Source organism: Marmoricola sp. URHB0036, assembly GCF_000426045.1.
In the GTDB taxonomy this organism is placed as follows: Bacteria; Actinomycetota; Actinomycetes; order Propionibacteriales; family Nocardioidaceae; genus Marmoricola.
This window is the reverse complement of the sequence record NZ_KE384490.1, coordinates 115344-172003: the sequence shown is the minus strand read 5'-3', so window position 1 is coordinate 172003 and position 56660 is coordinate 115344. Positions and strand designations below refer to the sequence as shown.

49 protein-coding genes (1 of these 49 only partly in view) are annotated in these 56660 nt (G+C 70.5%); 15 read left to right on the top strand and 34 right to left on the bottom strand.

Annotated features, from left to right (window positions below):
• Positions 1 to 5: 5 nt before the first annotated feature.
• Positions 6 to 365: a YchJ family protein gene (locus H976_RS0121045; RefSeq protein WP_027863136.1), complete on the top strand. Its 360-nt coding sequence runs from the start codon at positions 6 to 8 to the stop codon at positions 363 to 365.
• Position 366: 1 nt separating this feature from the next.
• On the opposite strand, the gene H976_RS0121040 is transcribed toward H976_RS0121045, so the two are convergent.
• The 3 genes from H976_RS0121040 to H976_RS0121030 are packed head-to-tail and all read right to left on the bottom strand — an operon-like array spanning position 367 to position 3439.
• Positions 367 to 1752: a YncE family protein gene (locus tag H976_RS0121040; protein WP_027863135.1), complete on the bottom strand. Its 1386-nt coding sequence runs from the start codon at positions 1750 to 1752 to the stop codon at positions 367 to 369.
• A gap of 47 nt (positions 1753 to 1799) precedes the next feature.
• Complete coding sequence (locus tag H976_RS0121035) at positions 1800 to 2987, bottom strand: lipid-transfer protein (RefSeq protein WP_027863134.1); 1188 nt, start codon at positions 2985 to 2987, stop codon at positions 1800 to 1802.
• The gene (locus tag H976_RS0121030; RefSeq protein WP_027863133.1) at positions 2984 to 3439 is read right to left on the bottom strand and encodes a Zn-ribbon domain-containing OB-fold protein; all 456 of its coding nucleotides are present in this window, start codon (positions 3437 to 3439) and stop codon (positions 2984 to 2986) included. The genes H976_RS0121035 and H976_RS0121030 overlap by 4 nt, the downstream gene beginning before the upstream one ends.
• 87 nt (positions 3440 to 3526) lie before the next feature.
• On the opposite strand from H976_RS0121030, the gene H976_RS27780 reads away from it, so the two are divergent.
• From H976_RS27780 to H976_RS0121015, 3 genes are read left to right on the top strand one after another with little or no spacing between them, the layout of a single operon-like run.
• Positions 3527 to 4363 (top strand): adenylate/guanylate cyclase domain-containing protein, encoded by an 837-nt coding sequence (locus H976_RS27780; protein WP_051277243.1) that lies wholly within the window; start codon positions 3527 to 3529, stop codon positions 4361 to 4363.
• Positions 4360 to 4746 (top strand): ankyrin repeat domain-containing protein, encoded by a 387-nt coding sequence (locus H976_RS0121020; protein ID WP_027863132.1) that lies wholly within the window; start codon positions 4360 to 4362, stop codon positions 4744 to 4746. Before H976_RS27780 ends, H976_RS0121020 begins: the two co-directional genes overlap by 4 nt.
• Positions 4743 to 5111: an NYN domain-containing protein gene (locus H976_RS0121015; protein ID WP_027863131.1), complete on the top strand. Its 369-nt coding sequence runs from the start codon at positions 4743 to 4745 to the stop codon at positions 5109 to 5111. The genes H976_RS0121020 and H976_RS0121015 overlap by 4 nt, the downstream gene beginning before the upstream one ends.
• Here the strand turns inward: H976_RS0121015 and H976_RS0121010 are convergent.
• The 7 genes from H976_RS0121010 to H976_RS27770 all read right to left on the bottom strand — a co-directional run bounded on the left by H976_RS0121010 (position 5108) and on the right by H976_RS27770 (position 10060).
• The gene (locus tag H976_RS0121010; RefSeq protein WP_027863130.1) at positions 5108 to 6505 is read right to left on the bottom strand and encodes an FAD-dependent oxidoreductase; all 1398 of its coding nucleotides are present in this window, start codon (positions 6503 to 6505) and stop codon (positions 5108 to 5110) included. The two genes, H976_RS0121015 and H976_RS0121010, sit on opposite strands and share 4 nt — an antisense overlap.
• Before the next feature lie 35 nt (positions 6506 to 6540).
• On the bottom strand, positions 6541 to 7464 hold the full coding sequence (locus tag H976_RS0121005; protein ID WP_027863129.1) for a hypothetical protein: 924 nt from the start codon (positions 7462 to 7464) through the stop codon (positions 6541 to 6543).
• Positions 7461 to 8006, bottom strand: a complete 546-nt coding sequence (locus tag H976_RS27775) for an RNA polymerase sigma factor (protein ID WP_036227628.1) — start codon at positions 8004 to 8006, stop codon at positions 7461 to 7463. The genes H976_RS0121005 and H976_RS27775 overlap by 4 nt, the downstream gene beginning before the upstream one ends.
• A gap of 260 nt (positions 8007 to 8266) precedes the next feature.
• The gene (locus tag H976_RS0120995; protein WP_155918613.1) at positions 8267 to 8743 is read right to left on the bottom strand and encodes a hypothetical protein; all 477 of its coding nucleotides are present in this window, start codon (positions 8741 to 8743) and stop codon (positions 8267 to 8269) included.
• 115 nt (positions 8744 to 8858) lie between these two features.
• On the bottom strand, positions 8859 to 9281 hold the full coding sequence (locus H976_RS0120990) for a PaaI family thioesterase (protein ID WP_051277241.1): 423 nt from the start codon (positions 9279 to 9281) through the stop codon (positions 8859 to 8861).
• A gap of 64 nt (positions 9282 to 9345) precedes the next feature.
• On the bottom strand, positions 9346 to 9810 hold the full coding sequence (gene bfr / locus H976_RS0120985; protein WP_231389009.1) for a bacterioferritin: 465 nt from the start codon (positions 9808 to 9810) through the stop codon (positions 9346 to 9348).
• A 10-nt stretch (positions 9811 to 9820) separates the two neighbouring features.
• Positions 9821 to 10060, bottom strand: coding sequence for a bacterioferritin-associated ferredoxin (locus H976_RS27770; RefSeq protein WP_051277239.1), 240 nt, complete (start codon positions 10058 to 10060; stop codon positions 9821 to 9823).
• 187 nt (positions 10061 to 10247) lie between these two features.
• On the opposite strand from H976_RS27770, the gene H976_RS27765 reads away from it, so the two are divergent.
• Positions 10248 to 12287, top strand: a complete 2040-nt coding sequence (locus H976_RS27765; protein WP_081683096.1) for a phage holin family protein — start codon at positions 10248 to 10250, stop codon at positions 12285 to 12287.
• On the opposite strand, the gene H976_RS0120970 is transcribed toward H976_RS27765, so the two are convergent.
• On the bottom strand, positions 12262 to 13653 hold the full coding sequence (locus H976_RS0120970) for an ATP-binding protein (protein ID WP_196804174.1): 1392 nt from the start codon (positions 13651 to 13653) through the stop codon (positions 12262 to 12264). The genes H976_RS27765 and H976_RS0120970 overlap by 26 nt on opposite strands.
• Before the next feature lie 122 nt (positions 13654 to 13775).
• Between H976_RS0120970 and H976_RS0120965 the strand changes: the two genes are divergently transcribed.
• Complete coding sequence (locus H976_RS0120965; RefSeq protein WP_051277235.1) at positions 13776 to 14564, top strand: MBL fold metallo-hydrolase; 789 nt, start codon at positions 13776 to 13778, stop codon at positions 14562 to 14564.
• A gap of 114 nt (positions 14565 to 14678) precedes the next feature.
• Here the strand turns inward: H976_RS0120965 and H976_RS0120960 are convergent, their stop codons facing one another.
• From H976_RS0120960 to H976_RS0120935, 6 genes are read right to left on the bottom strand one after another with little or no spacing between them, the layout of a single operon-like run.
• Positions 14679 to 16367: an L-lactate permease gene (locus H976_RS0120960; protein ID WP_027863123.1), complete on the bottom strand. Its 1689-nt coding sequence runs from the start codon at positions 16365 to 16367 to the stop codon at positions 14679 to 14681.
• 23 nt (positions 16368 to 16390) lie between these two features.
• Positions 16391 to 17743 carry a glycolate oxidase subunit GlcF gene (gene glcF / locus H976_RS0120955; RefSeq protein ID WP_051277233.1) on the bottom strand — a complete coding sequence of 451 codons (1353 nt, stop codon included), beginning with the start codon at positions 17741 to 17743 and terminating at the stop codon, positions 16391 to 16393.
• On the bottom strand, positions 17740 to 18981 hold the full coding sequence (locus H976_RS0120950; RefSeq protein WP_027863121.1) for an FAD-binding oxidoreductase: 1242 nt from the start codon (positions 18979 to 18981) through the stop codon (positions 17740 to 17742). Before H976_RS0120950 ends, glcF begins: the two co-directional genes overlap by 4 nt.
• A complete protein-coding gene (locus H976_RS0120945; protein WP_051277231.1) occupies positions 18981 to 20447 on the bottom strand; it encodes an FAD-linked oxidase C-terminal domain-containing protein in 1467 nt (488 codons plus the stop codon). The genes H976_RS0120950 and H976_RS0120945 overlap by 1 nt, the downstream gene beginning before the upstream one ends.
• Before the next feature lie 8 nt (positions 20448 to 20455).
• Entirely contained in the window at positions 20456 to 20878 is a 423-nt protein-coding gene (locus H976_RS0120940; protein WP_036227627.1) for a heme-binding protein, read from the bottom strand.
• The gene (locus H976_RS0120935; protein ID WP_027863118.1) at positions 20878 to 23040 is read right to left on the bottom strand and encodes a malate synthase G; all 2163 of its coding nucleotides are present in this window, start codon (positions 23038 to 23040) and stop codon (positions 20878 to 20880) included. The genes H976_RS0120940 and H976_RS0120935 overlap by 1 nt, the downstream gene beginning before the upstream one ends.
• A 143-nt stretch (positions 23041 to 23183) precedes the next feature.
• Between H976_RS0120935 and H976_RS0120930 the strand changes: the two genes are divergently transcribed.
• Both H976_RS0120930 and H976_RS0120925 read left to right on the top strand, forming a co-directional pair.
• Positions 23184 to 23936, top strand: coding sequence for an IclR family transcriptional regulator (locus tag H976_RS0120930; protein WP_036227626.1), 753 nt, complete (start codon positions 23184 to 23186; stop codon positions 23934 to 23936).
• A 90-nt stretch (positions 23937 to 24026) separates the two neighbouring features.
• Complete coding sequence (locus H976_RS0120925; protein ID WP_051277229.1) at positions 24027 to 25208, top strand: HAMP domain-containing sensor histidine kinase; 1182 nt, start codon at positions 24027 to 24029, stop codon at positions 25206 to 25208.
• A gap of 75 nt (positions 25209 to 25283) precedes the next feature.
• Here the strand turns inward: H976_RS0120925 and H976_RS0120920 are convergent, their stop codons facing one another.
• Entirely contained in the window at positions 25284 to 27827 is a 2544-nt protein-coding gene (locus H976_RS0120920; RefSeq protein ID WP_027863115.1) for an ABC transporter permease, read from the bottom strand.
• 3 nt (positions 27828 to 27830) lie between these two features.
• Entirely contained in the window at positions 27831 to 28589 is a 759-nt protein-coding gene (locus tag H976_RS0120915; RefSeq protein WP_027863114.1) for an ABC transporter ATP-binding protein, read from the bottom strand.
• A gap of 205 nt (positions 28590 to 28794) precedes the next feature.
• On the opposite strand from H976_RS0120915, the gene H976_RS29235 reads away from it, so the two are divergent.
• Entirely contained in the window at positions 28795 to 30153 is a 1359-nt protein-coding gene (locus H976_RS29235) for an ATP-binding protein (RefSeq protein WP_196804173.1), read from the top strand.
• Positions 30150 to 32168: a hypothetical protein gene (locus H976_RS0120905; RefSeq protein WP_027863112.1), complete on the top strand. Its 2019-nt coding sequence runs from the start codon at positions 30150 to 30152 to the stop codon at positions 32166 to 32168. The genes H976_RS29235 and H976_RS0120905 overlap by 4 nt, the downstream gene beginning before the upstream one ends.
• Here the strand turns inward: H976_RS0120905 and H976_RS27755 are convergent.
• On the bottom strand, positions 32165 to 32530 hold the full coding sequence (locus tag H976_RS27755; RefSeq protein ID WP_051277227.1) for a response regulator transcription factor: 366 nt from the start codon (positions 32528 to 32530) through the stop codon (positions 32165 to 32167). The genes H976_RS0120905 and H976_RS27755 overlap by 4 nt on opposite strands.
• A 347-nt stretch (positions 32531 to 32877) precedes the next feature.
• Positions 32878 to 33315: a hypothetical protein gene (locus tag H976_RS0120895; protein ID WP_155918607.1), complete on the bottom strand. Its 438-nt coding sequence runs from the start codon at positions 33313 to 33315 to the stop codon at positions 32878 to 32880.
• Positions 33316 to 33502: 187 nt separating this feature from the next.
• On the opposite strand from H976_RS0120895, the gene H976_RS0120890 reads away from it, so the two are divergent.
• On the top strand, positions 33503 to 33763 hold the full coding sequence (locus tag H976_RS0120890) for a hypothetical protein (protein ID WP_027863110.1): 261 nt from the start codon (positions 33503 to 33505) through the stop codon (positions 33761 to 33763).
• Between the two features lie 9 nt (positions 33764 to 33772).
• Here the strand turns inward: H976_RS0120890 and H976_RS29230 are convergent, their stop codons facing one another.
• The 9 genes from H976_RS29230 to H976_RS0120845 all read right to left on the bottom strand — a co-directional run bounded on the left by H976_RS29230 (position 33773) and on the right by H976_RS0120845 (position 43488).
• Complete coding sequence (locus H976_RS29230) at positions 33773 to 35866, bottom strand: ATP-binding protein (RefSeq protein ID WP_081683095.1); 2094 nt, start codon at positions 35864 to 35866, stop codon at positions 33773 to 33775.
• A gap of 123 nt (positions 35867 to 35989) precedes the next feature.
• Positions 35990 to 36670 carry a response regulator transcription factor gene (locus tag H976_RS0120880; protein WP_027863109.1) on the bottom strand — a complete coding sequence of 227 codons (681 nt, stop codon included), beginning with the start codon at positions 36668 to 36670 and terminating at the stop codon, positions 35990 to 35992.
• A gap of 9 nt (positions 36671 to 36679) precedes the next feature.
• Positions 36680 to 37570, bottom strand: coding sequence for a haloalkane dehalogenase (locus tag H976_RS0120875; RefSeq protein ID WP_027863108.1), 891 nt, complete (start codon positions 37568 to 37570; stop codon positions 36680 to 36682).
• A gap of 5 nt (positions 37571 to 37575) precedes the next feature.
• Positions 37576 to 38778 carry a M20 family metallopeptidase gene (locus H976_RS0120870; protein ID WP_051277223.1) on the bottom strand — a complete coding sequence of 401 codons (1203 nt, stop codon included), beginning with the start codon at positions 38776 to 38778 and terminating at the stop codon, positions 37576 to 37578.
• An 18-nt stretch (positions 38779 to 38796) separates the two neighbouring features.
• Positions 38797 to 39831, bottom strand: a complete 1035-nt coding sequence (locus H976_RS0120865; RefSeq protein ID WP_027863106.1) for an ABC transporter permease subunit — start codon at positions 39829 to 39831, stop codon at positions 38797 to 38799.
• Positions 39828 to 40721: an ABC transporter ATP-binding protein gene (locus H976_RS0120860; protein WP_027863105.1), complete on the bottom strand. Its 894-nt coding sequence runs from the start codon at positions 40719 to 40721 to the stop codon at positions 39828 to 39830. The genes H976_RS0120865 and H976_RS0120860 overlap by 4 nt, the downstream gene beginning before the upstream one ends.
• Entirely contained in the window at positions 40718 to 41107 is a 390-nt protein-coding gene (locus tag H976_RS0120855) for a GntR family transcriptional regulator (protein WP_027863104.1), read from the bottom strand. The genes H976_RS0120860 and H976_RS0120855 overlap by 4 nt, the downstream gene beginning before the upstream one ends.
• A gap of 122 nt (positions 41108 to 41229) precedes the next feature.
• Positions 41230 to 42273 carry a dihydrodipicolinate reductase gene (locus H976_RS0120850; RefSeq protein ID WP_027863103.1) on the bottom strand — a complete coding sequence of 348 codons (1044 nt, stop codon included), beginning with the start codon at positions 42271 to 42273 and terminating at the stop codon, positions 41230 to 41232.
• A 21-nt stretch (positions 42274 to 42294) separates the two neighbouring features.
• Positions 42295 to 43488: an ROK family protein gene (locus H976_RS0120845; protein WP_196804172.1), complete on the bottom strand. Its 1194-nt coding sequence runs from the start codon at positions 43486 to 43488 to the stop codon at positions 42295 to 42297.
• 145 nt (positions 43489 to 43633) lie between these two features.
• Between H976_RS0120845 and zwf the strand changes: the two genes are divergently transcribed.
• From zwf to H976_RS0120830, 3 genes are read left to right on the top strand one after another with little or no spacing between them, the layout of a single operon-like run.
• Complete coding sequence (gene zwf, locus H976_RS0120840; protein ID WP_027863101.1) at positions 43634 to 45121, top strand: glucose-6-phosphate dehydrogenase; 1488 nt, start codon at positions 43634 to 43636, stop codon at positions 45119 to 45121.
• 29 nt (positions 45122 to 45150) lie between these two features.
• Positions 45151 to 46998: a phosphogluconate dehydratase gene (gene edd / locus H976_RS0120835; RefSeq protein ID WP_027863100.1), complete on the top strand. Its 1848-nt coding sequence runs from the start codon at positions 45151 to 45153 to the stop codon at positions 46996 to 46998.
• Positions 46991 to 47611 (top strand): bifunctional 4-hydroxy-2-oxoglutarate aldolase/2-dehydro-3-deoxy-phosphogluconate aldolase, encoded by a 621-nt coding sequence (locus H976_RS0120830; protein ID WP_027863099.1) that lies wholly within the window; start codon positions 46991 to 46993, stop codon positions 47609 to 47611. The genes edd and H976_RS0120830 overlap by 8 nt, the downstream gene beginning before the upstream one ends.
• 6 nt (positions 47612 to 47617) lie before the next feature.
• On the opposite strand, the gene H976_RS0120825 is transcribed toward H976_RS0120830, so the two are convergent.
• Complete coding sequence (locus H976_RS0120825; RefSeq protein WP_196804171.1) at positions 47618 to 48100, bottom strand: DUF4234 domain-containing protein; 483 nt, start codon at positions 48098 to 48100, stop codon at positions 47618 to 47620.
• Positions 48101 to 48222: 122 nt separating this feature from the next.
• On the opposite strand from H976_RS0120825, the gene H976_RS0120820 reads away from it, so the two are divergent.
• Positions 48223 to 49047 (top strand): family 16 glycosylhydrolase, encoded by an 825-nt coding sequence (locus H976_RS0120820; RefSeq protein WP_036227623.1) that lies wholly within the window; start codon positions 48223 to 48225, stop codon positions 49045 to 49047.
• 8 nt (positions 49048 to 49055) lie between these two features.
• Here H976_RS0120820 and H976_RS0120815 read toward each other — a convergent pair whose 3' ends face one another.
• From H976_RS0120815 to H976_RS27735, 3 genes are all read right to left on the bottom strand, one after another.
• Complete coding sequence (locus tag H976_RS0120815) at positions 49056 to 49862, bottom strand: enoyl-CoA hydratase (protein WP_027863096.1); 807 nt, start codon at positions 49860 to 49862, stop codon at positions 49056 to 49058.
• Between the two features lie 89 nt (positions 49863 to 49951).
• On the bottom strand, positions 49952 to 54598 hold the full coding sequence (locus tag H976_RS31030; protein WP_304412364.1) for a PKD domain-containing protein: 4647 nt from the start codon (positions 54596 to 54598) through the stop codon (positions 49952 to 49954).
• A gap of 195 nt (positions 54599 to 54793) precedes the next feature.
• On the bottom strand, positions 54794 to 56660 hold the 3' portion of the coding sequence (locus H976_RS27735; RefSeq protein ID WP_051277219.1) for a DEAD/DEAH box helicase. 308 nt of this gene lie beyond the right edge of the window; only the last 1867 of its 2175 coding nucleotides appear in the window; the start codon falls outside the window, past its right edge — the gene reads right to left on this strand; it ends in the stop codon at positions 54794 to 54796.

Genomic DNA, 56660 nt, shown 5'->3' with positions numbered 1-56660 from the left:
CGGTCATGAGCGGTGGCCTCCGGACGCGTGCCTGCCCCTGCGGGTCAGCGTCGTACGACGAGTGCTGCGGTCGCCTCCACCGGGGCGAGCGGCAGGCCGAGACCGCCGAGGAGCTGATGCGCTCCCGGTACTCCGCCTACGCGGTCGGCGACACCGACTACGTCTGGCGCACCTGGCACCCGCGCACCCGCCCGCAGCAGGTCGCGCCGGACCCGGCGACGAGGTGGGTCCGACTGGAGATCATCGAGGCCGACGAGGACACCGTCGAGTTCCGCGCCCACCACGACCGAGGAGTCCTGCACGAGCGCAGCCGCTTCCAGCGCCGCGCCGGCCGGTGGTTCTACCTCGACGGCGAGGTCGACTGAGTCAGGCGTCGGCGTACGTCGCCAGCACGGCGTTGCTGACCAGACCGTGCCGGATGCGCTGCGGGTGGTCGCCGACCGCGAGATAGGCGAGCTCCTTCTTCATCCCGAAGTCGAGGACCGCCACCGAGTCGTCGGCGCTCAGCGAGATCCAGCAGGTGTTGTTCATCCCCTCGGTCGTCCAGTACGGCTTGCCGTAGGAGTGGCCGGTCGACGCGGTGTCGAAGATCTTGTAGGCCATCGTCCTGCGGTCGATCAGCGCGGCGTAGTCGTCCATCGTGCCGGCGGCGCACAGGGTGGTCCCGGCCCGGTCCATGGACAGACCGTGGTGTGCGGAGTCGTTGACGTACTGCTCCTTGGGCATCGACGGCACCCGGTTGGGCAGGCTCACCACCCGGCGTACGGCACCGGTGCGCGGCTCCGGGATCGTGCCCGCCGTGTAGTCGACCAGTCCGTTGGTGTCCTTGGCCTGGGTGTCGAACTCGACGAGGCCGTGGAAGTAGGAGACCTGGAAGTAGACGAAGCGCTCGTCCGGCGCGATCGCCATCGGCCGCACCGCGGAGCTCATGTCGGGGTAGCCGGCCTCGGCCAGCTCCTTGCCCATGTCCCAGCGCTGGGTGACCTTGAAGTCGGAATTGCGCACGATCTGGAACCAGCGGTCACCCTTGAGGGCGTCGTGCAGCGGACCGATCTTGACCGGGCCGAAGCCGTTCTCGTCGCCCGGCGTGTAGACCTTGCCGATGCTGGCGTGGAAGATGCGCGACCCGTCCCTCGTGTAGTTGCTCTCGTGCGGCGTCTCGCCCGACTCGAAGGTGCGCAAGCGGTCGCCCAGCTCGATCTTCTTGCCGCCCACGGTCTCGTTCACCATCGAGAACTCGATCACCTGACGCTCGGTGGAGTCGCTGACCAGCAGCCGCCGCCCATCTGGCGAGACCCCCATGTGGTCGGTGCGGTGACCGTCCATGGACTGCTCGCGCACGATGCTGTCGGGACGACCCGCGGCCGCCTTCGCGACATCGATCCACACCACGTCGGCGAAGCTCGGTCGCGAGACGGCGAGGTACCTGCCGTCCGTGGTGCTGAACATGTCGTCGACGTACTGGTCGTGCCCCTCGCCCGGCCCCTGCTGGATGGCGATGTAGAACGCCAGCTTCTCGGGGTCGGAGTGGATGTCGGCGAGCTCCTGGTCCTTGTCGGGCACCAGGTCGACCCCGCGCTTGAGCACCGTGAGCGCCTTGGCGTCCACGATCGAGGCGGTGCCGGCCCAGTTGTTGCCGACCCACATCACGTCACGCAGTCCAGTGGGAGCGGCGTCGGCGGACTGGGCGAGGCCGACACCGGCGATGGTGGTGGGCAGCGCGAGGAGGGTGAGCAGAGCGGTACGTCGCATGCCCCGTCAACGAGAGGTCGCTGCTCGCGTCACGCTGCCGTCACGCGTCAGGTGCTGAGGATCACCGAGGAGCCGTGGCCGAACAGGCCCTGGTTGGCGGTGATGCCGACCTTCGCGTCCTCGACCTGGCGGCCCGCGGCCTGGCCACGGAGCTGCCAGGTCACCTCGCACACCTGCGCCAGCGCCTGGGCGGGCACGGCCTCGCCGAAGCAGGCCAGGCCACCGCTCGGGTTGACCGGGATCCGGCCGCCGATCGTGGTGTCGCCCGCCCGCAGGAGGTGCTCGGCCTCGCCACGCTTGCACAGGGCGAGGTCCTCGACCCAGTCGAGCTCGAGGGCGGTGGACAGGTCGTAGACCTCGGCCAGGCTGACGTCACCGGGCTCGATGCCGGCTTCCTCGTACGCCGCAGCGCCGATCGACTCCTTGAACGTCTGCTCGGGCGGTACGGCGTTGGCCGGGTCGGTGGAGAGCAGCGGCATGTCGATGACCGTGTTGGGGAACGTCGGCGTGACGGTCGAGATGGCGCGCACCCGAACGGGCGAGGCGATGCCGTGGCGGCGGGCGTAGTCCATCGAGGTGAGTACGACGGCCGCGGCTCCGTCGGACGTTGCGCAGATGTCGAGCAGGTGCAGCGGGTCGGAGACGACGGCGCTGTTCAGCACATCCTCGGTCGACACCTCCTTGCGGTAGCGCGCGTTGGGGTTCTCCAGCCCGTGGCGCGCGTTCTTCACCTTCACCGCGGCGAAGTCCTCCGGCGTGGCGCCGTACAGGTCCATCCGCCGCCGCGCGTAGAGCGCGAAGTAGCCGGGGTTGGTCATGCCCAGCAGACGGAAGCGCAACCAGTCGGGGTCGTCCCACCGCTCCCCCGCGTTGGGCGCGAGGAACCCCTTCGGGGTGGTGTCGGCTCCCACGACGAGCGCCACCTCGCTGAGCCCCGCGAGGATGCGAGCCCTGGCGGTGTCGAGCGCCTGGGCTCCGGTCGCGCAGGCGGCGTACGACGTGGCCACCCGCGCACCGTTCCAGCCCAGTGCCTGGGCGAAGGTGGCACCGGCGACGTAGCCGCCGTAGCCGTTGCGCACGGTCTCGCCACCCACGACCAGGTCGACGTCCTCCCAAGAGACGTCGCTGTCCGCCAGTGCCTGCCGTGCCGCGTGCACGCCGTAGCTCACGAAGTTGCGCCCCCACTTGCCCCAGGGGTGCATCCCGACTCCGAGAACCGCTACGTCGTGACTCACTGGTCGGCCTCCTCGCCCATCTCCACGACAGGCTTCCACCGCCAGATGGTGCGTTCACCCGAGTCGTCGGTGTAGAGCGTCTCGACGACCACTTCGACCTCGCGGCCGACCCGGACGTCGTCGACGCCGTAGCCCTCGGCCAGCTGACCCAGCACGACGATGCCCTCCGGCAGCTCGACGGCGGCGAGCGCGAACGGCACGTAGGGCTCCGTGGCGGGGATGTACGGCGCGGGCGGCTGGTACTGCGCGTCGGTGTAGGACCACACCGTCCCGCGCCGGGACAGCTCGGTCGCCTCGAAGTCCTCACCCGGGCAGGCCGGGTTGCGGCAGAACCCGGTCGTGGGCGGGAAGAACACCGAGCTGCACGTCGTGCACTGCGACGCCACCAGGGCCGGGTCGGCGCCCGTCGTGAACCAGCCCTCGATGGCCGGCGTCACTGCTGCCTCCGTCATTCCACGCTCCTCGCCAAAACTAGAACAGGTTCCACTATGCCATGGGCCGGCGTTCCCGTGCAGACACGCTGTGCCAATCTTGGGCGCGTGCCGACCGTCGTCACCGTCCTTCTCGTGACGCTCCTCTGCCTCGCCGTGGGGGCCGCCGTCACGCTGCTCAGCCAGCTGAGGACGGCGCGCCAGGAGATCGAGGAGCTGCGACAGGCACTGGAGGCCGATCCCGGGACGCCGCGCAGCCCGCGAGCGGCGCAGGCCGTGCAGACCGCCGGGCTGGCCATGAAGACCGCGCTCGACACGGTCAGCCGGATGCGCGAGCGCGGCGTGCGCAGCACCCTGCTCGCCTCGATCGACGACTTCACTCGGTGGGCGCTGGAAGACCGGGGCGAGATCGCGCGCGTGGCCGGTCCCGACGGCGAGGTGACGATCTTCTTCTCCGACATCGAGAACTCCACCGCCCTCAACTCCGAGCTCGGCGACGAGGAGTGGGTCAAGCTGCTGGCCGCGCACGACCGGCTGCTGCACACCCACGTCGAGAAGCACCGCGGGCTGGTCGTGAAGAGCCAGGGCGACGGCTACATGGTCGTGTTCTCGACTCCGGAGCTGGCCCTGGGTGCCTCCCTCGACATCCAGCGGGCGCTCAGTGCCAAGCGTCAGCGCAGTCGCCGGTTGCGTCGTACGCCGATCCGCGTCCGGATCGGCATGCACACCGGCACGGCGATCGAGAAGGAGGGCGACTTCTTCGGCCGCAACGTCGCCATGGCCGCGCGCGTCGCGGCGATGGCCGACGGCGGCGAGATCTTGGTCAGCACCGACATCGCCGAGCGGCTCTCCGACTCCAGCGAGTTCGCCTTCGTCGAGGAGGACACCGTCGAGTTCAAGGGTCTGCCGGGCGAGCACCGGTTGTTCTCGGTGGAGGCGACATGAGCGAGGACCGGCCGCTCACCCCCGACGAGACCGCCCGCGTCGTCGAGCTCGCGATGCACTTCGCCCGCGAGGGCATGACGTCCGAGCTCGCCGGGTTCGTCGAGCACGGGCTGCCCGCCGACGTCCAGGACGAGGACGGCAACACGCCGCTGATGCTCGCGGCCTACCACGGGCATGCCGCGACCGTGCGCAGGCTGGTGGAGCTCGGAGCCGACGTCGACCGCCGCAACCATCGCGACCAGTCCCCCGTCGCGGGAGCGGTCTTCAAGGGCGAGGACGAGGTCGTCCGGGTTCTCCGGGACGCCGGCGCCGACCTCGACGCCGGGACCCCGTCGGCCCGGCAGGCAGCCGAGATGTTCGAGCGCACGGACCTGCTCCGGTGAGGGTCCTCGTCGTCGACGGCGCCAACGTCGTCGGGTCCCGACCGGACGGCTGGTGGCGCGACCGGGCCGGAGCTGCGGCTCGGCTGCACGGCCGGCTGGCAGTCGCCGACACGTCGTACGACGAGATCGTGCTGGTCCTGGAGGGCCAGGCGAAGGGCGGTGTCCCGAAGGGCAAGGACGCCCACGTGCGCACCGTGCACGCCGCCCGCGACGGCGACTCCGCGATCGCCGACGAGGCCCGGTCACTGCGCGCGCAGGATGCGGACGTCGTGGTGGTCACCGCCGACCGTGGCCTGCAGCAGCGGGTCGAGGTGCTCGGTTGTCGGACGATGAGCCCGGGCTGGCTGCTGGACCTGTTGGACTAGCGCTTCCTGAGCGGACGGGTCGCCGGTCCCTCCAGCACCTCGCCGTCGGGGGCGAACCGCGACCCGTGCAGCGGGCAGTCCCAGGACTCCTCGCAGTCGTTCCAGTGCAGCGGACCGCCGAGATGGGTGCAGATCGGGAAGACCCCGTCCGCATCCCGGCGGGTCAGCCTCTCGGTGGCGCCCTGGACCGCTCCGAGCCCGACCTTGATGTTGATCGCCGCCAGGTGCGCGGCCCCGGTCGGACCGGTGATCCGGCGACCCAGGGTCTTCGCCCACGAGGGCTTCTGGCCGAGGATCTCGCCGGAGATGACCCGGGCGGCGGCGACTCCGTTGGTCATCCCCCACTTGTCGAAGCCGGTGGCGAGGTGGATCCGGCCGAACCCGCGCGGCAGCGAGCCGACGTACGGGACGGAGTCGTGCGAGCGGTAGTCCTGCGCCGACCACTGGTGCGTCTCGACCGCTCCGGGGAAGTACGCCGCCGTCCACTCGCGCAACCGGTCGACGTGCTCGGCCTCTGAGCTCGTGCGGCCCACCGAGTGCCCGGCCCCGCCGACGAGCAGGCGGGTGCCGTTGCTGCCGGACGTGGGGGCGTCACGCACGGACCTGGTGTCGGAGCCGGCCGAGAGGTACATCCCTTCCGGTGCCGCCGCCCCCTCGAAGGCGAGGGCGTAGGAACGCATCGGCTCGACCTTGGCGAAGTACAGCCCCCGGTCGAGGATCGGCGACCCGGTCGCCAGCACCACGTGCTCGGCCCGGAGGGACGACCCGTCGTCCAGGCGCACCTCGGGCGTCCCGAGGAGCGACACCGTGCGGACCCGATGGCCCTGGTGCAGCGTGCCGCCGTGTCGGCGCAGCTCACCGACGAGCGCGGCCAGCGCCTCCATCGGGTCGAACTGTGCCTGGTCGGCCAGGACCGTCGCACCGTGGTGCGGGAAGGGCACGTCGAGTCGGTCGGTCCAGGTGACGTCGAGACCGACCGAGACAGCCGCGTCGTGCTCGTCGCGCACGCTCGAGACCTCGGACTCCGACGCGGCGTACGTGACTGCGGGTCGTCGCTGGACGCTCACACCGTGGTCGTTGCAGAAGCGCAGCAGCCAGTCCATCCCCTCGCGATTGGCCTCGACGTACGCCTGGCCGACCCGCTGGGACTGGTAGTGGAGGAGGCGGGAGTACTTCGTGCCCTGCAGCAGCGAGATCTTGGCCGTGGTGTTGCCAGTCGCCACCGCACCCACCTCCCGCGCCTCGACCACGGCCACCCGTCGTCCGGCGCGTGCGAGCAGCAGCGCTGTCACCAGTCCGGTGAGGCCGGCACCGACCACCAGGTCCTGGACGGGCTCGTCCGGCAGCGGGTCACTCGGGCAGGGCGCGGCGCGGTCGATCCAGAGGGAGGTCATGTGGCCACGTGCCCAGACGAGGGCAGAGCATGCCGTCAGTTCTGACCGGTGAGGCCATCGATGCCAGGCAGGTCGATCCCCGGCAGCGGGTCAGGAAGCGGGATGGTCGGAGTCGGGGGGTCGGGCTGCGGCACCGTCGGCACCGGCTGCGTCGGCGACGAGGGCGTCGGGATGTCGGGGCTCGGAGCGGGGGCGTGCCCACCGCTGCCCGGACCGGGCTTGTTGCCCTTGCCGGCGCCCGGGTCCGTGCCCTTGCCCGGCTGGGATCCGTGTCCCTTGCCCTTGTCGTCCTGGCCCGGGTCGTGGCCCTGGCCCGGGCCGGGGCCCTTCCCGGGCGTGGTGTGCGGACGGTCGGAGGGCGACGGCGAAGCCGACGGCTGGACCGACGGAGGGGGGCCGGCCGACTCGACGGCATGGCTCGGTCCCGCACTGGGCTGCGCCGAGGTGCTGCTGGGTGGGGCCATCGGCGAGGGCAGCGCAGGTCCCGGCGGCGCACCGGGAGCGATCGCGGTCGGATCCTGCGGGTTGCGTCCGGGAATGGACCGCGAGGTCGCGCCGCCTCGCTCCCCGACCGGGGCGGGCGCCAGCGCCGGCAGGCCCTGTGACCGATGGTGCCGCGCCGGCGGCTCGGGCAGGTCGAAGGGGAGGTAGTCGCGGGAGAACTGCGAGACCTGGTGCTGCAGGGGTCGCGGCAGGGTGTTGGCGGCAGCGGAGAGACCCGTGGCACCGACTCCGGACAGGGCGAGCACCAGCGCGCCGGCCACCGCACTGCGCCGTCCTCCGCTCCGGGCGACTGGTCGTGGGCGCGACGGGCCGAGAAGCGCGGCGAGCTCGGCGGACGGTGCCGGCGCCTGCTCGACGAGGTCCTCGAGCGGCAGCAGCAGGTCGACGACGTCCGTCATCTCCTCGCGGGCCAGACCCGACTCGGCGAGCATCTCCTCGATCCGGACGTGGCTCATCGGGTCACCTCCGTCGCCGCCATCAGGGTGCGCAGCCGGACCAGTCCCCGGCGCTGCAGCTGCTTGACGGAAGCGACCGTCTTGCCGGTGACCTCAGCGGTCTGCTCGAGCGAGAGGTCACCGATGATCCGCAGGGTGACCACTGTGCGCTGGTCCTCGTTCAGCTCCTGCATGAGCTCGATCGCCCGCTCCGCCTCGAGCGACTCCACGGCGATCTGCTCGGCCGAACCGGTGACGCGATCGTCGTACTCCGGGTCGTAGGAGAAGCTCGTCGGGCGGCGAGACCGCCGACGCGCGTCGTCGACCGCGCGAGCGTGCGCGACCGAGAAGACGAGGGTGCGGAGCCCGGCGCTGCCGCCGGTGAGCTCAGGCAGCCGCGGATGTACGGCGAGGAACACCTCGCTGACCATGCCTTCGGGATCCTCGACCCCTCGGGACCGGAGATAGCCCAGGACGCGGGGCGCGAGCACGTCGTACACCGCCCGGAAGCCGTCCGGATCTCCCGAGACTGCAGCCCGGACGATGTCGTCCCGGATCTCCAACGACTCGAACTCCTCGTGAGGTCAGGTCCCCATGTAACCTGCCGGCCACCAACGGGGGGTAGGGGTGGCCGACAGGTTACGTCATGGGGGGCAACGAGCGCGCCCTGCGGCAGGCACCGGCGGCCGGTGGACGTCTGCAGTGTCATCGCTCGAACCTCACGGAGCCCGCGGTTGTGTGGGCGGGCATCCGAGGGGGTAATCGCCGCCGGGACTGCGAGGTTCCGCCCTGTTCGCGACTTTTTTTCGGATCGTCCGGGGATTCAGCGGTTGAAGCGCCGGTCGCGCTCCTCGGCGTTGCGGTCGGCCTTGTTCTGGTAGTACATGACCACGTCGCTGAAGACCTTCCAGTCGACGTCCTTGGAGCGCACCACGACCCAGCGGTCCATGTAGTGCGCGAACGCGATCTCGCCGTCCTTGACCCGGATGTCCACGGCAGGATCCTCGAGGTCGAAGGTGTCGACCCGGCCGTCACGGCGGATCTGCACCACGGCTCCCTGCACGGTGATGCGTTGCGGGATGCTCGACTGGAGCATCGCCCAGCACACGACCAGGCCCACCGCGGAGACACCGGCGAGCAGCATCGTCCACAGGGTGCGGTCCGAGAAGCTCAGCGTGACGCCGACACAGAGCCCGACCAGGGCGAGAAACAGGGTGACCCGCAGGACGCGGCGACCCGGGTCGGGGGCGACGAAGACGTAGTCCGTGCCCCGCGACCTGCGGGCGGACTTCGGATCCATCGAGCCTCCTCCGCTGCCGGTCACTCCCGACACCTCGAGGGTGCCACGACGCCGGACTCCTGGTCCGACAATAGGCGAAGACGCGGCGATCCAGCGCTTTGGCCTCGCGGGATCTTCAGGCGTCGGGGTAGAGGTTCTGGAGGCGAACCTGGCCCCGCGCGATCACTTTGCCGCTGTCGTCGGCCACCGTCTCGACGACCCACACCTGCTGGGACCGTCCGCGGTGCAGCGGCCTGGCGGTGGAGGTCAGGGAGCCCGTCGAGACGGCGCGGTAGAAGTCGGTGTTGTTGTTCACCCCGACCACCTGCCCCTTCTCCCCGAGCCACGTCGCCGCGCCGAAGCTGGCCAACGTCTCCACGACGCTGCAGTGGATCCCGCCGTGGACGATCCCGTAGGGCTGGTGCATCCGCGGCTCGGCCGACCACGTGCACACCACCTCGTCACCGCTCATCTCGACGAACTCGAGCCCGAGCCAGTCCACGAAGTTGCCGGTGATGCCTTCCTGGGCGCCGGGGATGCTGGGTGCGCTGTCGGTCATGGCCGTCAGTCTTCCAGCCGGCCCGAGCCGGGGAGGAGCGAGGTCCAGTGCCGGCAGTGCAGGTTCAGGCGGGCGAGCTGCCGGCGTCGATCTGCTGGGCGAGGTACTGCGCGACACCGACGCGCTCCAGGGCGTCGATCTGGCTCTCGAACCAGTCGGCGTGGGTCTCCTCGTCGCGGACCATCTCCTCGAAGACCGCCGCGGTCCCGTGGTCGCCGAGCTCGTGGCACTCCTGGGCCGCCGCGTTGAACTGGGCCACCGCCGCCTTCTCGCTGTCGAGCGCCAGGCGCAGCATCTCCTCGGGCTGCTCCCCCACCGCGATGTTGTTCAGGCGCTGCACGTTGGGGTGCCCGTCGAACATCAGGATGCGGTTGATCAGCGCGTCGGCGTCCTTCATCTCGTCGATGGACAGGTCGTAGTAGACCTTGCCCAGACGGGAGAGTCCCCAGTTGTCGAGCATCCGGGCGTGCAGGAAGTACGTGTTGGTCACGGTGAGCTCGAAGGTGAGCGCCTCGTTGAGGAGCTCCACCACGCGGGGGCTAACTGGCTGCAACTTGTACTCCGATCGCCGGTGCTGGGTGGCCCTGATCAGGGGCCGAGGCGGAGGCCTGGCCCTTGGCCTGATGGTCGCACAGCACGCGACGGACGGAGAAGATGCAGCTGCCGCACTGCTGGCCGGCGCCGGTGGCCTTGCACACTGAGGCGACCGTGTCCGCGCCGGCGGCGACGGCCTCGGCGACCTCGCGGTCGCCGACCACGGCGCAGTGGCAGAAGATCACGGTGAGTCTCCACGTCGCTGGTCGAGGACAGGGCAAGAGGGGGCAATAGGTAAGGCTTGCCTTAGTGTGCCACGCAGGTCAGGGCTTGGCCACCCCACCCGGGACATGTTCTGGGTCACCTTCCGGTCACCTCTGGTCACCCTGCTCGGGTGACCCCACCGGCCGGGAGCCCGCCGAGACTGGGCACATGTCAGCCAGGCTGCGTCTTTCCGACCTGGGCCGGATGGCCCTGTCCTGGGCCATCAGCTCCCTGGCCCTCATCGCGGCGGCCGCCGTGCTCCCCGGGTTGAGCTCCTCCTCGCCGTGGCAGCTGGTCGCGGCGGCCGCGGTCACGGCCATCTTCGGCATCATCATCCGGCCCGTCCTGATCGCCGTCGCCACGACGATCGGCTGGCTGGCCGTGGCTCTGCTCGCGATCACCAGCCAGGCCGTGGCCATGCACGCCGCGCTCCTGGTGCTGCCCGGGGTCGAGGCGACGTCGTTCTGGACCCTGGTCGCGGCCACCTGGATCGCGGCGGCGATCGCCACGGTCCTGACCTGGATGGCGACCGCCGGCAACGACGACGCCTTCACCGCCGCCCTGCGTCGATTCGGTCACAAGACCGGCACCGTCAGCGATCCCGGGGTCGACGGGGTCGTCTTCGTGCAGATGGACGGCGTTCCCTTCCCGGTGGCGCACTGGGCCCTGCAGTCGGGCACGATGCCGACGCTGGCGCGGTGGGTGAGCTCGGGCAGCCACCGGCTCGACGAGTGGACGGTGCAGCTGCCGTGCACGACGCCGGCCAGCCAGCAGGGCATCCTGCACGGCACCTGCGACCGGGTGCCGGCGTTCCGGTGGTACGACCGCGAGCTCGGCCGCGTCCTGGTCGCCAACCGTCCGGCCGACGCCGCCGTCATCGAGGCGCGGGCCAGCAACGGCCGCGGCCTGCTGGCCGACGACGGGGTGTCGGTCTCGAACCTGTTCTCCGGCGACGCACCGCTGAGCATGATGACGATGAGCAAGGTCAACATCGGTCGTGGTTCTCGCGAGACCCGGCGCACGGTGGCCCGCTTCGTCGCCCGCCCCGACGGCTTCACCCGCAGCATCGCGCGTACGACGGCCGAGGTGGTGCGCGAGCGGTTCCAGGCCGCGAGCCAGAACCGCCGCAACGTCGTACCCCGGATGCACCGGTCGTGGACCTTCGCCCTGCTGCGCGCGGTGAGCAACGCGTTGATGCGTGACCTCAACCTCGCGATCGTCGCCCACCAGATGATGCGGGGAGCGCGGAGCATCTACGTCGACTTCGTCGACTACGACGAGGTGGCCCACCACGCGGGCGGCACCCGGCTCGAGTCGCTCGAGGTGCTGACCCGCCTCGACCAGGCTCTGGCGGTGCTGGAGGAGGTCACCCACGAGTGCCCGCGTCGCTACCACTTCGTGGTGCTCTCCGACCACGGACAGTCGCAGGGCGCGCCCTTCGCCGACCGCTACGGGACCACGCTGGGCGAGCTGTGCAGCACGCTGACCAGTCAGGGGGTGCTCTCGCTGGAGGAGAACGTCGAGAGCTGGGGGCGGGCCGAGTCTCTGCTCGACGACCTCTCGGGCGACAAGGGCGTCCGCGAGCAGACCGCCGGCAAGGCCGCAGCCAAGCTCAGGTCGCACTCGAGCCAGGGCACCGCCAACACCACCGACGACCTGGTCGTGCTGGGGTCCGGCAACCTCGGCCTCGTCTACGCGCCGCAGGACGAGCGCCTCACCCTGGAGGACATCGAGGTCCGGTGGCCGCGCCTGCTCCCCGGACTGGCGGCCCATCCGGGGATCGGGTTCATCGCCGTGCTCAGTCGCGAGCACGGACCCGTGGTGATCGGGGCCGACGGCTACCGACGGCTGCGTCCCGACGAGGTCTCGGGGCTCGACCCGCTGCGCGACTTCGCGCCGCACGCCGCCCGGGTGCTGCTGCGCGCCGTGGAGATGCCCACCTCACCGGACATCTACGTCAACAGCGCCGTCGACCCCTCGAGCCTGGAGGTCTCGGCCTTCGAGGACCTGGTCGGCGCGCACGGCGGCCTCGGTGGGTGGCAGGACCGCGGGACGTTCGTCGCCCCGACCGATCTCGTCGAGCCCGGGCTCGAGATCCATGGCGCCGAGCAGCTGCACGAGGTGCTGGTCTCCATCCTCGAACGCCTCGGTCACCGCACCGACCTGACCGCGGACGGGCCGGTCAGCGCGCCGGCGTCGGCACCCTGAGGTCGCCGCCGCCTTCCTGCGTACGCCGTGTGCGCACCTGCACGAACGTCGGTGCCGGTGCGAAGGCGCCGGACATCAGCGACTCCCCCTTGCGGAACATCGGCGCCAGCCGCAGCATCTCCGGCGGCACGAACCCGAAAAGCTGCTCGAGCTCGGCCAGGTCGCCCGGCGAGTTCATCCGCATCAGCGCCAGGTTGTCGCACTGGGCGAGCACGGACTGGCTGATCCGCGAGGGGCGCTGGGTGCAGAGGAAGAGCCAGATGCCGTACTTGCGGCCCTCGTTCGCGATCTGCACGAGGCGGTCGGTGGTCGCCCGCGCCATCGGGTCCACCGGATCAGCGGGGCAGACGTTGTGGGCCTCGTCGATCACGAGCAGCACCGGCTGCCGCTGCTCGCGCCGGGCCCAGAGGTCGTCGAGGATGGCCATCGCGACAGCCAGGCGCTCGCGCGGGTGCTGGAACCCGCCCACGTCGACGACGGTGGCGCGGGGCAGCGGGTCGAGCGCGGCGAGGATGGGCTCCTTGTCGCGCGCCCACACGTCCCACCCGAGCACGCCGAGGTTCTCGATGCGCTGGGCCAGCTTCTTCTCGTCGGGCCGGTCCGAGGCGTGCAGCCGGGCGATGACCGCGTCGGTGGCGTCGCTGCGGAACTCCGTGGCCAGGGAGATCAGCAGGTTGTACTCACCCCGGTCGACCAGCGGGTCGAGCTGGAGGACCGCGGCCTTCGCCTCGGTGCCGAGGTCGTTGAACCGGACCCGGAGCAGTCGCGCCCCGGGTAGTGGCGTCGCACCGAACACCTGGACGTCGGCCTCCTCGATGCGCCTGCGCTCGTCGGGCTCGGCCCCCTCGACCGTCGTACCCAGCCCGACGAAGTCGCCGTTGGGGTCGAGCACGACGATCGGCAGGTCGGTGTCGATGAGCAGCTGCTCGATGAGCACGCCGAGCGCGTAGGACTTCCCTGATCCCGACTGGCCGCACAGGAACGTGTGCCGGTTGAACGAGGCACCCGACAACATCGCCGGCCCGGACTGCGAGACGCCGATGCGCATCCTCGCTGCCCGGCTGCGCTCGAGCGCAGCCCACACGTCGTGCGGTGCCTGTTGGACCCACCCCCCGGCGAAGGGGTCCACCAGCGATGTGTCGAGCTCCCCGTCCTCTCCGAGCACACCGAGAATGCCGCCCTCGCCCACGGTCGCGTCCGCCGTACGCCGCTTGCGCAGGACCTGGCCGAGCACGCGTCGTCCCGTCTCCGGGTGCAGGATCACGAGGTCACCGGCGACCGCCGGACCGTCCAGGTCGTCGACCTGGAAGGTGCGGCCGTCCAGCGAGCTGACCTCGCGCCCGCACTCCCCCTCGCGCTCCTGCATCGTGCCCTCACTCCCCGGGCCGACCGGCCCACGCCCGTGGAAGGTAGACCGCGGCCCACCCTGCGCGGCTCACCTGACACAGGTGAGACTCCGGCTGGGGGTGGGGGGCCAGAATCGCAAGCGTGCACGCTGAACCGCCGAGCAGCTCCATCCGGGTGACCTGGTGGGGTCATGCCACCGTCCTCGTCGACGACCGGGCGCGCATCCTCACCGATCCCCTGCTCACCGGCGCCCTGATGCACCTGCACCGCCGGGCCGGACTGGTGCCGCACCCGCCGCCGCGGCTGGACGCCGTGGCCATCTCTCACCTCCACATGGACCATCTCCACCTGCCGTCGCTGGCCCAGCTCGACCCCGGCACACCGGTGCTGATCCCGAAGGGCGCGGCCGGGCTGCTGGCGAAGCTCCCGGTCGAACCGGTCGAGGTGTCCGCCGGCGACGTCGTGCCGATCGGCGACGCCACCGTGCACGTCGTCCATGCGGTGCACGACGCGACGCGCTGGCCGTGGGGCGGCCCGCGCGGGGAGGCAGTGGGGTACGTCGTGCAGGGCGCCGGGACCACGTACTTCGCCGGCGACACCTCGGTCTTCGACGGCATGGGAGAGCTCTACCCGGGGAAGCTCGACCTCGCCCTGCTGCCGGTCTGGGGGTGGGGCCCCAACCTGCGCGGCGAGCACATGGATCCCGCGCAGGCCGCCGGGTGCCTGCCCATGATCGACGCCGAGGTCGCGATCCCGATCCACTACGGAACGTTCTGGCCGCGCGGCATGGGCTGGGCCCGCAAGCGGGTCTTCCACGAGCCGGGTCGCGAGTTCGCCGAGCACGCCCGCACGACAGCCCCGTCGGTCGACGTACGCGTGCTGGAGGTGGGTACGTCGACCGAGGTGCGGGTGTCGCCGAGGGGGGCTTGAGGGGCCGCAGTTTGGCCGGGCGCCCGGCTGGACCGTGAGTGGAGGGTGGAAATTTCACCCCTCCACTGGAGGTTTGGCCGGGCGCCCGGCCAAACCGTCACGGCGCGGGCCTACCTACGGCACCATCCAATCGAGCACCGGGGTGGACTGCAGGCCGACGATGACGCACATCACCACGAGCAGTACGACGCTCCAGCCGATGACCTTGCGGAAGATGTCGCCCTCCTTGCCGGCCATGCCGACTGCCGCGGCCGCGATGGCGAGGTTCTGCGGGCTGATCATCTTGCCGAGCACGCCGCCCGAGGAGTTGGCGGCCGCCATCAGGACCGGGTCGAGTCCGGCCTCCTTCGCGGTCTGCACCTGGAGGGCGCCGAACAGCGCGTTGGCGGAGGTGTCCGAGCCGGTGACGGCCACTCCGATCCAGCCCAGGATCGGGGACAGGATGGCGAACGCGCCGCCCGCGCCGGCGAGCCAGGCGCCGAGGGAGCTGGTCTGCCCGGACAGGTTCATCACGTAGGCGAGCGCGAGGACGGCCATCACGGTGACGATCGCGGAGCTCAGCTCGACATAGGTGCGGCCGTAGGCCCGCACGGCCTCCCCCGGGCTGATGCGCAGGATGATCGCCGTGATGATGCCGGCGATGATCATCAGGGTGCCGGCAGCAGGGAGCCAGTTGAAGGCGAAGGTGGTGGTGGCGACCGGGTCGCCCTTGGAGTTGAAGACGTCGAGCCCCGGCCAGCCGAAGCTGTAGGTCCACGGCTCCTTGGCGAGCGCTTCCTTGACCGCGGTGATGTTGGCGATCGAGAAGATCGCGATGATCACGGCGTACGGCGCGTAGGCGCGCACCACGTCGGCGCGGCTGTCGCGGACCGGCGTCTCGGCGCCGTCGGCCGTGCCCCCACCGGCACCGGCGGACACCTTCGAGGCGGACGGCACGCTCGACCCGGACCCCTCGGCCGCGAGCACCTCGGCCGGCGACCAGACGCGGAGCAGCAGCACGACCGCAGCGGCGGACACGAGGGCGGCGACGATGTCAGCGAGCGGCACCGAGATGTAGTTGGCTGCGGTGAACTGCGCCAGCCCGAAGGTGACACCGCAGACGATGGCCGGCAGCCAGGTCTGGCGTACGCCGCGACGGCCGTCGACGACGAACACGAGGATCAGCGGTACGACGACGGCGAGGATCGGGGTCTGCCGACCGACCATCGAGCCGAGGGTGTCCACCGTCAGGCCGGGATCGTTGCTCGCGCCAGAGGACACGGTGGCGAGCGTGACGATCGGGGTGGCCAACGCGCCGAACGCGACCGGCGCGGTGTTCGCGATCAGCGCGACCGCGGCAGCCTTCAGCGGCTGGAAGCCGAGCGCCATCAGCATCACGACGGTGATCGCGACCGGCGTACCGAAGCCGGCCAGCGCCTCGAGCAAGGCGCCGAAGCAGAACGCGATGATGATCGCCTGCACCCGCTGGTCGGAGCTCACCGACCCGAAGGAGCGGCGCAGCACGTCGAAGTGCCCCGAAGTCACCGTCAGGTTGTAGACCCAGATCGCGTTGAGCACGATCCACAGGATCGGGAAGAAGCCGAACGCCGCCCCCTCGGTGCCGGCGAGCAGCGCCTGGCCGACCGGCATGCTGAACAGCACGATCGCGACCACGAGCGCGACGCCAAGCGAGATCAGGCCGGCCAGCCACGCCTTGAGGCGCAGGCCACCGAGCAGCACGAGCAGTGTGACGAACGGGATGGCGCCGCACAGCGCGCTCAGGAACAGCGAGTCGCCGACCGCTTGCAGGTCTTGCTGGAACATCAGTTTCTCCCGAGGTGGATGGGTCAGGTGGGAAGCAGGGTGGCGACCGGGAGGCCGCGGATGGAGGCGTCGAGGACCTCGACGGTGTGGGCCATCCCCATCGGGTGGCCCGACCGCTCGATGGCGGAGGTCACCTGCATCAGGCATCCCGGGTTGGCGGTGACGAGCACGTCGGCTCCGGTCGCGATCACGTTGGCCGCCTTGCGGTCGCCGAGCTCGCCCGCGGTCTCCGGGTTGAGGATGTTGTAGATCCCCGCCGAGCCACAGCAGATCTCCGACTCGGCGATCTCCCGCAGCTCGAGGCCGGGGATCGCCTCGAGCAGCCGCCGCGGCTGGGCGCGCACGCCCTGGGCGTGGGCGAGGTGGCAGGCGTCGTGGTAGGCGATGGTCATCTCCAGCGGGTGCCGGGTCGCCACCGGGCCGAGCTCGTCGAGGATCTCCGCGACGTCACGCACGCGTTCGGCGAAGGCACTCGCGCGGTCGGCGTACGCCGGGTCGTCGGCCAGCAGACGCGCGTACTCCTTCATCGTGGAGCCGCAGCCAGCGGAGTTCACCACGACGTACTCCACCCCCGAGTGCTCGAAGGTGTCGACGAGCTTGCGGGCGTAGTCCTGTCCCTCCGGCTCGCGACCGTTGTGCACCGACAGCGCACCGCAGCACCCCTGCGCCTTCGGCACCACGATGTCGCAGCCCTCGGCCTGGAGCACGCGCGCGGTGGCGGCGTTGACGCCCGGGAAGAAGGCGCCCTGCACGCAACCGGTGAGCAGGCCGACCACAGCACGACGCGGCCCGGCACCGGGGATCCGCTCGGGGAGCGGTTGTGGCTTGCCGAGGCGGGGCGCCAGCCGCTCCATCGCGGCCAGCTGCGGTGCCAGCCGTTCGAGCAGTCCGGTGCGGCGCAGCGCCCGGTCGAGCCCACTGGCCTGCAGCAGTCGCAGGGGGCCTCGCAGGAGGCGCAACCGACGGGGGTGCGGAAACAGCGAGAACACCAGTCCACGCAGGGCCTTCTCCTTCGCCGACCGTTCGTGGTGGCGCTCGACCTGGGCGCGGGTCTGCTCGATCAGGGTGTCGTACTGCACCCCCGACGGGCACGCGGTCACGCAGGCCATGCAGCCGAGGCAGGCGTCGAAGTGCGAGACCATCGAGTCGGTCATCGGCTCGCCCTCGAGACCCTCCTTCATCAGGTAGATCCGGCCGCGCGGCGAGTCCATCTCCTCGCCCCACAGCACGTAGGTCGGGCAGGTGGGCAGGCAGAACCCGCAGTGCACGCAGTCGCCGACCAGCGCCGCGTCGGGTGGGTGGTGCTCGTCGAAGGCTCCGCCGACGACGGGGGTCCCGAGGTCGACGATGCTGCCGGTCTCGCCCAGGTCGCTCATATCTCTCCCACGAATCGGCCCGGCGAGAGCCGGTGGTCGGCATCGAACTGGTCCTTGACCCGGCGCATCAGGTCGAGAGCGGGCACCGGTCCCCACGGGTCGACGGTTGCCTTCACGGAGGCCGGTGCGTCGAGCACGACGGCACTTCCCCCGGCGCGCGTGCAGGTCTCCCGGATCCGGCGTACGACGTCCTGCGCCGCCTCGACGGACGAGCCCTCGGGAACGGCGGCGTAGGCCACGCCGGCACCGGCCGAACCACGGAGGTGCAGGCCCGTCTCGCGCGCCGTCTCCAGCACGTCGGCCAGGGCGGAGAGCACGAAGGTGAGCTTCAGGCAGGTGTCGCCGTCGTCCCAGGGGTACGTCGCTCCGCCGGCCGGGTCGTCGGACGATTCCGTCGCCGCCTCGCCGAGCAGGCTCCGCACGGTGGCGGCTCGACCCTCGACACCGTCCTCGCGGCCCTCGAGCAGGACGTGCACCGCTCCCTGTCCGTCGGCCGGCCACTCGACCTCGATCGCAGACGGGACGGCCTGGCCGTGCAGCACCGCCTGCACGACCTGCTGGGCCTGCGCGGGATCACTCGCGGGGACACTCACCCACCGGCTCGCCACCGGCACCGGGTGCAGCCGGAAGACGGCCTCGGTGATCACGGCCAGGGTGCCGAACGAACCGATCAGCAGCTTGCCGAGGTCGTAGCCGGCGACGTTCTTGACCACCCGGCCGCCCGCCTTGGCGACCACTCCGTCGGCACGGACCACGGTGATGCCGATCAGCAGGTCGCGTGCAGTCCCGGTGGCGACCCGGCGGGCACCGCTCGCGTTGGTGGCCAGCGTCCCCCCGATGCTGGCGCCCGACACCGTCTCGTCGAGCGCGAGACGCTGGCCGCCACCGCCCACGACCTGCTGGAGATCAGCCAGCCGCGTCCCCGCCTGGGTGACCACGATCAGGTCGCCGGCCGCGTGCCCCACGACCCGGTCGAGGGCACTCACGTCGAGCAGCACGTCGGCACTCGTCGGAGGGAGGCCCCAGGACAGCTTGGTGCCGCGCCCGCGCGGGACGACCGTGAGGCCGTGCGCTGCCGCGGCCCGGAGCACCTCGGCGACCTGGTCGGTGTCCGCGGGCCGGGCAACCAGACCCGGCACCACACCGCCCACGTGGTCCGCCGGCTCGGAGTCGCGGACGTCGGCGCACGCTGACGCGACCGCCTCGCGGGCGGTGCGGTCCAGCGTGGTGGCCGCCATCAGAACACCTCCGCCAGTCCGGCTTCCTGGAGCGGGTGCGCGCCCTTCCTGCGTCCGGGAACCTCCCCGCACAGCCGTGGGGTGGGGAACACCTTGCCTGGGTTGGAGATCGACTGCGGGTCGAAGGCACAGCGCACCAGCTGCATGGTGTCGAGGTCCTCGTCGGTGTACATCCGCGGCATGTACTTGGACTTGTCCATGCCCACGCCGTGCTCACCGGTGATCGATCCGCCGTGCTCGATGCAGAGGTCGAGGATCGCGCCGCTGACCTTCTCGGCGGCGTCGCCTGCTCCCTCCACGGAGTCGTCGAAGAGCACCAGCGGGTGCAGGTTGCCGTCGCCGGCGTGGAAGACGTTGGCGACCCGGACACCCGAGGTGCCGGAGAGGTCGGAGATCGCCTTGAGCACCTCCGGGAGCGCCGTACGAGGGATGACGCCGTCCTGGACGATGTAGTCGGGACTGATCCGGCCCACGGCCGCGAACGCGGACTTGCGGCCTCGCCAGATCAGGGCGCGCTCGGTCGGGTCGGTCGCGACGCGCAGCTCGAAGGCGCCGTTATCGTGGCACAGCCGCTCGACCTCGGCGAACTCCTGCTCGACCTCGATCGCGGCACCGTCCAGCTCGATGACGAGCACGGCGCCTGCGTCCTCGGGGTAGTTGCACTGCACTGCGGCCTCCGCCGCCTCGATGGCGAGGGCGTCCATCATCTCGACGGCCGCCGGCACGATGCCGGCCGCGATGATCGCCGACGTGGCGGCACCGGCATGGTCGGTGCTCTCGAAGCCGACGAGCAGGGTGCGTACCTCCTCGGGCAGCCGCACCAGGCGAACCGTCACCGAGGTGACGATGCCGAGCGTCCCCTCCGAACCGACGACGGCCCCGAGCAGGTCGTAGCCCGGGCTGTCCGGCGCGGCCCCGCCCAGGGCCACCGTGTCGCCGTCGGCGGTGACGAAGTCCGCACCGAGGACGTGGTTGGTGGTGAAGCCGTACTTCAGGCAGTGGGCGCCACCGGAGTTCTCTGCGACGTTGCCGCCGATCGAGCAGATCTGCTGGCTGGACGGGTCGGGAGCGTAGTAGTAGCCCTCGGGGGTCGCCGCCTTGGTGACGTCGAGGTTGATCACGCCCGGGTCGACGACGGCACGCTGGTCGTCACGTCGTACGGCGTGGATGGTGCGCATCTTGGAGGTCACGATCAGCACGCCCTCCGCGTGGGGCAGGGCTCCTCCGGACAGACCGGTGCCCGAGCCGCGCGCCACGAACGGCACGCCCTGCTCGGCACACGCGCGTACGACGGCGGCCAGCTGCTCGGCGTCCTCGGGGATGACGACCAGGGCCGGAGTGACCCGGTAGTGGGCCAGCCCGTCGCACTCGTAGGTCCGCAGCCGGGCGTGGTCGGTGATGACCCCGTCGGCCGGCAGCAACCGGTCGGCGACTGCGGCCACGGCGGAGAGTGCGGGGGTGGGCATCGCAGTCCTCAGTCGGCCTGCGCCGTGAGTCCGGCACCCTCGATGCCGGCGACCGCCGCGGCTTCGTCGTTGTCGGAGATGTCCCCCGTGACCCCGACCGCACCGAGCAGGGTGCCGTCGGCGTCCTTGACGAGCACCCCGCCGGGCACCGGGACCAGCGCGCCACCGACAGCCGAGGTGACCGCGGCGATGAAGTAGGGCTGCTGCTCGGCGCGGCCCATGATCGAGCGGGAACCCATGCCGAGCGAGAGCGCGCCGTGGGCCTTGCCGTAACCGATCTCGAAGCGCTTCATCGACGAGCCGTCCTCGCGCTCGACGGCGACCACGTGTCCCCCGTCGTCGAGCACCACGACCGTCAGCGGCTTGAAGCCGGCCGACTGCCCGTGCGCGCGGGCGCCGGCGATGATCGTGCGGGCGGTCTCGAGATCCATCAGGAGTTCCCCTTCTTGTGTGCTCGGTGGCGATGCAGGATCGGCTCCGTGTAGCCGCTCGGCTGCTCGAGTCCCTCGAAGACCAGCTCGCGGGCGGCCTGGAAGGCGTCGCCGTCGAAGGCCGGCGCCATCGGGGTGTACGACGAGTCGCCGCTGTTCTGCTCGTCGACCACCTTGGCCATCCGGCGCAGGGTCTCCTCGACCTGCTCGGGGCCGACCACGCCGTGGTGCAGCCAGTTGGCGACGTGCTGGGAGGAGATCCGACAGGTCGCCCGGTCCTCCATGAGCGGCTCGCCGGTGATGTCAGGGACCTTGGAGCAGCCGACCCCCGAGTCGACCCAGCGGACGACGTACCCCAGCAGGCTCTGCAGGTTGTTGTCGATCTCGTGCTGCCGGTCGTCGTCGGACCACGCCGACGGGTCACCGAGCGGCACCTGGAGCAGCTCCTCGCGCTCGCGCCGGCGACCGCCGGCGGCGAGCTCCTCCTGGCGGGCGCGGACGTCGACCTGGTGGTAGTGCAGCGCGTGCAGCGTCGCGGCGGTCGGCGACGGCACCCAGGCGCAGCTGGCGCCGGCCTCGGGATGACCGATCTTGGCCTCCATCATCGCGGCCAGGCTGTCCGGCGCCGCCCACATGCCCTTGCCGATCTGCGCCCGGCCGAGCAGGCCGCACTCGAGGCCGATGTCGACGTTGAGGTCCTCGTAGGCCGAGATCCAGGTCTCGCCCTTCATGTCGTTCTTGCGGACCATCGGCCCGGCCAGCATCGAGGTGTGGATCTCGTCGCCGGTGCGATCGAGGAACCCGGTGTTGATGAAGGCGACCCGCTCGCGGGCCTCGGCGATGCAGGCCTTGAGGTTGAGCGTCGTACGCCGCTCCTCGTCCATGATCCCGACCTTGATGGTCAGCCGCGGCAGCCCGAGCAGCTCCTCGACCCGGCCGAACAGCTCGACGGCGAAGGCGACCTCGTCAGGACCGTGCATCTTGGGCTTCACGACGTACATCGAGCCGGTGCGGGAATTGGCCAGCTCCGAGCGGCCGTGCAGGTCGGCCAGGCTGCCGAGCGCGGTCATCACCGCGTCGAGGATGCCCTCGGGGACCTCGTTGCCGTCGCGGTCGAGCACGGCGTCGGTGGTCATCAGGTGACCGACCTGGCGGATGAACAACAGCGAGCGCCCGGACAGCGTGACGTCCTCGCCGTCGGGCCCGGTGTAGGTGCGGTCGGGGTTCATCGCCCGGGTGAAGGTCTTCCCGCCCTTGGTGACCTCCTCGGCGAGCGTGCCCTCCATCAGGGCCTTCCAGTTGCGGTAGCCGAGCACCTTGTCGTCGGCGTCGACGGCCGCGACGGAGTCCTCGAGGTCCATGATCGTGGAGACCGCGGCCTCCACGAGCAGATCTTTGACGCCGGCGCCGTCGGTGGCACCCACGGAGTCCTCGCGGTCGACCTGGATCTCGACGTGCAGGCCGTGATGGACCAGGAGCACCGCCTCGGGTGATGCAGCATCACCCCGGTGGCCGACGAGCCTGGCGGGATCGGCGAGACGCAGCGTCTCGTCCTTGACGGTGACTGCGAGGCCTTCGCCGTCCACGACGTACGCCGAGGCGTCAGCGTGCGAGCCGGAGGCGAGCGGGAAGTGCTCGTCGAGCAGGGCGCGGCCGCGAGCGATGACCTCGTCACCGCGGGCCTTGTTGTAGCCCTCACCGGGCTCGAGGTCACCCTCGCGCGAGACCACGTCGGAGCCGTAGAGCGCGTCGTACAAGGACCCCCAGCGGGCGTTGACGGCGTTGGTCGCGAACCGCGCGTTCAGCAGGGGTACGACGAGCTGCGGGCCGGCGATCCGGGCCACCTCGTCGTCGACGTCGGACGTGGTCACCGAGACCTCGCCCGGCTCGTCGAGCAGGTAGCCGAGCTCGCGCAGGAAGTCGGGGTAGCTCGCGTCGGGAGCACCCGGGTGCTCGCGGTGCCAGTCGTCGATACGCGACTGCAGCTCGTCGCGCCGGGCCAGCAGCTCGCGGTTGCGCGGCGCGAGGTCGTGCACGATCGCGTCGAGCCCCGACCAGAACGTCTGCGGATCGACCCCCGAGCCGGGGAGCGCCTCCTCCTCGACGAACCGGTGCAGGCTGGCGGCGACGCCGAGCCCGCCGATCTGAACGCGCTGGTCCATGTCACTCCTCTGCTGCGGTTTCCGCATCGTGGAACTGGGTGTGGCCCCGGTCACCGACCATTCCGATCCTGTTCTCGCATGTCAAGAGCCGCTAGGCTGATGACGTTCCGGCATGCGGAATCTCGGGGCGGGAGAGACACCTGATGACCGACGTACCCACCAAGGGCGGGGTTCAGTCCCTGCAACGCGCCTTCGGCCTGCTCGAGCTGGTGGCGGCGCAGCGCGGGGCGATGTCGATCTCCGAGCTCTCCGCGGCCTCCGGCCTGGCGCCGGCCACCCTGCACCGGCTCGCCCGCACGCTCGTGGACCTGGGCTACCTGCGCCAGGAGCCCTCCCGGCGCTACGCCCTCGGACCCCGCCTCTTCCTGCTGGCCGAGAGCTCCTCGGCCATGCTCGACTCGGTCGCGCAGCCGCACCTGGGCCACCTGGTCGACGAGATCGGCGAGACCGCCAACCTCGCGATGCTCGACGGCGACCAGGTCGCCTACGTCGCCCAGGCACCCGGCCGGCACTCGATGCGGATGTTCACCGAGGTCGGCCGTCGGGTCCTCCCCCACTGCACCGCCGTCGGCAAGGCGCTGCTGGCCCTCTCCGCCGACGCCGAGGTCCGGGCGCTGCTCGCGCGCACCGGCCTGCCGCGGCACACCCCGCACACCCTGACCGATCCCGACGACCTGCTGGCCCAGCTCGCCCTGGTCAGGGGCCGGGGCTACGCCATGGACGAGGGCGAGCAGGAGGTCGGGGTGCGCTGCGTGGCGGTCGCGGTCCCGGGTTCGCGGACCCGGCTGGCGATGTCGATCTCGGGACCGGCACCCCGGATGAGCGACGAGCTGCTGGTGCACGCCGTACCCGTGCTCCAGGAGGCCGCGCGCCGCCTGGGAGCCGAGCTGTCCTGAGCCGCGCCACGGCGCGAAGAATCGGTTGAATCACCAGATACCCGGCCGTCGGCGTGGCAGCATGTGAGACCTCACGACTCGGGAGTGTTGATGCCTGCAGCACGGACGGACCACCAGGTCCGCAGCGCGCAGCAATCGTCGACCGAGCGCGACCTGGCCGAGAGCATCGAGCGCTACCGGTCGCTGTTCGCCTACAGCCCGCACGCGGCGTTCTCCCTCGACCTCGAGGGCAACTTCATCGACGCCAACGTCGTCTCGGCGGAGGTGAGCGGCTACTCCCTCGAGGAGTTCCTCCGGATGAACTTCACCGACGTGATCGCCCCGGAGCACCTGCCGGCCTCCGTCGCCGCCTTCGAGGGAGCACTGCACCGCGAGCCGCAGCAGCTCGAGGCCAACATGCGGCACAAGGACGGCAGCGTCATCGAGCTGCGGGTGACCGCCGTACCCGTGGTGGTGTGCGGCGAGGTGGTCGGTGTGCACGGACTGGCCGAGGACGTCACCGAGCAGAACGAGCTGCGCCGCGAGCTCGAGCGCACCCGTCGGGCCGCCGAGGAGGCCAGCGCGGCCAAGACGTTGTTCCTGGCCAACATGAGCCACGAGGTGCGTACGCCGCTCACGAGCGTGCTCGGCGCGACCGAGATCCTGGCCGAGGGCGACCTCAGTCCGGGCGACCGGGCACTGGTGGCGATCGTGCAGCGCAACGCCGAGAAGCTGCACCGCCTCGTCAACGACATCCTCGACGTCTCACGCCTCGAGGCCGGCAAGCTCGACGTCCAGGAGACTGTGATCAGCCTCCAGGAGGTGGCCGCCGACGCGATCACCTGGGCCGGCCCGCTGGCCTACAAGGAGGGGCTCACCTTCACCTGGGACCTCGACACCACCCTACCCACGCACGTGTACGGCGACGCCATGCGCATCTCGCAGGTGTTGACCAACCTGCTCGGCAACGCGATGAAGTTCACCGACCAGGGGGAGGTCAGGCTCGGCGTGCACACCTCGAAGGTGCGCGACCGCGTCACCGACGTCCGCTTCACCGTCGAGGACTCCGGGATCGGTATCCCGACCGAGCAGATGAGCGCGGTCTTCGAGTCCTTCACCCAGGCCGACACCTCCACCACTCGCAAGTACGGCGGCGCCGGGCTCGGTCTTGCGATCTCCCAGGAGCTCGTGCACCTCATGGGCGGAGTGTTCGAGGCCAGCAGCGTCGAGGGGGTCGGCAGCACCTTCTCCTTCACGCTCCCGCTCGAGATCGCGCCCCACGGCTCCACCTGAGCCGGTCACGACGTGCCGCGAGCCCGGCGCGTCTGGCGGACGCGCCGGGCTCTGCCGGGTTCTCGGAGGGCCAGGTCAGTCGGTGACCACCGCCCTGAGCACGTCGACCCTGGAGGCCGACCGGGCCGGGCCGATGGCCGCGATGACCCCGGCGACCGCGGCCAGCACGACGTACATCGTCACCTGGGGAACCGGGATCGAGATGGCCTTGATCCCCTCGTCCTTCAGGGCCTGTGACATGGCCAGCCCGATGCCGATCCCGAGGGCCGCACCGCTCAGCGCGCCGATCAACGAGATCACCACCGACTCCCAGCGGACCATGGCGCGCACCTGCGACTTCGTCATGCCGACCGCCCGCAGGAGACCGAGCTCCCGGGTGCGCTCGAACACCGACAGCGCCAGGGTGTTCACGATGCCCAGCAGCGCGATCAGCACCGCCAGCAGCAGCATCATGGTGACGAACTGCAGCAGGCTGTCGATGCTCCCGCTCGCCGTCTTCTCGAACTCCTTCTGGTCCTGGACGCGGGCGTCGGGGTGGTCGGCGAGCGCGGTCGCGATCGCCTGCTCCACCTCGCCCTTGTCCGCACCAGCGGCCAGGGTGACCAGGGCCGACGTCACGAGCTGCTGGCCGGCGAAGGCCTTCTGCTCGTCGAGGCTGATGACGTAGTTGTCGCCGATCCAGCCCTTCCCGTCGTACACCCCGACGACGTGCAGCCGGTGCTGGCCGGTGGCTGGGAACTCGGCGTTCACGATGCTGCCGATGTCCCACTTGTGCTGGGTGGCGGCTGACCTGGAGACGACCACGCCGTCCCGGCCCAGGGCCGCGAGCGAACCCTTCGAGACCTCGAGGTTCATCACCTTCCCGGCCGTGGCCGGGTCGATCGCCGAGTACGACGAACCAGCACCGAGGAAGTGCGCCTCGCCCCACGAGGAGGCCGAGACCTGCTCGACACCCGGCGCGTCCTCGACCGCGCCGATGACCGACGGGCTGTAGCCCGCGCCTTGGGCACTGGCGGTCGTGACGAACAGGTCCGCACTGGTCTGGTCGGAGATCACGTCACCGAAGGAGTGCTTCAGCGACGAGGCGAACACGCCCATGCTCACGACCAGGGTGAGGCCGATCATCAGGGCAGCAGCCGTCGAGGAGGTACGACGCGGGTTGCGCATCGCGTTCTGCTTCGCCAGCTCCCCGGGGAGCCCACGCCAGCTGAGCGGCTTGCCGATCATCGCGGCGAGCGGACGGACGGCGAACGGCAGGGACACCATCACTCCCACCATCACGGCGAGCAGGCCGGGTCCGAAGAAGGCCTTGGCCAGGCCGCCGTACAGGGTGAACAGCATGACCGTGGTGCCGGCGCCGGTGAGCGCGACCCCGATCACGGCGCGACGGATCGAGGGCTTCTCCGCACCGGGAGTGGACTCCCGGAGCGCCTCGACCGGCAGCACCTTCGTCGCCCGGCGAGCCGGGACGAGCGCGGCGACGACTGTCACCGCGGTGCCGACGAGCAGGGAGACCCAGATGGTGCGGGGCTCGAGCTGCAGTGACGTGCTCGGCAGGCTGAACCCCACCGCGTCCATCAGCGTCTTGAGGCCCTTGGCCACGCCGACACCCAGTGCCACGCCCACGGCCGAGGCCGCCGTACCGAGCAACAGTGCCTCCAGCAGGAGACTCCGCATGATCTGGCGCCGGGTGCTGCCGACGGCGCGCAGCAGGGCGATCTCGCGTGAGCGCTGGGTCACGATCATCGTGAAGGTGTTCCAGATGATGAAGGACCCGACGAACAACGCGATGCCGGCGAAGATCATGAACATGATCCCGACGATCTTGAGGTCCTTCTTGATCGCGTCCGAGCTCTCCTGGGCCACGGTCTTCCCGGTGACGGCCTCGAGCCCGTCGGGGACGACCGCGCTCAGGTTCTCGGCGAGCTCGGCCTGGCTGACGCCCTGGTCGGCGCTCACGGCGATGCTGTCGAACTGACCAGGCGTGCCGAGGACCTGCTGGGCGGTGGCGGTGTCGAAGTACGCCGAGGTGGTGCCCCCGAGGTTCTTCTCACCACCGAAGCCGACCGTGCCGACGACAGTGAACTCACGGGTCGGACCCGAGAAGAGCACCTTGATCGACGAGCCCAGCTTGATGTGGTGCTCCTCGGCGCTGGTGGCGTCGATGGCGACCTCGTCGGCACTGTCCGGCGCCGTACCGCTCATCAGCTCCACGTCACCGCGCAGCTTCTCGTCCGACGGCATCGAGTAGCCCTGGGTAGGCGCCCCGCCGCTGGTGAGGACGGCCTTGCCCTTGGTGTCGGTGAGCAGCGCGTAGCCGGTGACGGTGCCCTCGGCGGCGCGGACGCCGTCGGTGGCCTTGACGGCGGCCAGCGCCGAGGCGGGGATCGGACCCCGGCTGGTGCCGACGCCGTCGGAGGCGGTGTAGGGGGCCTCGGCGCGGACGACCGCGTCGGTGCCCGAGGAGACCTTGCCGAAGAGCTGCTCGAAGGCGAGCCCCATGGTGTCGGTCAGCACGAGTGTGCCGGCGAGGAACGCGACCCCGAGCGCGATCGACGCCGTCGTGAGGACGAGGCGCAGCTTGTGCGCCAGCATCTGTCGAATGGTGGTGGAGAACATGGCTCAGGCTCCTAGGCGCTTCATGTAGTCGAGGACCTGGTCGGCCGTCGGGGTGTGCATCTCGTCGACGATCTGGCCGTCGGCGAGGAAGATGACCCGGTCCGCGTAGCTCGCGGCAGTCGGGTCGTGGGTGACCATCACGACGGTCTGGCCGAGCTCGGTGACCGCGTTGCGGAGGAATCCGAGGAGCTCGGCGCTCGACGACGAGTCCAGGGCACCGGTGGGCTCGTCGGCGAAGACGATCTCCGGCTTGGACGCCAGTGCTCGCGCGGCGGCGACGCGCTGCTGCTGGCCACCGGAGAGCTGGGCAGGACGGTGGCCGAGGCGCCCGCTGAGACCCACGGTCTCGACGATCGAGGCGACCCAGTGCTCGTCCGGCTTGCGGCCGGCGATCCGCAGCGGGAGGACGATGTTCTCCGCGGCGGTCATGGTCGGGAGCAGGTTGAAGGACTGGAAGATGAAGCCGATCCGGTCCCGGCGCAGCATCGTCAGCTGCTTGTCGTTGAGCGAGCTGAGTTCGACGTCGCCGAGGAACACCTCACCCGAGCTGGGCCGGTCGAGGCCGGCGAGCATGTGCAGCAGCGTCGACTTGCCGGAGCCGGATGGCCCCATGATCGCCGTGAACTGCCCTTCCTGGAGGCCGACGCTGACGTTGTCGAGTGCCCAGACGGCTGCCTCGTCGACGCCGTAGAACTTGCTGAGGCCCTCGGCCCGAGCCGCTGTGGCGGTCGCAGCCTGGGGGCGAGTCGTGGTGACGGTCATGGTGTGACTCCTGTTGAGGGGGGCGGCCACCGGTCCGGTGGCTCACGTCCCAGACTTCGCGATCAGGGCGCTCGCCACCATGGAGCTGGGCGCAGGCCGGCCGAGGCTGGCCGCGCGCTCCGTGCGGGTGATCGTGTGGCCACCCCACCCCCGGGGTGGGGGCAGGCACCTCCCGCGCGGGCCGGCCAGGGCGCAGACTGCACTCATGTCAGGGCTGCAGTGGTTGCGTCGGCGATCTCGTCGTCAGCTGCTCGCGGACGCCCTCGTGCTCGCCGGACTGGTCGCCTTCGTCGTCCTGGTGTACGCCGTGCTGGTGCTCGGCCTGGGCGCCCTCCTCGGGCACACGTCGTCGCCGGACGTCGCCCTGTCTGTCCTCGCGACCGCGGTGGTCGCACTCGCCTTCGACCCGGTACAGCGGCGGCTCGAGCGGGCTGCCTCCCGTGCGGTGAACCAGGGCCGACCTTCGCCGTACGACGTGCTGCGGACCTTCTCGCAGACCGTGACCGGGAGCTACGACGCCCAGGAGCTGCCGTCCCGGATGGCCAGGGTCCTCGCCGACGGAACCGGCGCCGCGTGGTCCCAGGTCTGGCTGGTCGTCGGCGGCCGGCTGCAGCTCGCGGCGACCTGGCCACCCAACGCCGCCGAGCACGATGACGTGCTCGACCCGTCAGCGGCGACGTCGGGCACCGACGATCAGGGTCACGTGCGCAGGTCACTCCCCGTGGTGGAGGCCGGTGAGCTCCTCGGCGTGCTCGTGGTCCGCGAGCGTGACCACCGACCGTTGTCCTCGGTCGAGTCCCGCCTGTTCGCAGGTCTGGCCGACCAGGCCGGGCCGGTCCTGCGCGGGGCGCGGCTGCACGCCGAGCTCAGTCGTCGTCTCGAGGAGCTCTCCGCCCGCGCACAGGAGCTACGCATCTCGCGGCAGCGCCTGGTCGCCGCCCAGGACGCCGAGCGACGCACCCTCGAGCGCAACATCCACGACGGCGCCCAGCAGCACCTCGTCGCGCTGGCCGTGAACCTCCGTCTGGCCGAGACGCTCTCGCACCGCTCGCGCGAGCGGGCCGACGCGCTGCTCGCTGAGCAGGAGCAGGCCGCGGCCGAGGCGATCGAGGTCCTCGTGGCGCTCTCCCGGGGCATCTACCCGCGCAAGCTGGGGGCCGACGGCCTGGTTCCCGCGCTCACCACCGCCGTGGCCGGCAGCCCGATCCCGGTCGAGGTCACCGCGACCGGGGTGGGCAGGTACTCGGCCGGCATCGAGGCCACGGCGTACTTCTGCTGCCTGGAGGCGGTGCAGAACGCCGCCAAGCACTCGGGAGCGACCTCGATCCGGGTCTCCCTCGACGGACGCGACGGTCGCCTGGGCTTCGTGGTCATGGACGACGGCGTGGGCTTCGACCCGGCCGCCCCCACCACCGGAACTGGGCTCGCGAACCTGCGCGACCGCATCGAGTCGGCCGGCGGCACACTCACCACCGGGACCGTGCCGGGAGGCGGCACCCGGATCCGTGCCCGGCTGCCGGTGCTGCTCGAGCCGGCGCCGGTGCCCGCGGGTGATCCGACGTGACCGCCCGTCTGGCCTGGGTGCTGACCGGGCTCACCTTCGTGGCGGTGGTGGCGGACGTCTGGGTGACCGCCCAGTACCGAGGGCTCTTCTCCGAGGACGCCGTGGCCGTGCACGGGTTCCCGTTCGTCGACCTCGCGGTCCTCGGCGCCGCGGTGCTAGGTGCCCTCATCCTGGCGCAGGACCGCCGGCATCCCATCGGGCTGCTCCTCCTGCTGATCGGGTTCACCGGCGCGGTGTCACTGCTGACCGAGGCCTACAGCATCTGGGTGGTCGAGGAAAGCGGTCCCGGCTCACGCGGCTTCGCCGGGTGGTCGGGCTGGCTGTCGACCCTGCTCGGCGGCCAGCTGTCGATCGCCGCCATCGCACTGATCTTCCTGCTCGCGCCCAACGGTCGGCCGCTCTCCCCACGCTGGCGGTACGCCGTGGCGACGACGCTGCTCGGCGCGATCCTGTGCGCGGCGGGCGTCCTGGTCCAGGACCCGGCGACCTACGACATCAGCGCTGCGACCGTCCACATCGGTCTGCTCCCGGGAATCCTGGTCTCGGGGGGCTTCCTGCTGATCAGCGCCGGGTTGCTCGCCTCGGTCGTCTCGATGGTGCTCAGACTGCGCCGGAGTCGCGGCGAGGAGCGCCAGCAGGTGCGACTGGTCGCGTTGGCGGCCGCCCTCGTCGCCGCGGGCCTGCTGAACCTGTTCGTGGTGCAGGCTGTCAACGGCGGTGAGCAGACCTGGGCCGCCAGCCTGCCGCTGTACGTCGCCTACGTCCTGCTGATCGCGCTCTTCGGCATCGCTGTGCTCCGCTACCGGCTCTACGACGTCGAGGTGATCCTGAACCGCACCCTGGTCCTGGCGCTTGGCACGGCGTTCGCGGCCATCGGCTACACCACCCTCGTCGTCGTGGTCGGTGCGCGCGTCGGTCCGGACAGTGGCGGCGTCTGGCTGTCGCTGCTGGCCACGGCCCTGGTGGCCGTCGCGTTCCAGCCGCTGCGCCGACAGGTCATCAAGCTGGCCAACAGGTTGGCCTACGGTTCCCGTGCCCAGCCCTACGAGGCGCTGTTCGACTTCAGCCACCGGATCGCCGACGCTCCCGCGGCCGACACGCTGTTGCCCGCCGTCGCGGGCGCGGCCGGACGGGCGGTGTCGGCGCAGGGCGCTGCTGCGGTCCTGCAGGCCTCCGATCTACCTGCCCTCTCGGCGGTGTGGGGCACGCCCGGCGAGGAGGCCGACGCGCACGACGTACCGGTTCGCCACGGCAGGGAGCAGCTCGGCAGCATCCGGGTCTGGCTCAGCGGCGGGGCGCCACGCACGTCCGACGTACGCCTGCTCGAGGCGCTCGCCGACCAGACCGCCGTCGCCTTCCGCAACGTCGGGCTGCAGGCCCAGCTCGCCGCCCGCGTCGCCGACCTCGACCGCACGACCGAGGAGCTCGCCCGCTCCCGGGCCCGGATCATCGAGGCCGACGACGTCGCCCGACGCACCATGGAGGGCGCCATCTCCAGGGACGTGCTGCCGCACCTCTCCACTGTCCCGGCCGGGATCGTGCGGGCCCGAGAGGCGAACGCCGCCGGCCTCGACCGCACCGGGCTCGACGACCTCGTCCTGACCACCAACACCGCCCTGGAGGCCCTGCGCGACCTGACCCGAGGCCTGTTCCCGACGCAGCTGTCGCGATCCGGGCTCGAGCCGGCGCTGCGCTCACACCTCGCCCGCAGCGGGCTGTCGGGCGCGCTGCACGTCGACGCGACCGTGACGGGTCGGCGGTTCGTGCACGCGGTCGAAGCAGCGGTGTACTCCTGCCTGGTCGGTGCGGCACGCGAGTTCGATCAGCTCTCCGCCGTCGATCTCTCCCTCGCGGAGCACGAACTGGTGGTGCGGCTGCGCGGCAAGCGTCACGAGGACGCCGACCTCCAGGCGATCCTCGACCGCGCCGAGGCGGTGGGCGGGGCCATGAGCATCGGGCCGGACGAGCTCGTGATCCGCATCCCGGCCGACGCCGAGGAGCTCGTGCAGGGCTAGCGGGAGGCCGCGGCCCAGACCTCGGCGAGCCGGTCCGGACCGAACGCCGCCTTGGCGACGTACGCCGAGGCGCCACACCCTTCGAGGTCGAACTCGTCCTCGTCGTACGTCGAGAGCAGCACGACGACCGGGCCACCCGGCCCCTCGGTCAGCCGGCGCGCCGCGTCGATGCCACTGATGCCGGGAAGGTTCACGTCCATCAGGACCAGGTCCGGCTGCACCTCGGCCGCGACGCTCACGGAGCCTTCGCCGGTCGTGCTCTCGGCCACCATGACGAACCCGTCGGTCTCGGTGACCACCGACGCGAGCGCACGCCGGTAGGCGGTCTGGTCGTCGACGACGAGCACCCGCACGTCAGCCATGGGCACCTCCTCGCGGACATCGTGCCCTTTCCGGGCATCCGGCCGACATGGGGCTGTCCCCCGATCTGGAGGTGGCTGCCCCCACCCGGCGCATGGCTAGCCTTTCCGGGGTGATCGAGTAACCGTGGCCCGAGAGCCCGGAACGCACCCAAGCCCGGGTGGGGCCAACAACGCGTCGCGCAGAAGGCGGACCTGCTTTGCGTCATACGAATTGTGGTCTCAAGGGCACGGTTCGTATGACGTCCCGAACGACAGAGGCACTCGCGCACTCAGCTGGCGCACCCATCTATCGCACATGCGACCGGACATGACGATGTGCAGACCGCGTGGGCACCTGGGAGGAGGTGCTACGCGGCGGACTGCAGCACTCGCAACACGATCTCGCGGTCATCGTCTGAGGCGTAGACGGCGAGGTCCCCGGCGTAGGTGTAGCCACCCCACTCCGGCTCTCCCCGAGACTCGGCTCGTCTGACACCCGCCTCGTGGGCGGGGTCGAAGGTCGCGGAGCGATAGAACGCCACGCCGCCGGCCCACGTGCAGCTGTCCGAGTGGGGCCGTGGCGCCCAGACCTCGAACTCGAACTCGCAGCCATCCCTGTCCACTCGCTCCCAGGACGCTGGGATGTCGACCCGCACACCCTCGTACCGAATGGTCATCCACCCTGAATGCGACGAGCCGTCGACTACCTCGGCGCCGCCGCCGTCGCGGGCGAGCCAGAGCCACACCCCGGCCAGCACCAACAGGCACACCGACACCAGGGCTAGCAGTCGGAGCGGAGACGACACTCTGGCCAACGCACGCATCACCTGAGTCTGACGCAGTCGCCCGGGTGCGGGGTTCCCGAACGCGCGTCGAAGGCGGACGGCGGCTTGGCGTTTGGCGCGGTGAGGTGTCGGGCAACGTGAAGCACGCCTCATCGTCCCGCGGCCGTCACGAAGGGCTACCGCGATCAATCTGCTTCGAGGAGTACCGATGACCAACCTCCGACGCATCCTGCTGACGGGCGTCACACTGGCCGCTGCCATCGGCGCAAACGCGGTTGGTCTTGCGCCAGCTCATGCTGGGGGGCCAGGCACCGTCTACATCTACGGAGACACCTACGACCAGTGCACGACGAACATGTCGAACTCGATCAAGCTGCAGCGGGCCAACGGCTACCAGGTCACCGGGGTGCACGGCTGCCGCAAGACCGGTGACGGTCGTCGCTACTTCGGCGACTACGTAGTCAACTGATCCAAGCCGTCAGGCGTCCGCACCCAGGCTCAGGCGAGGGTTCGAGGGGAGGGCTCGAGGCTCCTGCTCCCCCGGGACATCGCCCGGCGCGAGCGGCAGCGTGAAGGAGAAGACGGTGCCCTCGCCAGGCGCACTCGACACCCAGATGCGACCACCATGTCGCTCCACGATGGAGCGCGTGATGGTCAGGCCCAGACCGGTGCCGCCCTTCTCCGTGGCGTCGGTGGCACGCACCTGGTGAAAGCGTTCGAAGACGTTGGTGAGCTGGTCCTCGGGGATCCCACGCCCGTCGTCGCGCACCGAGATCACCACCTGGGTCTCCTCGACCACCGCGCTCACCAGGACGACTCCGTCCTCCGGGCTGAACTTCACCGCGTTGCCGATCAGGTTGACCAGCGCCTGCTCCACCCGGTCGGGGTCGCACAATGCCCGTCCGGCGACCTCCCCGAATCGGAGACGCACCCCGGCCGTGGCGGCGAGCCCCTCCAGCGAAGCGATGGCGTCGCCGACAACGGTGGCGACGTCGGTCGGGCGCGGCACCACGCTGAAGTCGCCGGTGGCCAGCTTCTCGACATCGATGATGTCGTTGACGAGCCGGCTGAGTCGCTCGCTGCCCCGCTGCGCCGTGGCGATCATGTCGTGGGCGATCCCGGGCAGCTCGCCCGCGTCACCGTCGGACAGCATCTCGAGCATGCCGCGGATCGAGGTCAGCGGCGTACGCAGCTCGTGGCTCACCGAGCTGACGAACTGCTGCTTGATCTGCTCGACGGCCTGGCGCTCGGTGATGTCGCGGAACGCCACCACCACGCCCGCACGGCCGAGTCCGATGGGCGTCTCCTTGGGAGCCGCCGTGACCTCGACAGGCAGCAGCGACCCGTCGCTTCGGCGGTACGTCGTCTGCTCGTCGGTGATGACGTGGCCCAGTGAGCCGACCATGCGCAGCGGACACTGTTCGTGCGGCAACGCGCACAGCGCTGCGCATGCGTCGCGGCCGACGAGAGCCGTCGGGTCGTAGCCGAGCATCCGGCCTGCCGCGACGTTGACGAAGGTGATCCGGCCCTCGGTGTCCACCCCGACGATGCCCTCGCCGACCGCTGCCAGGATGCGCTCGTGCTCCGCGTTCACACGCTGGAGCTGGTCGGTGCGGTCCTTGACCTCGGCCTCCAGGGAGGCACGTGAGCGGCGAGCGTCGACGGAGAAGATGGACTGACGGATCACCACGGCGATCGCGGCCAGGGCACCGACCGTCCAGTCGTACCACGTGTGCAGGCCGCCGAGCATGGCCGCCGTCGCGGCAGCCACCACGACCACCTCGGGCAGGGCCAGCAGCATCCGGTAGGACCGGACGTGGAGGGTCGGGGTCACGCGCTGCGGCCTGCCAGCAGCCCATCCTGCGTAGCTGATCATGGCGGTCCCGCACGCGAAGACCAGGTTGATGCCCGGTGCGCCGATGAAACCAGCCGGGGTGGTCACGGCGTACCCGACGCCGGCGAGCGCCCACGCCCCGAATCCCGCCACCAACGCGGGCAGCTCGGGGCGGGACTTGTCGCCGACGCGACGAGCCTTCGCATACGCCTGGCTGCACAGGAGCAGGGCGGCGGCCGGATAGAGCAGTGCGAACAGCTCGTCGCTCGGCGACGAGGCGTGGGCGAGCACGAAACGGACGACCACGACCGTGCCGATCAGGGTCAGGCACACCAGCATGACGACGATGTCGACGAAGGTGCGCAGCGCGGCACCCGGCTGCCACCTTCCGGTCGGCAGGACGGCCACCGCGACCACGATCAGGGCGATCGCGAGGAGCTGCAGGTCGCGGGCTGCCTCCACCGAGCTCACGACAGGCGTCAGCACGGTCAGGTCGAACAGGACGTTGCTCAGCCCCCAGCTCAGCATGGCGGCCGTGAGCGCCCACCAGGCGAACCTGGCCGCGCCCGTCCCACGGAGGGCGGCACGGGCCGCGAAGACCGCGGCCACGAAGGAGATCGAGCCCAGGGACAGCTCCACCACCGCCGAGACCTGCTGGGAGGACGAGGTGAACAGCACTCCGAACAGGTCGCTGGAGGTGTCCACGCCCAGAGGCGTGGGTCCAGTCATGAGTGCCATGCGCGCGTCTCCGAAACCTTGCCGGGGGCCGTGGGGGACGGCCCGGGTACCCACGGTGGCACAGTTTCCGCTCAATACTGGACAAATAGGGCACAGAGTCTCGTCGTGCTAGCAGAGCGAGGCTCACCGCGTCGCGGGGCCTCCGGTGGCCTCGAGGAAGGCGAGCACGGCCATCACCCGCCGGTTGACGTCGGACTCGTGCACGATGCCGAGCTTGGTGAACACCGCCCCCACGTGCTTCTCGACGGCGCGCTCGCTCATGAACAGCGCCTTCGCCGTCGCGGCGTTGCTCCGGCCGGCGGCCAGCTCCTCGAGCACCTCGTACTCCCGCTCGGTGAGCGCCGACAGGACGGACGTCGACTCGGCGGACTTCCGGGCCAGCAGGGCCTCGACGATCTTCGGGTCCAGCACGGAACCGCCGCGGGCGACCTCGTGCAGCGCGCGCACCAGGTCGTCGACCTCGGTGACCCGCTCCTTGAGCAGGTAGCCGAGACCGGCCACCCCTTCGGAGAGGAGCTCGAAGGCGTACTGCTCCTCGACGTACTGCGAGAGCACCACCACCCCGGTCTGCGGGAAGTCCGCCCGGATCCGCTTGGCCGCGTCGATGCCCTCGGTGGTGAACGAGGGCGGCATCCGGATGTCGGTGAGTACGGCGTCCGGGCGGTGCTCCTCGACCGCGGCGAGGAGTGCCTGCTGGTCGGCGACGGACTCGACGAGGTCCACCTCGGCGGCCTCGGCGAGGACGCCGGTCACGCCCTGGCGCACCAGGTAGTTGTCGTCGGCGAAGACGACCCGCACGGTCATGGGCTCACTCTAGGTGGCACGAACCCAGTCGATCGTGCGTCGCGCGATCTCCTGGCCGGCGTCCTCCTGCACGAAGTGGCTCCCGTCGACCCGGGCGTGCGGCTGGCCCTGCGCGCCGGGGACGTGTGTCTGGAGCGGTCGGTCGGCGCGACCGAGGATGGGGTCGCTCGCACCGAACAGCGTGAGGAACGGCTTGTCCCACTGACCCAGTCGACGCCAGGCCTCGCGGTTGGCCGGCACGGCAGGGTCATTCGGCGAGGTCGGCACCAGTCTCGGGAAGGCGCGAGCACCGGCCTTGTGCGCCCGCGAGGGGAACGGGGCGTCGTACGCCGCGACCTCGGCCTTGCTCAGCCTGCGCTTGGTGCCGGTGGCCACGATGCGACCGACCGGGAAGACGGGTGAGTACGTCGCAAAGGTGCGCCAGGCCTTGAACGGCCAGCCGGGATCGCGCTCGGCCGTGGGTAGGAAGCCGTTCGCCACGACGATCCGGCTGAACCGCTCCTCGTTCTCGGCCGCGAGCCGGAGCCCGAGCAACGAGCCCCAGTCCTGGCAGACCAGCGTGATGTCGCGCAGGTCGACGGCCTCCAGCCACTCGGTCAGCCAGTCCATGTGGCGCTGGTAGGAGTAGTCGCCCAGCTCAGTCGGCTTGTCCGACCGACCGAATCCGACGAGGTCCGGCGCGACTGCCCGCAACCCGGCATCGGCGAAGAGCGGGATCATCCACCGGTACAGGTAGCTCCACGACGGCTCGCCGTGCAGCATCAGCACCGGTGCGGCGTCGCGCGGACCTTCGTCGACGTGGTGCATCCGCAGCCCGTCGCTGATGGTCGTGTGGTGCGGCGCGAACGGGAAGTCGGGGAGGTTCGCGAACCGCTCCTCGGGAGTGCGTACGACGTCCACGGCTGCTACCCCCGCTCGATACGCCGGGTCGCGACCTCCGCGAGGTAGCCCGCACAGTCCCCCAGCACGGAGTCGTCGAACACCGCCCGCGCCGAGTGGTTGTCGGCCGCCGTCGCCGGGTCGTCCGCGGCACACGCGCTGATCGAGACGTAGGCGCCGGGCACCCGTTCGAGGACGTAGGAGAAGTCCTCGGTGCCGGGATCGGCGAACTGCTCCTCGTCGTACCGCCCTTCGCCGAACAGGTCGGTCAGGGTGGCGCGGGCGAAGGCGTACTCGTTTTCGTCGTTGATCGTCACCGGGTAGCCGGGCGTCCACTCGATCTCGGCCCGCAGACCGTGGGCGTCGGCGATGCCCTCCAGCAGTCGGCGTACGGCGCCCTCGAGCAGGTCGCGGTTGGCCCGGCTGAACGACCGGATCGTCGCCTCGAAGACGGCGTCGTCCGGGATGATGTTCTCCTTGGTGCCGGCTGCGAACTTGCCGACCGTGAGGACCACCGGGTCGTTGATGTCGACCCGCCGGGTGACCAGCGTCTGCAGCGCGGTCACCATCTCGCAGGCGACCGGGATCGGGTCGCGGGTCATGTGCGGCGCCGAGCCGTGGCCGCCGACACCGACGACCCGCACGATGAACTCGTCGGAGGCACCCCACAGGGGACCGGGCCGGGAGAACCAGGTGCCGAGCGGCCGGCCGGAGGACATCACGTGCAGGCAGTACGCCGCGTCGGTCGGTCGTCCCGCCGCCTCGAGCACTCCCTCGTCGATCATCGCCATCGCCCCTGCCGTCGTCTCCTCGGCCGGCTGCCACATCAGCACGACGTCACCGGCCAGCTCGTCGCGCCGCTCGCACAGCAGCCGGGCCGCTCCCACCAGGGCCGCGACGTGCAGGTCGTGCCCGCAGGCGTGCATCTGGCCAGGCTGCTCGGAGGAGAACTCCAGCCCGGTCTCCTCGGTCACCGGCAGGGCGTCCATGTCGCCGCGCAGGAGGACGACCGGACCGATGCCGTCGTGCGCTCCCCCACGCAGCACCGCCGTCACCGAGCTGAGCGCCGTACCCGTCGTGATGTCGAGGTCCAGCCCCTCGAGCGCTCGCAGCACTAGCGCCTGGGTCTTCGGCAGGTCTCGATCGAGCTCGGGCACCCGGTGCAGCTCACGCCGCAGGTCGATCAGGTCGGGTGCGATCTCGTGGGCTCGGTCGAGGATGGGCTGCATGCCTGCATTCTGGCCCGATCAGGACAGGCGCAGCCGGATCCACCTGAACGAGAGCCACGCGAGCAGCCCGGAGGCCGCGAGGTAGAGCCCCAGCTCAGCCCACTGCAGGCGCCAGAAGTGGCTCTCCGGCTGGTAGACGACCTGCTGTCGATAGCCCTCGTCGGCGAGTCGGGCGAAGCAGTCATCCAGGCTCCCGCGCGCTGGACTCACACCGATGGTCCCGCCCGGCTCTGCAGCGCCGGGCGGAGTCGGCAGACAGCCCCTGAACCACGTGGGTATCGCGGCCGCGTGGCCGTGGGCATCGACGGTCCGGTTGGACAGGACCCAGTCACCCGGACCAGCCGTGTGCGTGGTGATGGTCAAGCGTTTCGAGGCGTCGAAGTTAATGCCGTCGAGGGTGCGGTCGGAGATGACCATCGAGCTCGTGGTGGGAGGAATCACGTGCGGTCGTACCCACAGCGGAACAGCGACCTGGACGAAGACGTAGATCGCCAGAGTCAGGGCCATCGCCGGGACGGACCGCCGTACGACCAGCCCGACCAGGGTCCCGAGCAGCAGAGCGAACACGGCGTACCCGACGGGTACGACGCCGCGCATGGCGAAGGCGACCGGGGTCATGTGCGAGACCAGGCTGCCGCGCTGGCCGCCCTTCACGCCGTCGATCGGGTGCGCCCACCAGGTGATCGCCGTGGTGAGGATCGCGACCGCGATCGCGACCGCGAGGACCGAGAAGCCGAGCTTCACCGCGAGCCAGCGTCCACGGGTGACGGACTGGTTCCACACCAGCCGGTAGGTGCCGGTCTCGAGCTCTCTGGCCACCAACGGTGCGCCCCAGAAGATCCCGATGACGGCCGGGGCAACCGCCAGCACGGCGATGCCGCCGTTGAAGAGCAGCCGGTCGTTGCCGGTGAGGACGTCGAACACGTTCTTGTTGTGCGCCGCGAGGCGGGCGAGCGCGGGACCAGTGAGGGCGAGCCAGACACAACCTGCCGCGACCAGCCCGAAGACGGCCACGAACTGGGTCCGGAACTGACGCCAGGTCAGCCAGATCACGGGATCACCTCGAGCTCGGGGCTGGACTGGACGGCAGGGGCGCTCCCCTCCATGTAGGCCAGGACCAGGTCCTCGAGACCGAGGGGCGTGGTCGACCAGGAAGGATCGAGGACGCGCGATTCCGTGCGTACGACGTAGGTGGACTGCCGATCGGTGTGGCTGGCCCAGACGACGTGCTGGTCGGCCGGCAGCGAATCGGGATCTCGGCGCGGGCCGGAGAGCCGGTGGTGCGTCGCCAGCAGCCGGTCGACGTCGCCCGCGACGCGGACCTGCGAGTCGACCAGCACGACCGCGTGGTCACAGACGCGCTCGAGGTCGGAGACGACATGTGAGGAGAGCAGCACACTGATCTCCTCCTCGGCGACCGCCTCCATCAGCACCTGCAGGAACTCGCGCCGCGCCAGGGGGTCGAGGCTCGCGACCGGCTCGTCGAGGACCAGCAGCTCGGGTCGCTTGGCCAGGCCGAGGGTGAGTGCGAGCTGCGCACGTTGACCGCCGGAGAGACGCCCGGCCTTCTGTCGCTGGTCGAGGCCGAGGCGGTCGATGCGGCGACGCGCGGCCGCCTGGTCCCACCGAGGGTTGAGGTGGGCACCCAGGCGCAGGTGGTCGGCGATCGTGAGTCCGGCGTACGTCGGGGTGTCCTGCGCCACGAAGCCGACCTTCGCCAGCTGGGCCGAGCTGGCCGCGGGTCGACCCCCGCAGACCTCGATGGTGCCCACGGTCGGGCTCAGGATCCCGACCGCCAGGTTCAGCAGCGTCGTCTTGCCGGCGCCGTTCGGGCCGACCAGGCCGGTCACCCGTCCGGTGGGGATCTCGAGCGTGCAGTCACGCAGCGCCCATCGACGCCGGTACTGCTTGCCGAGTCCGTGGGCGGCCACGACGGCGTTCACGCGGACTCCTCGTTCACGTCACGAAACGTGCTCGCGAAGAGCGCCTCGATGCTCTCCTCGTCGAGCCCGGCCAGTCGGGCCTTCGCGAGCCAGCGCGCCAGGTCGCGGCGGAGTGGTTCGTGAGCGGCCAGTGTGGAGTCGGCCAGGGTCCGGGTGACGAAGGTGCCGACTCCCGGCCGGGCAGCGACCAGTCCGTCGCGCTCGAGCTCGCGGTAGGCCTTCAGCACGGTGTTCGGGTTGATCGCCAGGCTGGCCACCACGTCCTTGACGGTGGGCAGCTGGTCGCCCTCGACCAGCAGTCCGAGGCGCAGGGCCCGTCGTACCTGGTGGACGACCTGGAGGTACGGCGAGACGCCCGACCTCGTGTCCAGCGAGAACTCGATCATCTGGAACTTCCATTCATCTAGTTACCTAGCACATTAGATACCTAGATGATGGCTGTCAATGGGGGCTGCTTGCCACAGGGGTCACAGGTTTCACAACACCGGTTGTGAAACCGGCACGCCCCTCAGACCCGCGCCCGACCGGTCACCACCGGCAGGTCCGCGAGGGTCTTGATGCCGGGCTCGGCGGCGACCACGGCCGGCACGGCGTTGGTCACCGGCATCGCGGTGTAGATCATGCCGAGGCCCATGAAGCCCTCCTCGGGCCAGTCCTTCGGCGGCAGGCAGTGCAGCACCGTGCGCATGTTGGGTACGCCGAAGACCTGGATGACGTGGCCGTGGGCCAGCGGCTTGGGGGGTACGACGTGCTCACCCATCGTCCAGTTGAAGCCCACGCTGACCACGTTGCGATCCCCGACCCAGCCGCGGTGGTAGCCGTGGACGCCGCCGACCGTCCCGGCCGGGATCTGCATGAACCCGAGGTCGGAGTCGCCGGTCGCCTCGGTGAAGGTGACGTCGAAGGTGATCCGGTCGAGCGTCACTCCCATCGCATCGGCAATCATCGCCGCCGACTCGGCGAACACCTCGCTCTCCCGCCGTACGCTCTCGGCCAGTCCCGGGGTGTCCGGCGACTGCGAGAACCCCATCGCCGTCTGGGTCCCGGCGGACTCGTACGTCGAGCAGTCCACCGACTCGGTGATCGTGATCGTGTCGACCACCTCGCAGGCACCGGAGAGCACCATCCCGACCATGTTGGTGATGCCCGGGTGGGCGCCGCTGCCGAAGATCGTCGATCGACCCTGCGCACAGGCCTTCTCGATGCGGGCACGGTCCTCGGCCGACTGCTTGCCACCCGTGATCCAGGCCGCGCTCGAGCAGACGTTGATGCCCGACTCCAGGAGGCGCACCAGCTCCTCGACGCTCGGCCAGAGCGGGTTGTAGCAGCAGGCATCGGGCGCGAGCGCGATCAGCGCGTCGATGTCGTTGGTGGCCAGCACCCCGGTGGGTTCGGGCCAGCCACACAGCTCGGCTGCGTCCCGGCCCACCTTCTCCTCGCCGTGCGCGTAGACGCCGACCAGCTCCAGGTCGGGGCGGCCGAGGATCGCGTGCAACGAACGGCGGCCGATGTTGCCGGTGGTCCACTGGATGACGCGCAGGGGGTGAGTCATCCCCGCAGGCTAGAACGTGTTCTAGTCTGCGTCCAGAAGCGCCCGGTCGACGGCTGCGGAGTCCAGCACCTCGCGGATCGCCAGGGCGGCACAGCCGACGACACCGGACTGCTCGCCATGGGTGACCGGCACGATCACCAGCTCCCGGGTGGCGAGGGCGGAGGCCTGGGAGTAGAGCGACTCGCGCAGTCCGGCCACGAACGGGTCGTAGGCCTGGGCGAGGTCGCCGCCGACCACGACCGCCTCGGGGTTCAACACGTTCACCGTCGAGGCGACGACCTCGCCGATCCGACGGCCGGCGACCCGGACGAGGTGCCGGGCGTCGGCGTCACCCTTGACCGCCAGGGCGACGAGGTCGCGCACGTGGGTGATCTCGTGGCCGCCGGTCCGCGCCGCCTGCACGAGTGCCCAACCGGCCGCCACCGCCTCGAGGCAGCCGGTGTCGCCGCAGCGACAGGGCAGCCCCTGGGCGGCAGCGATCTTGTTGTGGCCGATCTCGCCGGCCGCGCCCAGGGCCCCGCGCAGCAGCCGGCCGTCGGTGACGATGCCGACGCCGATACCGGTCGAGGCCTTCACGAACAGCAGGTCGCGGTGCCGTTCGAGGTGACCACGCCGCTCGGAGAGCGCCATCACGTTGGCGTCGTTGTCGACGAAGACCGGGACCCGGCCGCCGGTCAGCTTCTCCAGGTACGGCGCGAGCTCGACTCCGTTCCAGCCGGCCATGATGGGCGAGTCGAGACTCGCGCCGCGCTCGAGCTCGACGGTGCCGGGGATGCTCAGGCCGACGGCGCGCACGTCCGTTACCCGCCGTCCCGCCTCCTTCAGCAGGTCGGTGAACCCGGCCAGCACCTGCGGCATCAGGTCGTCCGGGGCGGCGCCGACCTCCTGCTCGAGGTCGTTGGTGGCGAGGACGCCGCCGTTGAGGTCGCAGACGCCCAGCTGGGTGCGGCTGCGACCGATCGCACCGGCCAGCACCACGCCGGCGTCACGGTTGAATCGCAGCCCGACCGGGGGCCGGCCGCCGGTCGAGGGCTCCCGTTCCTCCTCGACACCCTCGACCACGAGCCCCGACTCGAGCAGGGACGCGATCCGGGCCGCGACCGCCGTACGGGACAGGCCGGTGAGCCGACCGACGTCGCTGCGGGTCCGCGCACGCCCGTCGCGGATCAGCGAGAAGACCTCGCCTGCGGTGGCAGGTCCGGGGACGGAGGACATGACCGCCATTGAACCACTGGCGCGTACTCCTGTTCACCCAACTGTGCGACTTTTGTTTTGTAAAAGTCATAAGTCTGTCTTGCAGAACAACATATCTCCGCCTACGGTGGAGGCTCGTTCAGTCCATTCCCCGGAGAGACAACTGATGTCCCCATCCCCTGGACTTCCTCCCGCACTCCCAGGCCCCGTTCCCCCGGCCGACTTCGTCGTCTTCGGCGGCACCGGCGACCTGGCCGTCCGCAAGCTGCTGCCCGCGCTCTACCTCCGCGACCGCGACGGCCAGCTCCCGGCCGAGACCCGCATCGTGGCCCTGTCCCGCGCCGGTCTCGACGTCGCCGGCTACCGCGACAAGATCCGCGGCGAGCTGCCGCGCTTCGTGCGTGCGGACGAGCTCGACGACGCGGTCCTCGACCGGTTCGTCGCCCGCCTGACCCACGTCAGCATCGACATCGAGCACGAGGCCGGCTGGTCCAGCCTCGTGGAGACTCTCGACCACCCCGAGCGGGTGCGAGTCTTCTACCTCGCCATCGCCCCGTCGCTGTTCGGACCGGTGAGCCGCCGACTCGCCGACCACGGCCTGGTCACCGAGAGCTCGCGGCTCGTCCTGGAGAAGCCGATCGGCCACGACCTCGCCTCCGCGCGGGAGATCAACGACGCCGTCGGCGCGGTCTTCGAGGAGAACCAGATCTTCCGCATCGACCACTACCTCGGGAAGGAGAGCGTGCAGAACCTGCTGGTGACCCGCTTCGCCAACAGCTTCCTCGAGCCGCTCTGGAACGCCAACTGCATCGACCACGTGCAGATCACCGCCGCCGAGTCGCTCGGGGTCGGCACGCGCGGTGGCTACTACGACGGCTCGGGCGCCCTGCGCGACATGATCCAGAACCACCTGCTCCAGCTGCTCTGCCTGGTGGCGATGGAGCCTCCGACGTACGTCGGCCGCGAGACCGTCCGCGACGAGAAGCTCAAGGTGCTCCAGGCCCTGAAGCCGATCACCGGCACCGCCGTGGACAGCTCCGTCGTGGCCGGGCAGTACCGACCCGGCCTCGTCGACGGCACGGCTGTCGCGTCGTACCAGACCGATGCGGAGCGACCCGGCTCGACGACCGAGACCTTCGTGGCCATCAAGGCCGAGGTGCAGAACTGGCGGTGGACCGGGGTGCCGTTCTACCTGCGCACCGGCAAGCGGATGGAGCGACGGGTCTCGGAGATCGTCATCCAGTTCAAGGACGTGCCGCACCCGATGTTCCCCGGCAGCGAAGGCACCAGCGAGCCCAACCGGCTCGTCATCCAGCTCCAGCCCGACGAGGGCATGAAGCTGCACCTCACCGCGAAGGAACCCGGTCCGGGTGGCATCCGGCTGCGCCCGGTCTCGCTCGACCTGAACTACGCCCAGACCTTCCAGCGACACTCGCCCGACGCCTACGAGCGGCTGCTGATGGACGTCGTACGCGGCAACCCGACCCTGTTCATGCGCCGCGACGAGGTCGAGGCCGCGTGGACGTGGGTCGAGCCGATCCTCGAGCGCTGGTCGGCCCCCGGCCACGCTCCCCGCCCCTACCCCGCCGGCACCGGCGGCCCGAGTGCGGCCATCAACCTGCTCGAGCGCGACGGCCGTTCCTGGCACGAGTGAGGACTCCCATGAACCGACGCACGAACACCATCCACCCCGTCGTCGCCGAGGTGACGGCCCGCATCAGCGAGCGGAGCCGGCCCGACCGGACCGCCTACCTGCAGCGCCTCGACGCTGCCGCCGAGCGCGGCCCGGCTCGCGGGCGGCTGGCCTGCGCCAACCTGGCCCACGGGTTCGCCGCGTCCGGGCCGGTCGACAAGGCCGCGCTGCGGGGCAACGTGAAGCCCAACGTCGCGATCGTCTCGGCCTACAACGACATGCTGTCGGCGCACCAGCCCTTCGAGTCCTTCCCGGCCCAGCTCAAGCGGGCCGTGATCCGCTCGGGCGGCATCGCGCAGTTCGCCGGCGGCGTACCGGCCATGTGCGACGGCATCACCCAGGGCCGCGACGGCATGCAGCTCTCCCTGTTCAGCCGCGACGTGATCGCGATGTCGACCGCCATCTCGCTGTCGCACGACATGTTCGACGCCGCGCTGATGCTCGGCGTCTGCGACAAGATCGTGCCCGGCTTGTTGATCGGCGCGCTGTCGTTCGGCCATCTGCCCACGGTCTTCGTGCCGGCCGGCCCGATGACCTCGGGACTGCCCAACGACGAGAAGGCCGCGATCAGGCAGCGGTACGCCGCCGGCGAGATCGGTCGCGAGGAACTGCTCGAGGCCGAGTCGGCGTCGTACCACTCGGCCGGCACCTGCACCTTCTACGGCACCGCCAACTCCAACCAGATGCTGATGGAGGTCATGGGCCTGCACCTCCCGGGCGCCAGCTTCGTCAACCCAGGCACCCCGCTGCGTGCCGCCCTGACCGACGCCGCCGCGGCCCGGTCGACGGCACTGACCGCGTGGGGCGAGAGCTTCACGCCGGTGGGCCGGATCGTCGACGAGAAGGCGATCGTCAACGGTTGCGTGGCGCTGCTCGCGACCGGTGGTTCGACCAACCACACCGTGCACCTCGTCGCCATCGCTCGCGCGGCGGGCATCACCCTCACCTGGGACGACCTGGCCGACCTGTCGGCCGTCGTACCGCTGATGGCGCGGGTGTACCCCAACGGCAAGGCCGACGTGAACCACTTCCACGCCGCCGGCGGGCTGGCGTTCACCGTGCACTCGCTGCTCAAGCACGGGCTGCTGCACGACGACGTCGAGACCGTGGCCGGGCACGGGTTGTGGCGCTACACCACCGAGGCCCGCCTGACCGGCGTCGGTGACAAGGCCGAGCTCACGTGGGAGGAGGGCACCAAGCGCAGCCACGACACCGACGTGCTGCGCGGCGCCGACGACCCGTTCGCGAAGGACGGTGGACTACGGATGCTCGACGGCAACCTCGGCCGTGCGGTGATCAAGACCTCGGCGGTCAAGGCCGAGCAGCGCCAGGTGAAGGCACCGGCCCGGGTCTTCGACGACCAGGCCGACTTCCTGCGTGCCTTCGAGGCCGGTTCCCTCGAGGGCGACTTCGTGGCGGTGATCCGCTTCCAGGGCCCGGCGGCCAACGGGATGCCGGAGCTGCACAAGCTGACCCCGGCCCTCGGGGTCCTCCAGGACCGCGGCCAGCGGGTCGCGCTCGTCACCGACGGCCGGATGTCGGGCGCGTCGGGCAAGGTCCCGGCTGCCATCCACCTCACCCCGGAGGCATCGGTCGGCGGACCACTCGCCCGGGTGCAGGACGGCGACCTGGTCAGTCTCGACGCCGACACCGGCCTGCTCGACGTGCACGTCTCGGCGTACGACCTAGAGAACCGGCCCGTCGCCCGGGCTGACGACTCGCTGGTCTTCGGGACGGGACGGGAGCTGTTCGCCGCCTTCCGCTCCCACGTCGGCCCGGCCGACCAGGGTGCCAGCGTGTTCCCGACCCACGGTTTCGTGGAGGACCTCGATGCCTGAGTCGTTGCTCGACCGCGTGCCGGTCATCCCCGTCGTCGTGCTCGACGACGTCGCCCATGCCGTTCCCGTCGCCCGGGCCCTCGTGGACGGAGGCGTGCCCGTGATCGAGCTGACCCTGCGCACGCCTGCGGCGCTGGACTGCATCGAGCAGATCGCGAGCAACGTGCCCGACATCCTCGTCGGGGCGGGCACGATCGTCGTACCCGAGCAGGCCAAGCAGGCGCTCTCCGCGGGCGCGCAGTTCCTGGTCTCCCCCGGTACGACGGACGAGCTGGCCGCCTCCATGCAGGAGACCGGGCTGCCACACCTGCCCGGCGCCGCCACGGTCAGCGAGGTCATCCGACTGCTCGAGCTCGGCTACCGGGAACTGAAGTTCTTCCCGGCCGAGGCCTCCGGCGGATCTGCCTTCCTCAAGGCGGCCGGTGCTCCGCTGCCCCAGGCCAGGTTCTGCCCCACGGGCGGGATCACCCCGGACAGCGCACCGTCGTACCTCTGCCTGGCCAACGTCGGCTGCGTCGGCGGCAGCTGGCTGACACCGACGGACGCGATCGCCCAGGGCGACTGGGCACGGATCAGCCGGCTGGCCGCCGAGTCGACCTACCTGGCCGCCTGACGTGGTTCAGCTGGCGCCGAGCGAACGCCAGTAGGCGTTGAGCGCGCCGTTCGTCTTCACGAACCACACGATCAGCCCGACGAAGAAGAACCACCCCAGGAGCAGCGCCCACAGCCCGGTGATCGCGCTCACCGGGCGTGCCTGACCGCGCCGTTCGTAGAGGTCGCCCACCTCGTTGGAGTTCAGGAAGGGCATCACGATGCCGATGAAGATCGCGAGGATCAGCGCCACGCCGCCGCCGATGCCCTGGCCGGAGTGACGCTTCATCTCGTCGTGCGTCTTGTAGTACCAGTACCACGTGTAGAAGCCGAGCGTGACGATCGTGAGCAGCACGCAGGTGCCGGTGCTGCGCACCTGACCGACCGGTCCGGTCATCGCCAGCTGCCCCGGCGGCGGCGGCGGCATCATCTGGCCGTACCCGGGTGCGACGGTGGCCGGCGGGGGTGCGGTCGGCGGGACCTGCTGTCCCGGATCACTGGTCTCCGACATGGCTCTCCTCCTGGGACGGGGCCGGCGCGAGATCGCCGGTCGATCGTCACCCTAGGCGCCAGCGCCTGCCGAGTTCTGTGGTTTGCCGGACGCGGCAGCACGGCAGTCCCTACCGTGGAGCCATGCCTCGTGTCCGATTCGTCCGTTTCTCGGTGCTGGCCGGCCTTGCCGGGCTGGCGGTCCTGACGACCTTGCAGGCCGCTCCGGCGCCGGTCGCGGCCCCTTCCGCCGACCCGCAGCTCGCCTCGGCCTGGGTGCCTCCGAACCCCACCAACGCCGGCAAGATCTTCCGCTGGGGCAACAAGCAGTGGGGCGACGAGTTCGTGAACCCGCTGTCCTCGACCTGGAAGGTGAACCGTCCGGGCCTGGTACGCAACCAGCACGGGATGCTCACCCTCGACACCGCCAGCACGGGCGCGACCGTGTACGCGACGTACAGCGGGCACAACCGCACCTACGGCCGCTGGGAGGCCCGCGTCCGCGGACGGCAGTACGGGTCGGGGGGCCGGCCGTACACGCTGTACTGGGAGCTGGTGCCGAGCAGCCAGCCCTACCACTGCGGCGCCGGCAACCTCGTGCTGAGCCAGTACACGCTGGGCACCAACACCGCCGAGATGCACGTGCGCAACCTGCCGAACACCGACTTCACCACGAGCCGGTGGATGTACCTCAACGACAACGAGTTCCACACCTTCGCCGTGGAGGTCACCCCCGACCACGTCTCCTGGTTCGTCGACACCAAGGTGATCCGCACCGAGCGGCGACCCGCGGCGCTCGAGGGCGTCGCCCTGATGCCGCGCTTCCGGGTGCAGGGCGTGGCCGGGGCCAAGATGAACCGCGGCCGGATGCAGATGGACTGGATGCGCTACTACACCCTCGACCGCGCGAACGCGCAGTCGATCGAGGCACCGGCGCTCACCCAGTCGACCTACGCCCCCGCCTGCTGATCGGCGGGTCAGTCCCTGAAGACCGGGGCGCGACCGTCGTGGCGGGCCGCCACCGCCTCGTCGAAGTTGTCGGTGAGCAGCCGGACGTAGAGCTGGCCGAGGCCCTCCGCGTTCATGTGCTGCGACAGGCTGCCGGCGTCGAGGCCTGACCACAACGTGCGCTTGGTCAGCTCCACACCAGGCCGACTCCAGCCCGCGATCCGGGTGCCGACCTCGATCGCCGCCGGCAGCAGCTCGTCGGCCGTGACCACGCGCGAGACGAGGCCTATGCGCTCGGCCTCGGCGGCATCGACGTCGCGCCCGGTGAGCATGATCTCGAACGCGCGCGAGGACCCGATCGCCCGAGGCAGCAGGTAGCTGAGCCCGAGCTCGCTCGCGGTCAGCCCGTTGTTGATGCCGGCGGCGCGGAAGAAGGCTCCCTCCGCGGCGAGCCGGATGTCACAGGCCAGGGCGAGGCACAACCCGCCTCCGATCGCCGCACCGTTGACCGCTGCGATCACCGGCTGGTGCAGGCCGCGCAGGGCCAGCACGACCTCGTCGAGGATCTCCATCGCGCGCAGCGCCACCGTCGCCTGCGTGAGCCCCGAGGTGTTCGGCATCCGACCGCGCTCACCGCTCTGGTCGGCACCGGAGCAGAAGCCGCGGCCGGCCCCGGTGAGCACGACGGCGCGCACGTCGTTGTCGTCGGACAGCTCGCGCAGTCGTGCACGTAACGGGACCATCACGTCGAACGACATCGAGTTCATCCGCTCGGGCAGGTTCAAGGTGACCTGGGCGACGCCGGCTACCGGCCGGTCGACGAACACGTGATCCATGCGCCGAGTATGGCGGTCGCGAGCTTGCCCCGGAACGGCGAGGGCCCGGGCCGTGAGACCCGGGCTCTCGTCGTCCTACAGGACGTGTGTCAGTTGCTCTTCAGCAGGATGCTCACGCTCGCGCCGCGGGAGCTGTCCCCGTTGGCGGTCGCGGTCAGCTGGCCCTGGGCACCGGCGGCGACCGGACCGTTGCTGTCGGCGAACAGTCCGACGGCGTGGGCACTGCCGGTGTCCGAGGGCAGACCCTGCGCACGGACGGTCGGCGCGTTGGGACCGGTGGGCGCAGCGATCGTGGTCGAGGTGTTCGACCGGTCGGCCCAGTAGGTCAGCAGCCAGTTCGTGCTCCCGCTCGAGGTGACGGCCGGGCTGGTGTGGGCGGCGCCGGCTGCGTTGTCGATCTTGGAGGCGGACACCGCGATCGGTGTGGTGCCGTCGGTGTTGCGGTAGACGGCGACGGTGACGTCGGACTTGGCGATCGCCGAGGCCGTCACGGTCACCTTGACGTTGGCGGCGGTGTCGGCAGCGGTCGCCGTCTTCGTGTAGGCCCGCAGGGCCATCGCGCTGGAGCCGTTCTTGTTCTCGATCTCGGTCCAGCCGCTCGGACCGGTGTAGGTCGGCGTGATGCTGGCGGCGCCGAAGAACAGCACCATGGTGTCTCCGACGTGCACCCCGCTCGGCAGCGTGACCGTGGCCAGGGTGCGGTTGCCGGCGGTCGACGCCGCACCGATGAACGCGACGTTGCTGACCGGGTCGACGCCGGGGTCGGTCGGGTTCGCCGTCTGGGTGTCGGTCGCGGTGTGCCCGTGGCCGTCGCTGACCGTCAACGTCACCGTCTGGGCCCCCGAGGCGGCGTAGGTGTGTGACGGGTTGGTCTCCGTCGACAGCGGCGTGCTGTCGCCGAAGTCCCAGCTGTAGCTCAGCGTGTCGTTCTCCGGGTCACTCGAGGTCGACCCGGTGAACGAGCAGGTCAGGTCGGTGCAGCTGACCCCGGTGATGTGCGCGGTCGGAGCCGTGTTGGGCGGGTCGGTCGGGTTCGCCGTCGCCGTGTCGGTGGCGGTGTGCCCGTGGCCGTCGCTGACCGTCAACGTCACCGTCTGGGCCCCCGAGGCGGCGTAGGTGTGTGAGGGGTTGGTCTTCGTCGACAGCGGCGTGCTGTCGCCGAAGTCCCAGCTGTAGCTCAGCGTGTCGTTCTCCGGGTCACTCGAGGTCGACCCGGTGAACGAGCAGGTCAGGTTGGTGCAGCTGACCCCGGTGATGTGTGCGGTCGGAGCCGTATTGGGCGGGTCGGTCGGGTTCAGCGTCGCCGTGTCGGTCGCGGTGTGCCCGTGGCCGTCGTTGACGGTCAACGTGACCGTCTTCGCACCGGCGGAGCCGTAGACGTGGGTGGGGTTGGCGGTGGTGCTGTGCGCGCTGTTGTCGCCCCAGTTCCAGTCGTAGGTCAGCGTGTCGCTGTCGGGGTCGCTGGAGCTCGAACCGTCCGGGGAGCAGGACAGGTCCGTGCAGCCGGTGCTGGTGATGTGCGCCGTCGGAGCCGTGTTGACGATTGGGTCGGTGGGCGCTGCGGTCACTGTGTCGGTGCCGGTCGCGTTCTGCGGGTCGGTGACGGTCAGCGTGACGGTCTTGGTGCCGCTGGACCCGAAGGCGTGCGACGCCGTGGCGGTGGTGCCGTGGGTGGTGCCGTCACCCCAGTTCCAGTCGTAGGTCAGCGTGGCGCTCTCCGGGTCGGTCGACGAGCCACCGTCGAAGGAGCAGGTCAGGTCGGTGCAGCCCACCAGCGCGGCGTGGGCCACGGGGTTCTGGTTGGGAGCCGGAGCACCCTGGCCGCTGAGCAGCACGCTGAAGGTCAGCCCGGAGTTCTTGCTGCTCGGGTCCGCCGTGGCGTTCAGGCCGCCCTGGACGCCACTGCTGACCCGGCGGTTGCTGTCGGTGAGCAGCGAGGAGACGTGACCGGTCCCGGACGCCGTGCCCTCGGAGCGCTGGGTCTGTCCGGTCGGACCGGTCCATCCCGTCGTGGTGGAGCCCTTGTCGGACCAGTAGCTCAGCAGCCAGCCGGTGCCGTTGGGCGCCGTGACCGTCGGGGTCTGGTGCACGACCGTCGAGACGGTCTGGCTGGTGCCCTCGACCGCGGCGACCGCCGGCGAACCGATGCCACGGTAGACGGCGAGCGTCATGTCGTCCTTGACGAGCACGGGGGTGCCATCGGCGGCGCTGGTGGTCACGACCGTGACGGCGGTGCCGGCCAGGTCGGAGGCGGTGGCCGTCTTCGTGTAGACCTTGCCCATCTGGGTGCCGGCGCTCTCGCTGTCCGCCTGGGTCCAGCCTGCAGGACCGGTGAAGACGGGCGTCGTCGAGTTGGCGCTGAAGAACAGCACCAGGGTGTCCCCGACCTTGGTGCCGGTGGGCACCGTGATCGTGTGGTTGGAGCGGTTGCCGTTGTTGTTGGCCGAGTTCACGAAGCTGATCGAGTCGGCGTAGCTGGTCACGGTGGCCGTCCGGGTGACCGCGTTGGTCGCACCCTTGTTGTCGGTCACGACCAGCGTCACCGGGCGGTCACCGGCGGAGGCGTAGGTGTGCGTCGCGGTGGCGCCGGTGCCGTGAGCGGTGCCGTCGCCGAAGTCCCAGTCATAGGTCAGCGCGCCACCCTCGGGGTCGGTCGACCCGCTGGCGTCGTAGGAGCACACGAGCTGGTTGCAGGAGATGGAGGCGTTGGCGACCGGCGGGTCGTTCACCGCGGCCGGGCTGACCTGCATCGGGAACAGGGCCCGCGAGGACCAGCCGGTGCCGGCGGCACTGATGACGGCAGCGGTGCCGTTGACGGCGCCGTGGTTGGGCTGGCTCCAGGTGGCCTGCCACAGGTTGCCCGAGGAGCTGGCGAAGAAGAGCTTGCCGCCAGCGACGAAGGCGCCGCGGACGTTGCGGTAGTCGATGCCGCCGGTGCCGCTGGTGGCGGTGGTGAAGCGCTGCTGGCCGACCACGCCGTCCTCGATCTCGAAGGCCCGACGGTAGAGCACGTTGTTGGCGGTCGTGGTCCCGGACTTCGTGTAGTAGATGAAGCCGCCCGAGTAGAAGATGCTGGTGATCGTCTTCACGTCGGTGTGCCAGTCGGTCTGGGCCACCAGGGCGTCCGAGGTGTTGACCGCGGTGGCGGCGCCGTAGTTGGTGCCGTCGAAGGTCTGCTTGGTCATCGAACCGTCGGTGCTCAGCTTGTAGAGCACGCCGTTGACCATGAACGCACCGACGCTGGTGCTCCAGCCCGGGCCGTTGTTGACGTTGGCGGCCGTGCCGGCGGTGGTGCCGGTGAAGGTGCGCTTCTGCAGCTGGGTGGCTGCGGTCGCGACCTTGTAGACGTCAGCCGGGAGCGTGTTGGACTGCAGCGGCTGCAGCTTGCCGCCACCCGCGAGGGGCAGGAAGGCGATGCGGGCGTGGTAGGTGTTACCGGTCGTGTGCCCGAGCAGCTCGGTGTCGGATCCGACGTACAGGCCGTCGCTCGTGGCGAGCAGGTCCTGGACACCGACGCCGCGGGCGCGAGTCGGGTTCCAGGAGTACGGCATGCCGTTGACCGGGTTCAGCGCGGCGATGCCCTCACGGCTGACCGCACCCTGACCGGCGGTGTCTCCGGCCGACGGGTTGTTCTGCCAGCGCATGTGGCCGCCGGTGTAGACGACGTTGTCGGTGACCTCGACGGTCCAGGTCGTGTCGCCGCCGGTGTACGCCGACCAGGTCACCGGCGTGGCAGCAGCAGTGCCCGAGGACTCGAAGCGGAACACGCCGTCACAGCCGATGGTGCCGCTGTTGCTCTGCGTGCCGCCCCAGGCGCCGGTGGTGGAGACGATGAAGTAGCTGCCGTCCGGGGAGTACTCGACATCGGTCATGTAGGTGTCGAACTTCGAGGAGCAGCCCGCGGTGAACTGGTTGGTCGACCACGTCGAAAGCGTCTGGTGGGCGTTGGGGTCGGCAGGGGCGCTCGCGAAGTTGGCGATGTTGAACTTGGCGATCTGGGACCGCGCCTGGCCGTCGACGGTGGTGAAGTTGCCGACCGCCATCAGCTGGGTGTTCTGCTTGTTGACCGAGATCTGCAGCACGTCGGTGACGGCGCCGGCGATCTCGGGACGGTGGAGCCCGTCGATGACGGCGTTGAAGTAGGGGTCACGCTTGCCGGTGTCGGCGTTCAGCGCGCCGAGACCCTTCTGGGCGATGCCGGCGAAGTGCGTCATCTTGCCGGCGACGAACAGGTGGGTGCCGACCAGCTCGAGGTCGCGGATGTCGCCGCTGATGGTCGGCGCCACGAACGTCGGGTCGATGACTCCGGTGGTGACGTTGATCTTGAAGATGCGGCCCGGCATCGACTGCCCGCCGGCCGAGGTGAACGAGCCGGCGACGTAGACGGACTGGCCGTCCGCGGCCGGCAGCACCTTGTAGACGGTGCCGAGCGGGTTGGGGGCGAAGGTCGTGGAGACCTGGCCGGTGGTGGCGTTGAAGGCGAGCACGCCGACCCGGGTCAGGGTCGTGGAGGTGTTGGCGTTCTGCACCTGGGTGAACTGACCGCCGACGATGATCTGGTTGCCGACCTTGGTGATCGAGTACGTCGAGCCGTCGAGGATGTCCGGCGTGAGGGCGCTCGGCTCGTCGCTGACGATCTTGCCCGTCTGGGGGGCGGTGTTGCCGGTGTCGGCCGCCTGGGCGGCTGGCGTCAGGGTCGAGACACCCGTCGCCACCAGAACGACGAACAGCAACATGGAGAAGTACTTGCGCACTCGGATGACCCCCGTAGGCAAACGCGACACCGCGCTCCCGGCGGCGCGTTCGCATATCCTCCCCCCGCTTCCGGGGATCGCCCAGAACCGGACAGAACCGGTCTGGTCCACCGATCAACCACCCACAGACTTTCACCCGATAGGTCCGATTTAGGTGGTATGAGCGCCTGGCCGCGCCTAGATCTCTTCGATCGGCGCGATCTCCGCGGCCTCCTCGGCAGCAGCTTCCTCGCGCTCGGTGAGCGCATCGGTCAGCAACGTCACCAGCGCCTCGAGCTGCACGTCGGCCGAGGACGAGACCTCTTCGTCGGAGCCGTCGAGCGCCCGAGCCGCGAGCCCGGCCTTGCTGTCGATCAGCTCGGCGATGCGGGTGTCGATGGTCTGCGCCGCGATCACGCGCCAGGCCGTGACCGGCTCGTCCTGGCCGATCCGGTGGATCCGGTCGATGGCCTGGGTCTGCTCGGCGTCGGTCCACGAGAGCTCGGCCAGCACCATGTTGGAGGCCACCTGGAGGTTGATGCCCACGCCGGCCGCGCTCAGCGAGCAGACGATGACCGCGACGTCGGGGTCGTTGACGAAGGCCTCGATGTTCTTCTTGCGGGCGTTCGGGGTCTGGTCGCCGCGGATCGAGGAGTAGCGGAGCCCACGCTTCTCGAAGGTCGCCTCGGCGGTGTCCATCACGTCGATGTGCTTGGCGAAGAAGACGACCTTGCCGACGCTGCGGGCGAGCTGGGCGGTGTAGTCGGCAGCAAGCCCGGCCTTGGCCTGGCCGATGCGCCGCATCATGTTGAACACGTTCTCGCCCGAGCCGGCGTCGCTGTCCTCGCGCTCCCACGACGCCACCCGGCGGACCAGCTCGTGGTCGATGCCCTCGACGACCACGCCCGAGGTGCGGGTGGCCAGGGCACTGTCGTAGCGGCGTACGAGGCGACGCGCGAGCTCGCGCTCGGCCTCGCGGATGGAGCGGCCGACCTCGTCGTCGAGCTCGACCGGCAGGTCCGCGACCCGACGGGCCGGGATGTCGGCGGCCACGTCGACCTTGCGGCGACGCACGATGCCCATGTCGATGACGGCGGTGCGTGCCGCGGCGTAGAACCCGCGGTCGGCCGGAGTCAGCCCGTTCTCCTCGAGCGCCAGCATCAGCTCGGCACGCGGTTTCTTCTCGTCGATCCAGCCGAGGAACTGCCAGATCGCGCGGAAGTCCTCGATGTCGTTGATCAGCGGGGTGCCGGTCAGCGCCATCAGGAGCGGGCGGCCCATCCGGGCGCGGATCCGCTCCGAGAGCTCGAGCACGTGCTGGGAGCGCTGCGAGGACTTGTTCTTGATGAAGTGCGCCTCGTCCACGACCATGCCGCGGAAGCCGAGGTCGCCCAGCCAGCCGACGTGGCGGTCCAGCACCTCGTAGTTGACGACCACGATGTCGGCGAAGCCGTCGACGTTGTCGCCGTCGCCGTGGATGACGGTCGCCTTGCGACGGGGTGTCCAGAGCTCGGCCTCGTGGGCCCAGTTGGCCTTGACGACGTTGGGTACGACGGCCAGCAGCGGGTAGGCGTTGGCAGCCTGTGCAGCCAGCAGGGCCTGGGCTGTCTTGCCGAGGCCGGGCTCGTCGGCCAGCAGGAAGGTGCGGTGGCCGGCCTTCGCGGCGGCGACGACCTGCGCCTGGTGGTGCATCAGCTCCTGGCCGCCCGGCGCCCACAGCGAGGTCGGCTCGGGGAGCGGCATGCACGAGGTGGCCCCGGCCGAGGGCTCCTCGAACGCACGGAACAGCGGGCCGAGGAGCTCCCAGGTGGCGAGCGCTCGCGGCTGCACGTTGCGCGGCGCCGCGTTGGAGAAGTCGGGGGCGAGGAACGGGTTCGCCAGCTGGCGGGAGATCACGGACTGGGGCACCACGCGTCGTTCGGCGGGGCGGTCGGAGGTCGTCTCGGGGGCCGGCTCCTCGACCTCGGCCTCGACACCACCGGCCTCGAGCATCTCGCGCTTCAGCGCCTTGGCGGCGTCGGAGACGACGGCGTCCTCACCGAGCAGCTCGAAGAGGGAGGGGTTG

What these genes read in the sequence shown, in the direction of transcription:
- H976_RS27755 (WP_051277227.1), bottom strand. Translation starts at nt 32,530, where the DNA reads ATGGCTGACGTGCGGGTGCTCGTCGTCGACGACCAGACCGCCTACCGG.
- H976_RS29230 (WP_081683095.1), bottom strand. Translation starts at nt 35,866, where the DNA reads ATGGCACTCATGACTGGACCCACGCCTCTGGGCGTGGACACCTCCAGC.
- H976_RS0120945 (WP_051277231.1), bottom strand. Translation starts at nt 20,447, where the DNA reads ATGCCCACCCCCGCACTCTCCGCCGTGGCCGCAGTCGCCGACCGGTTG.
- H976_RS0120990 (WP_051277241.1), bottom strand. Translation starts at nt 9,281, where the DNA reads ATGACCGACAGCGCACCCAGCATCCCCGGCGCCCAGGAAGGCATCACC.
- H976_RS0120930 (WP_036227626.1), top strand. Translation starts at nt 23,184, where the DNA reads ATGACCGACGTACCCACCAAGGGCGGGGTTCAGTCCCTGCAACGCGCC.
- H976_RS0121010 (WP_027863130.1), bottom strand. Translation starts at nt 6,505, where the DNA reads ATGACCTCCCTCTGGATCGACCGCGCCGCGCCCTGCCCGAGTGACCCG.
- H976_RS0121030 (WP_027863133.1), bottom strand. Translation starts at nt 3,439, where the DNA reads ATGACGGAGGCAGCAGTGACGCCGGCCATCGAGGGCTGGTTCACGACG.
- H976_RS29235 (WP_196804173.1), top strand. Translation starts at nt 28,795, where the DNA reads ATGTCAGGGCTGCAGTGGTTGCGTCGGCGATCTCGTCGTCAGCTGCTC.
- H976_RS0120925 (WP_051277229.1), top strand. Translation starts at nt 24,027, where the DNA reads ATGCCTGCAGCACGGACGGACCACCAGGTCCGCAGCGCGCAGCAATCG.
- H976_RS0120845 (WP_196804172.1), bottom strand. Translation starts at nt 43,488, where the DNA reads ATGTCCTCCGTCCCCGGACCTGCCACCGCAGGCGAGGTCTTCTCGCTG.
- H976_RS0121005 (WP_027863129.1), bottom strand. Translation starts at nt 7,464, where the DNA reads ATGAGCCACGTCCGGATCGAGGAGATGCTCGCCGAGTCGGGTCTGGCC.
- H976_RS0120815 (WP_027863096.1), bottom strand. Translation starts at nt 49,862, where the DNA reads ATGGATCACGTGTTCGTCGACCGGCCGGTAGCCGGCGTCGCCCAGGTC.
- H976_RS0120995 (WP_155918613.1), bottom strand. Translation starts at nt 8,743, where the DNA reads ATGGATCCGAAGTCCGCCCGCAGGTCGCGGGGCACGGACTACGTCTTC.
- H976_RS0120890 (WP_027863110.1), top strand. Translation starts at nt 33,503, where the DNA reads ATGACCAACCTCCGACGCATCCTGCTGACGGGCGTCACACTGGCCGCT.
- H976_RS0120920 (WP_027863115.1), bottom strand. Translation starts at nt 27,827, where the DNA reads ATGTTCTCCACCACCATTCGACAGATGCTGGCGCACAAGCTGCGCCTC.
- H976_RS0120855 (WP_027863104.1), bottom strand. Translation starts at nt 41,107, where the DNA reads ATGATCGAGTTCTCGCTGGACACGAGGTCGGGCGTCTCGCCGTACCTC.
- H976_RS0120820 (WP_036227623.1), top strand. Translation starts at nt 48,223, where the DNA reads ATGCCTCGTGTCCGATTCGTCCGTTTCTCGGTGCTGGCCGGCCTTGCC.
- H976_RS0121045 (WP_027863136.1), top strand. Translation starts at nt 6, where the DNA reads ATGAGCGGTGGCCTCCGGACGCGTGCCTGCCCCTGCGGGTCAGCGTCG.
- H976_RS0120880 (WP_027863109.1), bottom strand. Translation starts at nt 36,670, where the DNA reads ATGACCGTGCGGGTCGTCTTCGCCGACGACAACTACCTGGTGCGCCAG.
- H976_RS0120970 (WP_196804174.1), bottom strand. Translation starts at nt 13,653, where the DNA reads ATGCAGGAGCGCGAGGGGGAGTGCGGGCGCGAGGTCAGCTCGCTGGAC.
- H976_RS31030 (WP_304412364.1), bottom strand. Translation starts at nt 54,598, where the DNA reads ATGTTGCTGTTCGTCGTTCTGGTGGCGACGGGTGTCTCGACCCTGACG.
- H976_RS0120940 (WP_036227627.1), bottom strand. Translation starts at nt 20,878, where the DNA reads ATGGATCTCGAGACCGCCCGCACGATCATCGCCGGCGCCCGCGCGCAC.
- H976_RS0121020 (WP_027863132.1), top strand. Translation starts at nt 4,360, where the DNA reads ATGAGCGAGGACCGGCCGCTCACCCCCGACGAGACCGCCCGCGTCGTC.
- H976_RS0120950 (WP_027863121.1), bottom strand. Translation starts at nt 18,981, where the DNA reads ATGGCGGCCACCACGCTGGACCGCACCGCCCGCGAGGCGGTCGCGTCA.
- H976_RS0120825 (WP_196804171.1), bottom strand. Translation starts at nt 48,100, where the DNA reads ATGTCGGAGACCAGTGATCCGGGACAGCAGGTCCCGCCGACCGCACCC.
- H976_RS0120870 (WP_051277223.1), bottom strand. Translation starts at nt 38,778, where the DNA reads ATGCAGCCCATCCTCGACCGAGCCCACGAGATCGCACCCGACCTGATC.
- H976_RS0121040 (WP_027863135.1), bottom strand. Translation starts at nt 1,752, where the DNA reads ATGCGACGTACCGCTCTGCTCACCCTCCTCGCGCTGCCCACCACCATC.
- H976_RS0120960 (WP_027863123.1), bottom strand. Translation starts at nt 16,367, where the DNA reads ATGTTCCAGCAAGACCTGCAAGCGGTCGGCGACTCGCTGTTCCTGAGC.
- zwf (WP_027863101.1), top strand. Translation starts at nt 43,634, where the DNA reads ATGTCCCCATCCCCTGGACTTCCTCCCGCACTCCCAGGCCCCGTTCCC.
- H976_RS0120830 (WP_027863099.1), top strand. Translation starts at nt 46,991, where the DNA reads ATGCCTGAGTCGTTGCTCGACCGCGTGCCGGTCATCCCCGTCGTCGTG.
- H976_RS27765 (WP_081683096.1), top strand. Translation starts at nt 10,248, where the DNA reads ATGTCAGCCAGGCTGCGTCTTTCCGACCTGGGCCGGATGGCCCTGTCC.
- H976_RS0120915 (WP_027863114.1), bottom strand. Translation starts at nt 28,589, where the DNA reads ATGACCGTCACCACGACTCGCCCCCAGGCTGCGACCGCCACAGCGGCT.
- H976_RS0120850 (WP_027863103.1), bottom strand. Translation starts at nt 42,273, where the DNA reads ATGACTCACCCCCTGCGCGTCATCCAGTGGACCACCGGCAACATCGGC.
- H976_RS0120935 (WP_027863118.1), bottom strand. Translation starts at nt 23,040, where the DNA reads ATGGACCAGCGCGTTCAGATCGGCGGGCTCGGCGTCGCCGCCAGCCTG.
- glcF (WP_051277233.1), bottom strand. Translation starts at nt 17,743, where the DNA reads ATGAGCGACCTGGGCGAGACCGGCAGCATCGTCGACCTCGGGACCCCC.